The organism is Paraburkholderia solitsugae, from assembly GCF_013177695.1.
Taxonomy (GTDB): domain Bacteria; phylum Pseudomonadota; class Gammaproteobacteria; order Burkholderiales; family Burkholderiaceae; genus Paraburkholderia; species Paraburkholderia solitsugae.
On record NZ_WOEY01000119.1, the window covers coordinates 1 to 57,671 of the forward strand.

Here is a 57,671-nt window from a genome sequence, read left to right on the forward strand (position 1 = left end):
CCGAGATAGGACGCGCCGGCCATCTGGACGGCGCGTCCTATCTCGGTGGCGTGGCGCTCGGCGGCCTGTTCTTCAATTTCGTGTTCTGGGGCTTCGGCTTCCTGCGCATGGGCACCACGGGCCTCGTCGCGCAAGCGCACGGCGCGGGGGATCACGCCGAATTGCGCAACAACGTCGTACGCGCGCTGTTGCTCGCGGCGGCGATCGGCGCAGCGGTGCTTCTGCTGCAAGTGCCGCTGATCGGCTACGCGTTGGGCGCGATCGGCGGCAGCGACGCGGTGCAGCGCCATGCGCAGATCTACTGCCACGCACGCATCTGGGCCGCGCCGCTCGCGCTCGGCAATTATGTGGTGCTGGGCTGGCTGCTTGGTACGCAGAATGTGCGGCTCGCGCTGTTCTCGCAAGTGTTCATCAACAGCGTGAACATCGCGGCGGTGCTGTTGTATGTGTACGTATTCGATTGGGGCGTGGCCGGCATTGGCGCGGCCACAGCCACGGCCGACGCGCTCGGCTTCGTGCTCGGCGCCGCGTTGTTGTGGCACGGCAGGCCGCGCGGTTTGCCTGCGCTGAAGCGCGCCACCCTCTTCGACGCAACCGCGCTCAAGCGTCTGGTGGTGCTGAATCGCGATATCTTCGTGCGCACGCTCTGCCTGCTGTCGTCGTTCGGCTGGTTCGCGCATCTTGGCGCGAGGCAAGGTGACGCCACACTCGCCGCCAACGCGTTGCTGCTCAATTTTCAGACCTTTATGGCTTACGGACTCGACGGTTTCGCGCATGCTGCCGAAGCGCTGGTTGGGGCGGCGATCGGCGCGCGCGACCGGCACGCGTTCGCGCAGGCCATCAAGGTCACGGCGCTGTGGTCCGTACTCGGCGCGCTGGGATTCTCGCTGGTGTACTGGGGCGCGGGCTCATGGATCATCAAAGGTCTGACCGATCAGGCCGCGGTGCGCGCCACGGCCGAAACGTATCTGCCATGGGCCGCGCTCTCGCCGGTGATTTCCGTGTGGGGCTTTCTGCTCGACGGCGTGTTCATCGGGGCGACTCGCACGCGCGAGTTGATGATGTCGATGGTGGTGTCGTTCGCGGTGTTCGTGGCGGCCTCGTGGGCCTTGCTCGGGCTGTACGGCAATCACGGTTTGTGGGTCGCGATGCTGATCTTCATGGCCGCGCGCGGCGTTACGCTCGCGCGCTTTTTGCCAGGCGTCGTACGAGGCATGGCCGGCGTGGCCGCCTAGCTTTGGCTTCGGCACCCGGCATGCACGCGCCGCATGTTTCTGTATCAGGGCACGTGCACGGCTTGCGCAGCCGCAGGTAGGGTCAAGGCGCTCAGGGCGAGGCCGGCGTCGGCGCCATGACAGGCGGCCGGTCGTCGGTCGGGACACCGTGGTAGTCGACGGGATCTTTCGGCGGCGGACCGCCGTGATGCCCGGAAGGATCGTCGGCACAGCCGGCGAGTCCGGCAGCCAGCATCAACGCAATCAACAAAACGCGGTTCATAGACTCTCGAAACAGAATGAAAATAACGGCAACGAAGCGCCGAGAGTCTACCTGTAATTCGAATTCGACGGCGTCGCGCCAAGCCGTTCCCGGCCTCCCATCCCCCGCCTCCCATTTTGTGACGCGTGAACTAAAATAAAGGCACAGTTGCGTGTCATAGGAGACTGCCATGGACGCTGAATCGATCGCGGGTCTGATCGGACTTGCCGTAGGTCTGCTCGTGCTGCTCGCCCTGTCGATTTTCGAATCGAGGACCTACAGGCGCGAACACGACGGCGAAGGCATGCTGCATCACTGGGTCACACACCAGCACATGCCGAACTGGATGCGTCGCCGGCATTGAAGGGACAAACCCGCCGCTTGTGCGCTTGCGCACATTCCGAACGATTAAACGGTTGATACGCTGCGCTCGCACACTCGAACAACATCAACAATGCAGCGCAAGGAATACGCCGCTATGAGTCGGGACGAAGCAAGCAGCCTGGAGAAGATTGGGAAATCCGGCACGTCGCGCTGCACGAAGGCGACGCGCTAACGATCGACAGTGCGATTCTCGCGCTTGCCGATTATCTTGATCGCCGCGACGATCTCGCCGCCAACGACCGCCGCGCAATGATGCAGGCCGCGGCGCTGTTGTGGCGTGCCGGGTTCAATCTCGCCAACGCCCAACAGACAAGCACGACGAGCACGCACTGACACGCAACTTTTCCTTTCCGCTGATCTTTTTTCACCCCGACGCAATTCGTGGTTGACTCTGGCACCTAATGCCACGTAGAATCTCGGATTCGTCGGAGCGTAGCGCAGCCTGGTAGCGCATCTGATTTGGGATCAGAGGGTCGAAGGTTCGAATCCTTTCGCTCCGACCACGAAAAGCAATACGAAACCCGCGTCGCCTTCGGCTTCGCGGGTTTTTGCTTTCTGGGCATCAAGCGTTGATGGGCGCGTGCGAACCCGGACTCATGGTTGATGGGTTCGATAGGTTTCATGCGAATTACATGCAGGCTTAACGAGCGTTGCATGCACGTTGGATACCCTGCACCTCGACCTTGCCGCCGACCCATCCGGCTGGATACACGCCGGCATACGCCCGCGCTTATACGGTCCGCCCGAACCAACGCCTTGCGGCCTCACGAGCCCGCATGCGACAGTGATTGAAAACCGGCGTTGCCCTCTACGCCGCAACGAGAGTCAAGGAGACACGCATGAATCTGATCCTCTGGCGTCACGCCGAAGCCGAAGATTTCGCCGCCAGCGACCTCGCCCGCGCGCTCACCACGCGAGGCCGCAAACAGGCGCAAAACGTCGCCAAGTGGCTGCGCACCCGCCTGCCCGACGACGCAGTGGTCCTCGCGAGTCCCGCGGTGCGCACTATCCAGACCGCCGAAACCTTGAGCGACCAGTATCGCGTGGTGCGCGAACTCGCGCCTAACGCCAGCGCGGACGATGTGCTCAATGCCGCCGGCTGGTCAAAAGGCATCGCACCGACCGTCGTGATCGTTGGCCATCAACCGACGCTCGGCCACGTTGCGGCACGTCTGCTCGGCAACAGCGAAGCAAGTTGGCCGCTGAAGAAAGCCGGCCTATGGTGGATCGAAAGCCGTGAACGCGACGGCGAAGATCAAGCTGTCCTGCGCGCGGCAATGAGCCCCGATCTGATCTAATCTGAGCCGGTCGCGCAGATACAACACTCGCGCGCGCCACGCCCGACATTACAAGCCGCGCGTATGCAGCTTACGGGCAGTCATCCAATCGTCATGGCATTGCCATGCGAGCGTCACCAGGCGTTACTACATTGGCGAAAAAAGAAATCTCCCTTTTTTCGACCAGGACGCCACATGCGAGAACTGCCGACGCCCACCCTGCCCCTGGCCTCGATCTTCGAAACGCGTCGTCTGCCGCGCGCCGAAGAGACGGTCACCGCCCAACATCGCCTGCAAGTCACGTGGGCGCGCACCGACGAGGACCTGCGCGAGGCCCAGCGTCTGCGCTACCGTGTATTCGCCGATGAAATGGGCGCGCGTCTGACGGGTCCGGCCGGCCTCGATGTCGATTCGTTCGATTCATACTGCGATCACCTGCTGGTGCGCGATCTCGATACGCTGAAGGTGGTCGGCACCTATCGCGCGCTGCCGCCGCATCAGGCCGCCCGCATCGGACGCCTGTATGCCGAAAGCGAGTTCGACGTGTCGCGTCTCACGCACCTGCGCGCGAAAATGGTCGAAGTGGGCCGTTCGTGCGTGCACCCGGACTATCGCAGCGGCTCGGTGATCATGTCGCTGTGGGCAGGGCTCGCCGCGTACATGAAGCACAACGGCTACGAGACGATGCTCGGCTGCGCGAGCGTCGCGATGGTCGACGGGGGCCACTACGCGGCGAATCTTTACTGCTCGCTGCGCGACAACGCGCTGACAGCACCGGAATATCGCGCGTTCCCGCACACGCCGCTTCCAGTCGACGAATTGCAAACCGGCGCCGACGTTGTGCCGCCGCCGCTGGTGAAAGGCTATCTGCGTCTCGGCGCCAAGATTTGTGGCGCGCCGGCCTGGGACCCTGACTTCAACACGGCGGACTTTCTGACGCTGTTGCGTCTGACGGATATCAATGCACGTTATGCGCGACACTTCCTCGGCGACGCATCGCCGCGCTGAGCAGCGCGCACACCACCGGGCCAGCTCAACCGATAACGATGTGCATAAAAAAACCCGGCTGCATGCCGCCGGGTTTTTATTTACAACGCAGGCCTCTCAATCGTCCGTGTAGACCACACGATACGGGATGCCAACCTTCTCCCACTCCGCAGCCTCCTGGGTCAGGCTGTAATCCGTCAGCGGATTCTTAGCCACCCACTCGTTCGGCAGACGCACCTCATACCCGCCATTGGCCTGCGCGACCGCGATACCCGGCAAGCCGACATCGGCACGCCGGCGGCACAGCAGCGCCGCGAGCCGCAGACAGAACAACAGCGGCCATTCCACTTCGCGCGTTTGCGACAGTTTGCCGAGTTTCCCCGCGTGGCCAAGCACCAGCGCGGCGAGCCGCGCCTGGTCGGTGCGCGAAAATCCCGGCATGTCGGCATTGCTGGCGATATAGGCCGAGTGCTTGTGATAGGCGCTATGGGAAATCGACAGCCCGATTTCGTGCAAGGCCGCAGCCCAGCTGAGGAACATGCGGTTCTCGACGCGGCGCTCCTCATCCGGCTCGGCGAACTGGTCGTAAAAACGTATCGCGAGTTCGCCGATACGCCCGGCCTGCGCACGGTCCACGCCATAGCGGCGCATGAAGCCTTCCGCCGTCACGGTGCGCATATCCTCGTGCTGCGCACGGCCCAGCAGGTCGTACAGGACGCCGAGGCGCAGCGCGCCGTCTGTTGTATCGACGTAATCCACGCCAAGCTCGTCGAACACCGCGATCATGATCGACAGGCCACCGGCCAGCACCGGAACGCGATCGCTCTTCAACGCGACCAGCTTCAGACGATTGACGTTCTCCGCCTTGATCAGCGCGCGCTTGAGCCGTTCGAGGCCGCCACGCGAGATGCCGTGCGTCACGCCCGGATCGTTGAAGCCGTTCGCCTCGACCAGTTCGGCAAGCGCCCGTGCGGTACCGGATGAGCCAATGGCCTGCTCCCAGCCGGTTTTCTTATACTCGGCGGAAATGATCTGAATTTCGCGGCTTGCGGCGAGTTCGGCCTGACGCATCGTGTATTCGTCGACATTGCCTGCCGGGAAGAACGCACGGCTATGGCTCACGCAGCCGATATACAGGCTCTCCATCTTGATCGGCGTGTAGTGCGAACCGATGATGAACTCCGTCGAGCCACCGCCGATATCCACCACGAGGCGCTTGCCCGCACTCGCGGGCACGGAGTGTGCTGCCCCTGCGTAGATCAGACGCGCTTCTTCGCGCCCGGCGATCACCTCAATCGGGAAGCCGAGCGCGGCTTGCGCCTCGCCGAGAAACTCGCCTGCATTCTTGGCGATACGCAGCGTGTTGGTGGCAACGGCGCGAACATGATCGGGATGAAAGTCGCGCAGCCGCTCGCCGAAGCGCTTGAGCGCATCCCAGCCGCGCACTTGCGAGGCACGATCGAGCATCTTGTCGCGCGACAGACCAGCGGCAAGGCGCACCGGTTCACGCAACGCGTCGACCTGATAGATCTGGCTGCCCGCGTCGGTTTCCTCGACCCGGCCCACGATCAGTCGGAAGCTGTTCGAGCCGAGGTCGACGGCAGCGAGGAGTTGTGGAGTATTGACCATCGAGTAAGCGAACTCCATGCGCGCGTGCGCGGCGGCGTTGGATGCAAAAGGTGCCGGATGTCCACTCGGTGCCTTGGGCGCCTTATGACCAGCCGCGCTGTTCAAAGACGCCATTCTAAGCGTACCGGACCTCACGATGTCACCTCGCAGTGAAGGGTGTCCGCCATGGTCCCATATGCACTGCGTCATAATTACGACACGCATCGATTCCAGCGTAGAATTTATAACTTCGAAAGTGTCATAACAACGTCATCATACTGTGAGAATTTCCGAGCGTCTTTGTCCGCCCCTTCCTGAAATTCCATTCTCGCTGCCGATGTCCATCCGCTACCCCTTATTGAATCGCGAGCTGGGCATTCTAGGTTTCAACGAGCGTGTGTTGGCACAAGCTGCCGACCCTGCCGTCCCTTTGCTCGAACGCCTGCGTTTCATCTGCATCACCAGTAGCAACCTCGACGAATTCTTCGAAGTCCGCATGGCCGGACTGCAGGAACAGATGCGCGACAACCCGGGCGCGCTGTCGCCGGACGGCATGTCGCTGCAGCACGTGTACGACCTCGTGGTGGAGCGCGCGCAGAGGCTCGTGCATCGCCAGTACACCATGCTGCACGACACGGTGCTCACCGCGCTCGAAGCGGAAGGCATCTATTTTCACGGCACGGAAGCGTGGAACGAAGCGCAGACCGAATGGGCGCGCAATTACTTCTTCGACGAACTGCTGCCGGTGCTCACGCCGATCGGCCTCGATCCGGCTCACCCGTTTCCACGCGTGCTCAACAAGAGCCTGAACTTCGTCGTCGAACTCGAAGGCAAGGATGCGTTCGGCCGTCAGGCGATGATGGGCATCGTGCAGGCGCCGCGCGCCTTGCCCCGGCTAGTACGCATGCCGCAGGAACTGTCGGGTTATCCGCATGGTTTCGTGTTGCTGAGCTCGTTGCTGCAGCGCTTTGTCGGTGAGCTGTTCCCGAATCTGGTGGTGCGCACCTGCAACCAGTTTCGCATCACACGCAATAGCGAACTGTTCGTCGACGAAGACGAAATCACCAATCTGCGTGTCGCGCTGCAGGGCGAACTGCCGGCACGGCATCTGGGCAATGCGGTGCGGCTCGAAGTATCGGCGGAGACGCCCTCGCATGTCGTGCGGCGCCTGCTCGACGAAAGCGGCCTTACCACCAAGGATTGCTATTTCGCCGACGGCCCCGTCAATCTGGTGCGGTTGATGCAATTGCCGGAGATGGTCGACAGGCCTGACCTGAAATTCGTGCCGCATATTCCGGCGATCCCGCCGCAAATCGCCAACAGCACCAGCATGTTCGACGTGATCGATCAGGGCGACGTGCTGCTGCATCATCCTTATGAGAGCTTTCAACCGGTGCTCGAGCTGCTGCTGCAGGCAGCCAAAGACCCGAACGTGATGGCCATCAAGCAGACCATCTATCGCACCGGCACCGACTCGCCGCTGATGGACGCGCTGATGCAGGCGGCGCGCAACGGCAAGGAAGTGACGGTAGTGGTCGAACTGCTCGCGCGCTTCGACGAGGAAACCAACATCAACTGGGCGTCGCAGCTTGAAGCGGTGGGTGCGCACGTCGTGTACGGCGTGGTGGGCCACAAATGCCACGCGAAGATGATGCTGATCGTGCGGCGTGTGTCGTCGGGCGGCAAGACCACGCTCAAGCGTTACGTGCACCTGGGCACCGGCAACTATCACCCGCGCACCGCGCGTCTTTATACCGACTTCGCGCTGATGACCTCGGATCAGAAGATCTGCGAAGACGTGCACCACGTGTTTCAGCAACTGACCGGCATCGGTGGTGAACTGTCGCTGCACGAGTTGTGGCAGTCGCCGTTCACGCTGCATCCGAAACTGGTCGAAGCGATTCGTGCGGAAGCCGAGCATGCGCGCGCCGGCAAGAAAGCGCGCATCGTCGCGAAGATGAACGCGCTGCTCGAACCGACCGTGATTGCCGAGCTGTACGAAGCGTCACAGGCGGGCGTGAAGATCGATCTGATCGTGCGGGGCGTGTGTTCGTTGCAGCCGGGTGTGCCGGGCTTGTCGGAGAACATCACGGTGCGCTCGATCGTCGGGCGCTTCCTCGAGCATCATCGCATCTTCTACTTCTACGACGGCGGCAAGGAGCAGGTGTATCTGTCGAGCGCCGACTGGATGGACCGTAACTTCTTCCGGCGTGTGGAGGTGGCGTTTCCGGTCAACAACCGTCGTTTGAAGCGGCGCGTGATTGCTGAAGGGCTGTCGGCCTTTCTCGGCGACAATCAGTCCGCGTGGCTGATGCAGAGCGACGGCCACTATCGGCGCCGCCGGCCGGGCAAATCCTCGCGCAATGCGCAGATGAGTCTGCTGGGGAAATTCTGTTCGTAAATTCGTGATGACCTGATCGTGATTGCGCGCTGCTGAACCAGCGGTGCGCATGAAAAAAGCCCGCCTTGTTTCGTTTCAGGCGGGCTTCTTTTTTCAGGCCAACGTTCTCAGACCGGTGCCGGTTGCCGACGCGCCGTGCGATACACCGGGAAGCGCACGGTGAAGGTGCTGCCACGTCCCTCTTCGCTCTTCACGTCGAGCTGCGCATCGTGCCGTTGCAGGACGTGCTTGACGATGGCGAGGCCGAGGCCCGTCCCCCCTGTATCGCGAGAGCGGCTGCGATCGACGCGATAGAAGCGCTCGGTGAGCCGCGGAATGTCCGCAGCCGGAATGCCAAGACCGCTGTCGGTAACAGAAAACGTCGCGCTGCCACCGCTCGCGTGCCAGCTCACCCTGATCGCACCGCCGTCCGGCGTATAGCGGATCGCATTGGTCACGAGATTGCCCAACGCACTGAGAATTTCCGTTTCGACGCCAGTTACCGTGAGCCCTTCGTCGGCATCGAACGCAATCTTGTGATGGTCGCTCGACAGGTTTTCCGCGTCGTCCTTCAGATGCCGCAGCACCGCGCGCATATCGATCATCTGATCGCTCGGCGGCTTGTTGTCGCCTTCGAGCTTCGCGAGCACCAGCAAGTCGTTGACGATATGACGCATGCGCGAAGCCTGTTGCTCCATCAGTTCGAGGTAGCGCGCACGCTCGGCTTCGCCTAACGGCAGTTCCCGCATCGTCTCCAGGAAACCGGAGAGCACGGTCAGCGGCGTCTTCAGTTCATGCGAGACATTGGCGACGAAGTCGCGCCGCATCGCATCGGTACGCTCCAGCTCGGTGATGTCCTGCGACAGCACCAGCTTGCGATTTTCGCCGTACGGAAATACTTGCACCGACAGCACGTTCTGGCGCTTTTCGCCCATGCCGCGCATGATCAGCATCTCTTCGTAGCGATGCGAATTCAGATAACGCACGAAATCCGGCTGACGCACCAGATGCGTGATGTGCTGGCGCAGATCGCGTTTCGCATCGAGCCCGAAATGGAGTTCGGAGATCGCGTTGCACCACTCGATCTGATCGTGATCGTCGAGCATCGCCACGCCGTTCGGCGAAGCCTGGATCGCCTGGATGAAACGCGAATGCTGCTGCTCGACCTGGCGCACCTGCGCATGCCAGCGTTTCGCGAGCTTATGCAGACGGTAATAGATTTCGCCCCAGATGCCGGGTGCGCTCGGCACTTCGCCGTAGACTGGTGCGTCGAGCAAATGCCACAGACGTTGTTTGTGAAAGGTGCTGAAGAGGCTCTGCGCGACCAGCATGACGATCGCGAGGATCAGCCCTGCCTTGACGTTCACGAGTGCGCCGACCACCACGCACAGAACAGCCAGCAGCACGACCGACACGATGGAGCGCGCCCAGATGATGTTCATGTTCTAGCGATCGAAGAGAAAACCGTACACGCCGGGATCTGAAAACCGCGGCGCCTAACGTAACCGATGTGGCGTACGTGACATCCATGACGCGCGTGGTGGCTTAGACAACGCCACTCGCGCTACCGCAAAAAGTCAGGCACTCTTCGCGAGCCGGTAGCCGCTGCCGCGTACCGTCTCAATCATAGCATCGCATCCGGCCGGCTTGAGCGCCGCGCGCAGACGCTTGATGTGCACGTCGACCGTGCGCTCTTCGACGAACACGTGATCGCCCCACACCTGATCGAGCAGTTGCGTGCGGCTGTGCACGCGCTCCGGGTGCGTCATGAAGAAGTGCAGCAGACGGAATTCGGTCGGGCCGAGATCGAGCTTGATCTCACTGCCTTCGGCGTGCGCGGCCACCCGATGTGTTGCCGGGTCGAGCTTCAGGCCGTTGATCGCGACCAGATCTTCGGTCAGCTGCGGCGCGCGGCGGCGCAACACCGCCTTGATACGCGCCATCAGTTCTTTCGGCGAGAACGGTTTGGTGACGTAGTCGTCGGCGCCGATTTCCAGACCGAGCACCTTGTCCTGTTCGTCGCCACGCGCGGTCAGCATGATGATCGGAATATGCTTGGTGCGCTCGTTGTTGCGCAGATCGCGAGCGAACGCGATGCCCGACTTGCCCGGCAACATCCAGTCGAGCAGCACGAGGTCGGGCAATACGTCGCTGATCAGGTTCTGCGCCTGCTCCGCGTTGTACGCGCGAATCGGGCAGTGACCGGCGTGTTGAAGATTGACCGAAATCAGTTCGGAAATGGCGGGCTCATCTTCAATGACGAGAATGCTGCTGGGCATCGGCACCTCTGGTCCTTATCTCTGGATTAACTGAGTGCTTCGCGTTCGAGCGCGTCGCGCGACTTGTGCCGCACGTCGGTGCCCTTGACGATGTAGATGATGAATTCAGCGATGTTCTTCGCGTGGTCGCCGATCCGTTCGATCGCCTTGGCGATGAACAGGAAATCCAGGCCCACCGAAATCGAACGCGGATCTTCAGTCATGTACGAAATCAGTTTGCGCACGAAGGCGCGGAATTCCTCGTCGATCGCTTTATCGTCGCGCATGATCTGCGCGGCGGCGACCGTGTCGAGACGCGCAAATGCGTCCAGCGCGCGGCGCAGAATCGACACCGCCATTTCGCCCGACAATTTGATCTCGGCGATATTGATGCTGCGCGACGCGCCGTCTTCCATCAGACGCTTGGTGCGCTTGGCGATTTTTTCGGCTTCGTCGCCGGCGCGCTCGAGATTCGTGATGGTCTTCGAAATCGCGATCAGGAGGCGCAAGTCGCGCGCGGCCGGCTGACGGCGCGCGATGATGTTGCTGCACTCTTCGTCGATTTCGACTTCCATCGTGTTCAGACGGTCTTCAGCGGCGATCACCTGCTCGCATACGTCGAGGTCGAAGTTGTTGAGCGCGATCATCGCGTTGACGATCTGCGACTCGACCAGGCCGCCCATTTCGAGCACCTTCGAAGAAACGAGGTTCAGGTCGGCGTCGAACTGGCTGGACAGATGTTTATCGGACATGTCGTACTCCGTTATTTTGCGCGGCGGCTTAGCCGAAGCGGCCAGTGATGTAGTCCTCGGTTTCCTTGCGGACCGGCTTGATAAAGATCTTTTCCGTGTCACCGAATTCGATCAATTCACCGAGGTACATATAGGCAGTGTAGTCCGAACAGCGCGCGGCCTGTTGCATGTTGTGAGTGACGATCACCACCGTGTAATCGCTCTTCAATTCGGCGATCAGTTCTTCGATACGGCCCGTGGAAATCGGGTCGAGCGCGGAACACGGCTCGTCGAGCAGCAGCACTTCGGGACGGATCGCGATACCGCGTGCGATACACAGACGCTGTTGCTGGCCGCCGGACAAACCGTAGCCGCTCTGGCCCAGTTTGTCCTTCACTTCGTTCCACAGCGCGGCCTTGGTCAGCGCCCATTCCACGCGGTCGTCCATTTCCGAGCGCGGCAGCGTTTCGAACATCTTCACACCGAACGCGATGTTGTCGTAGATCGACATGGGAAACGGCGTCGGCTTCTGGAACACCATCCCGATCCGCGCGCGCAGCAGCGAAATATCGCGCTTGGAGGTCAGCAGGTTTTCGCCGTCCATCAGGATCTCGCCTTCGGCGCGTTGTTCCGGATAGAGCGCGTACATCTTGTTGAGTGTGCGCAGCAAGGTGGACTTGCCACACCCCGACGGGCCGATGAACGCGGTCACCTTGCCTTCGGGAATCCGCAGGTTGATGTTCTTCAGCGCGTGATACTTGCCGTAGAAGAAGTTCAGGTCGTTGATCTCGATCTTCGGGCTCGACGGGGCATGAGCCTGGCCGCTTTGGGCGGGATCGAAGCCAGCGGGCGCCGTCGGACGGGCGGTCGGATTGAGTTGAGTTTCTGCCATATTCATCGGATTACACTCCGCCCTTACTTATTCGAAAAGATCGTGCGCGCGAGGATGTTCAATCCCAGCACCGCGAGCGTGATCAGGAAGACACCGGCCCACGCGAGCGATTGCCACTGCGCAAACGGGCTCATCGCGAACTTGTAGATCGTGACCGGCAGGTTCGCCACCGGCTGGTTCATGTCCATCGAGAAGAACTGGTTCGACAACGCGGTGAACAGCAGCGGCGCCGTTTCACCGGCAATACGCGCGACGCCGAGCAGCACGCCTGTAACGATACCGGCGATCGAAGCCTTCAGCGTGATCGACAGTACCATCTTCCACTTCGGCGTGCCGAGTGCGAAAGCGGCTTCACGCAGCGCATTCGGCACCAGTTTCAGCATGTTCTCGGTGGTGCGGATCACGATCGGAATCTGCAGCAGCGCGAGCGCGAACACGCCGGCCCAACCGCTGAAGTGGCCCATCTTCGCCACGACCAGCGCGTAGACGAACAGACCGACTACGATCGACGGTGCCGACAACAGGATGTCGTTAATGAAACGCGTGAGACTGGCGAGCCAGCCCTTCTGACCGTACTCGGCGAGATACACTCCCGCCAGAATGCCGATCGGCGTGCCGACGAAGGTTGCAAGTGCAACCAGCATCACACTGCCGACGATCGCGTTGGCGAGACCGCCGCCATCGGTGTTCGGCGGCGGCGTGGATTGCGTGAACAATTCGACCGACAGGCCGCCGATGCCGAGGTGCAGCGTCGTGTAGAGAATCCACACCAGCCACAGCAGACCGAAGGCCATGGCCGCGAGCGACATGGTCAGCGCAACCGCATTCTTCGCGCGGCGGCGGCCTTGCAGACGCACGCGCATCACTTCGAGCGCGGCGGCGTCGTGCGAACCCGGCATATTCAAGTTGGGCTGGCTCATTTCGCGCCCTCCCCTTTTTCGAGGCGAAGCAGCATGAACTTCGAAATTGCCAGTACCACGAAGGTAATCACAAACAGAATCAACCCGAGTTCCATCAGCGCCGACGTATGCAGGCCCGGATCCGCTTCCGCGAATTCATTGGCGAGCGCCGAGGTAATGCTGTTGCCCGGCGAAAACAGCGAGACGTTATCGAGCAGATTGGTGTTACCGATCACGAACGTGACCGCCATCGTCTCGCCGAGCGCGCGGCCGAGGCCGAGCATCACGCCGCCGATCACGCCGCTCTTGGTGAAGGGCAGCACGATCTTCCACATCACTTCCCAGGTCGTGCAGCCGATGCCATACGCCGATTCCTTCAGCAGGACCGGCGTGACTTCGAACACGTCGCGCATCACCGAGGCGATGTACGGAATGATCATGATCGCGAGAATCACGCCCGCGCACAGAATGCCGATACCGATCGGCGCACCCTGAAACAGCGCGCCGACGATAGGGATGCCGCCGAGGAGCGTGCCGAGCGGTTTTTCGAACCACGTCGCAAAGATCGGCGCGAAGACCAGCAGACCCCACATGCCGTAGACGATCGACGGAATCGCGGCGAGCAGTTCGATGGCGATACCGAGCGGACGGCGCAGCCACGCGGGCGCGAGTTCGGTCAGGAAAAGCGCGATGCCGAAGCTGACGGGCACCGCAATGATGAGTGCAATGAGCGAGGTCGCGATCGTGCCGTAAATGGGCACCAGCGCGCCAAATTGCTTGCTAGGTGGATCCCAGTCGGCGGTCCACAGAAACGCGAGGCCGAACTGCTTGATCGACGGCATGGAGGCGACGACCAGCGAAACGATGATGCCGCCGAGCAGCAACAGGGTGACGATGGCGGCGAGACGGGCAAGGCCGCCGAAAATGACGTCGCCGGCGCGGCTAGGCGCTTTCTGCTGAGAAGCGCTGCCGGGCGGTGTCGACCTCGCCGCGCCAGACGCTAATTGGATATCGGACATGAGAGCCTGATGGACCTGTTTCCAGTTGCCGTATGACACTTGTCATGCGGCGGGTAATGCTGGCGTAACGCCGGGGTAATGCCATTGGCCGTCCTCGAATGAGGACGGCCAATGTATTGCTGGAGGCTTACAACAACGCTTACTCAGCGATCGGCTTGCCCGCAGCGTCCTTCACCTGCAACTTCCACTTCGTACGGATTTCCGCCGTTACCGAATCCGGCAACGAGATGTAGTCCAGATCGTTTGCAGCCTGGGTGCCGTTCTTGAACGCCCAGTCGAAGAACTTCAGCGTTTCCGCGCCTTGCGACGGCTTGTCCTGTGCCGTGTGCAGCAGCACGAAGGTTGCGCCGACGATCGGCCATGCGTCCTTGCCCGGCTCGTTCGTCAGGATCTGGTAGAACGACTTCGACCAGTCAGCACCCGCAGCCGCTGCCTTGAACGTTTCCGTCTTCGGCTCAACCACCGCGCCCGTCGAGTTCTTCATGGCGGCATACGTCATGTGGTTTTGCTTCGCGTAGGCCCATTCCACGTAGCCGATCGCGCCCGGCAGACGTTGAACGAAAGCTGCGACGCCGTCGTTGCCCTTGCCGCCCGTACCCGTCGGCCAGCTGACCGTTGCGCCTTCACCGACCTTCGCCTTCCAGTCAGCGTTGACCTTCGACAGGTAGTTCGTCCAGATGAAGGTGGTGCCCGAACCGTCGGCGCGGCGAACCACGGCGATGTCGGTATCCGGCAGCTTGATCTTCGGGTTCAGTGCGGCGATTGCCGGATCATTCCACTTCTTGATCTTGCCCAGGTAGATGTCGCCGAGCACTTCGCCCGACAGCGTCAGTTCACCCGCCTTCACGCCCGGCACGTTGATAGCCGGGACCACACCGCCGACCACCGTCGGGAACTGAAACAGACCAGCCTTCGCGAGTTCGTCGTCCTTCAGCGGAGCGTCCGAGCCGGCGAAATCGACCGTCTTCGCTTCGATCTGCTTGATACCGCCCGACGAACCAATACCTTGATAGTTGACCTTGCCGCCGCCCGACTTCTGATAGGAGTCAGCCCACTTCGTGTAAATCGGTGCTGCGAAGGTGCTGCCCGCGCCGGTGATGTCTGCGGCTTGCGCTGCGATCGCGAAAAGCGCGCCAGCGACGCCAGCGAACACGGTTTGCATCAGTTTCATGAGACCTCCAAGGGTGTGAGCGGTGTGAGCGAATAACACGAACACCGCGAAGCTTAGGGTCTCTTTGTGACAGTAACGTGACTAACCGTGAAACAGATGTGACAGTAGGATTACCAGATGAAAGGCGTTTTCGCGGACAAATTGCCCGTTTAGCGGATTTGCAGGCGTCGCTCTACAGATTAGGCGATAAAAATGGGACGCGAACGTTTGCGTGTGGAGGGAGGGTTCGGCGGGGATTTGATGCCGGGTAGTGGCGGACATGGCCAGCGGCTGAGCCGACGCGGAGAGCGCCGGTCTGGAAAACGGCACGCGGGACGATCTGATCGTCGTCCCGCATACCCGCCGTGCCTGCTTGCCTGCTTGCCTGCTTTGAAGCGCGTGGCTTAAGCGGTCGCCTGCCTCACTGCTTCAGCGATGGTTTCCGCATGCTGAACGGCATCGCCGACATTCTCCGCCTCCACCATCACGCGTAGAACGGGTTCGGTACCCGAGGCCCGAATGAGCACGCGGCCGCGGCCGTTCAGCGCTTCCTCGGCCTTGCTGATGGCGCGGCGGATCACGTCGCTGCCCTTCCAGTCCGCGCCGGGCTGCATCCGCACGTTGATCAGCTTCTGCGGGAACAGCGTCACGCCGTCGAGCAGCTCGGCGAGCGTTTCGTCGCTGCGCTTCATCGCGGCCAGCACCAGCAGGGCCGACACGATGCCGTCGCCGGTCGAATGGCGGTCAAGGGAGAGAATATGGCCGGAGCCTTCTGCACCCAGTTGCCAGCCGTGCTCGCGCAACTGCTCGAGCACGTAACGGTCGCCCACCGCCGCGCGGACGAATTTCACGCCGGCTTCCTGCAGCGCGACTTCGACCGCCATGTTGGTCATCAAGGTGCCGACTGCGCCTTCCACTTTGCCGTCCGTCGCCATCCGGTCCTTGACCAGCACGTACAGCAGTTCGTCGCCGTTATACAGGCGGCCTGCCGCATCCACGACCTGCAGCCGGTCGGCGTCGCCGTCGAGTGCGATGCCGAGGTCCGCGTGGTTCGCGCGCACCGCGCGCACCAGCGCGTCCGGAGCGGTCGCGCCAACGCCGTCATTGATGTTGAAACCGTTCGGCGCGACGCCGATCGGAATGACATCGGCGCCGAGTTCATGGAACACGTGCGGGGCGACGTCGTACGCGGCACCGTGCGCGCAGTCGACCACCAGCTTCAGGCCGCGCAAGTCAAACGCTGCGGGGAAGGTGCTCTTGCAGAACTCGATGTAGCGGCCGGCTGCGTCGTCAAGACGCCGCGCCTTGCCGAGTTGCTCGGAAGCCGCGCATGCGAGCGGCAGTTCAAGGCGTTCTTCAATCTGCGCTTCCACTTCGTCGGGCAGCTTGTTGCCATCGGCGGAGAAGAATTTGATGCCGTTGTCATAGTACAGATTGTGCGACGCGCTGATCACGACGCCTGCGGCAAGCCGCAGCGCGCGCGTCAGATAGGCGATGCCCGGCGTAGGCATGGGGCCAGCCAGCATCACGTCGACGCCCGCCGCCGAAAAACCGGCTTCGAGTGCCGCTTCGAGCATATAGCCCGACACCCGCGTGTCTTTACCAATCAGCACCGTGGGCCGTGCCCCCGTCCTGGCCCAGCGGTCCGCGCCCGCCAGCACCTTGCCGGCGGCATAGCCGAGCCGCAATACAAATTCCGGTGTAATCGGGCCCTCGCCCACTTTGCCCCGAATCCCATCCGTTCCGAAATAACGACGTGCCATCTTTTATGTTCCTCCTTGGCTTTGGGTTCAACCGCGTGCGCGGCTGCGATTCGCCGCGTCGCGCATGGCTGCCCATACTTTTAATGCATCCACTGTCTGCGCGACGTCGTGCACGCGCAGAATTGCCGCGCCGCGCTCAGCGGCACACACCGCTGCTGCGATGCTGCCCGCGACGCGCTCCGGCGCCGGGCGTCCGACGACCGCACCGACCATCGACTTGCGCGACATGCCGGCGAGAATAGGGTACGGCGGCTCGGCCTGCGGCGCCGTGTCCGGCAGGTGCGCGAGCAGCGCGTAATTGTGTTCGACCACTGCCTTGCCGAAGCCAAAGCCCGGATCCACGCTGATGCGCGCACGAGCGATGCCCGCCTGTTTCAGGGTCGCCACGCGTTCTTCGAGAAACTGCCGCACCTCGCTCACCACGTCTTGATAATCGGGCTCGCGAAGTTGCATGGTCTGCGGCTCACCGAACATATGCATCACGCACAAACCGCATTCGCTGTCGCGGACGGCGTCGACCGCACCGGGCATCCGGAAACCCCAGATATCGTTAATCAGATCGGCGCCCGCGGACAGTGCGTGGCGCATCACTTCCGGCTTATAGGTATCGATCGACAGCGGCACATTCGCGCTGCGCAGTTGTTCGACCAGCGGGATCACCCGCGCCAGTTCTTCGTCGAGCGGCACGGGCGGTGCACCCGGGCGGGTCGACTCGCCGCCGATGTCGATGATGTCCGCGCCATCGAGCAGCATGCGCTCGGCCTGGCGCAGCGCATCGCCGCGCATCGCGTACTGACCGCCGTCGGAAAAAGAATCGGGTGTGACGTTCAGGATGCCCATGACCAACGGGCGTTCAAAGCTCAGCTTGAAGCGGCCGCATTGCAGCGGTTCGGGGAGGGGAAAATAAGGAAATTCGACTTTCGACACGTAGCGGTCAATCACGTAAAACGGATAAATGCAAAACGGGCCGGTGTGTCTCACACCGGCCCGCACTTTCTACTGGTCGCCTATCAGGCCGGCGCGGTCGCGCTGCCCGGCTTGACCTCTGTGCCCGGACTGCCGCCCGACGAGGCGTCGCCAACCGACGGCGGCGAGCTCTTCGGCGAACGCGGCGGACGGCCTGCCATGATGTCGTTGATCTGATCAGCGTCGATCGTTTCCCACTCCATCAGCGCGGCGGTCATGGCCTCGACCTTGTCGCGGTTCTCGTCCAGCAGGCGCTTGGCGAGGTTGTACTGCTCGTCCAGCACGCGGCGGATTTCCGCGTCGACCTTCTGTTGCGTCGCTTCCGAAATGGTCCGCGTGAAGCCACGGCCAAACGGCGTTGCGTCGTTTTCGTCGTCGACGTAGACCATCGGTCCGAGCGCGTCGGTCATACCGAAGCGAGCCACCATGGCGCGGGCCGTAGCCGTTGCCTTGTTGAAGTCGTCCGACGCGCCGGTGCTGATCAGGTTCAGGAACAACTCTTCCGCGACACGGCCACCGAACAGGATCGCGAGCCGATCCAGCAGGTAATCCTTCGAATACGTTTCGTTGTCATGCTCCGGCAACTGCCACGTGACGCCCAGCGCACGGCCACGCGGGATGATCGTGACCTTGTGCACCGGATCGGCCTTCGGCAACAGCTTGGCGATGACCGCGTGACCCGACTCGTGATACGCCGTAGCACGCTTCGATTCTTCGCGAATCACGGCCGACTTGCGCTCCGGACCCATGAAGATCTTGTCCTTCGCGTCTTCGAAATCCGCCATCTCGACGATGCGCTTGCCGCGACGCGCAGCAAACAGCGCGGCTTCGTTCACGAGGTTCGCCAGATCGGCGCCCGAAAAGCCCGGCGTGCCGCGTGCGATGACCGCTGCGTCGACGTCGTTCGAAATCGGCACCTTGCGCAGGTGAACCTTCATGATGTGCTCGCGGCCGCGGATGTCCGGCAGACCGACGTACACCTGACGGTCGAAACGGCCCGGACGCAGCAGCGCCTTGTCGAGCACGTCCGAACGGTTCGTGGCAGCGATCACGATCACGCCCGAGTTCGCTTCGAAGCCGTCCATCTCGACCAGCATCTGGTTCAAGGTCTGTTCGCGTTCGTCGTTACCGCCGCCCATGCCGGCGCCACGATGACGGCCGACAGCGTCGATTTCGTCGATGAACACGATACACGGTGCGTGCTTCTTGGCCTGCTCGAACATGTCGCGCACACGAGCCGCACCGACACCGACGAACATTTCCACGAAGTCCGAACCCGAGATGCTGAAGAACGGCACCTTCGCTTCACCGGCGATAGCACGCGCCAGTAGCGTCTTACCGGTTCCCGGCGGGCCCACCAGCAGCACACCGCGCGGAATGCGCCCACCCAGTTTCTGGAATTTCTGCGGATCGCGCAGGAAGTCAACCAGTTCGGAGACTTCTTCTTTGGCTTCGTCGCAACCGGCGACGTCGGTGAAATTGATTGCGTTGTTGTTTTCGTCGATCAGACGTGCACGGGATTTACCGAACGAGAACGCACCGCCTTTCCCGCCCCCCTGCATCTGTCGCATCATGTAGAACCAGAACCCGATGATCAGGATCGTCGGTCCAAGGTAGTACAGCGCGGACACCAGCGCATTCGGTTCGTCATCAGCCTTGCCGCTCACCTGAACGCCATACTTCATCAGATCGCCGACCATCCAGATGTCGCCGGGCGACACGATCTGGTACTTCTGGCCGTCTGCTGGAGTGACCGTAAGGTTCCGCCCCTGGACAATGACGTTCTTGACTTTGCCGTTCTTCGCGTCGTCCATGAACTGCGAATAGGAAACGCCTTCCTGGACACGGGGCTTGTCGAACTGCTTGAACACCGTAAACAGCACCAGTGCGATAACCAGCCACACTGCTGCTTTCGAAAACATATTGTTGTTCAAAGCACCACTCCTTCACTTAGACGGGCGCCTACATTTGCCTTGCGGCACCACGAAAGCATTCTAATCCAGTCCGCAGACCCCTGCCATAAGGTTTCACTACCACAGAAATAGCGTAGCGGACCATCGGGGCGCCAATTTCCGGCGCCATGGGCACCTTATCGGCAGATGCGGGACCTTCCTGCAGCGCGCCTATGCGGGCCGCTTGAGATGCTTACCCAAAATAAATGTTTCTGACGACTTGTCCCGCGAGGCTTTCGGCTTGCGGGCCGCCACCACCTTGAACTGGCGCTTGAACTTTTCGACAATCTGGCTGTAACCGCTGCCATGAAAACATTTGACTAAAAGGGCGCCATCCGGCTTCAGGTGGTTTTGCGAGAATTCCATCGCGATATCGCACAGATGCTCGATTCGCGCGGCATCCGCCACCGCCACTCCCGACAGGTTGGGCGCCATATCCGAAATTACAAGATCAACCTGGCGCTCCCCGACCAATTCTTCCAATTGGAGGAGAACCGAGTCTTCGCGGAAGTCGCCCTGAATGAAATGGACGTCGGCGATCGGCTCCATCGGCAGCATGTCCAGTGCGATGATCGTGCCGTCGATGCCGCCCTCGCGCTCGGCGTCGCGCTGCGAGCCCTTGGCGAGTTTGTTACGGGCATACTGACTCCAGCTGCCCGGGACCGAACCGAGGTCGACAATCACCTGGCCTGGCCGGATCAGCTTGTCCTGCTCGTCGATTTCCTTCAGCTTGTAGGCTGCGCGGGCGCGATAGCCCTCCCGCTGCGCCATTTTGACGTACGGGTCGTTGATGTGATCATGCAACCACGCCGTGTTGAACTTGTTTTTTGCCATTAAAGGTGAACTCTTGCTGCGAAATGTGGCGCTTTAGGGGATAATACGCGGTTAATTCGCGCGGCCACCGCCAAAACTGGCAGTCATCCGCGATTCTGTTGTTCTGACGCGCCGCCCTGCGCTATTGGCCGAATCTCTCGGAAATGCAGGTGCCGCCATTTTAGTCGAGTCTCCCACTTTCCATGCCAGCCCTTAAAGTCTCTTCCGATCAACGCGCCGAATTGCGCTCCCAAGCACATGCGCTCAAACCGGTCGTGCTCGTCGGCGCCGAAGGCTTGACCGACGCTGTGCTGTCGGAGATCAAGGTCCACCTTGGCGCGCATCAACTGATCAAAATCCGCGTGTTCGGCGACGAACGCGAAGAGCGCCTCGCCATCTACGAACAGATCTGCGACACGCTGAACGCTGCGCCGATCCAGCATATCGGCAAGCTGCTGGTGATCTGGAAGCCGGAAGCCGCGGCACAACCCGCGGTGAAGGCCAAGCGCGGCGCCCTGCCGAGCGCCCGCGAAGCGGCTGTCGAAGCCAAACCGGGTAAAGGCCGCGCACCGCGCGTGGTCACGGTGGTGAAGCCCAGCGAAATTCCGATGCGCAAGCCGAAGGCAAAAGCGGTCGTGGTGCGCGGCAATGAACGCGTCACGCAAGGCGGCAACATCAAGCGCGCCAAGAAGCGCCAGACCAGCGCGAAGCGCGCGCATCAGTCGTCGAAGTAAGCGAATGATGAGAGGTGCGGGCGGTGTCCGCACCTTGGCGTGAACCGCTCGGGCAAGCCGCCTGGGTCACGCCGCTGGGTTAAGTCTACAGGCAAATCCGCTTCAGCAAGCCGGAGCCGCACCACTCAACCGGTTACTTTCCCCGCAGCGGTGCTATGAGCGCCCTGCTCCGGTGTCACGACGCCGACGCTCGCCGGCAGTTTCCACACCAGCGCCACACCCAGCAGGCTCTCGATCAGGTAGAACAGACTCGACACGCCGTGCAGGATGCCAAAGCGCGTCGCATAAGCCGAATGCCCGACATCAGTACCCGCTTCCAGCGCGGCGATGCGCAGTGCATTCATGAACGGCTGCAACGCAAAGTACCCCACCAGCACGCATACCAGCATACCGGCGATCAACCAGCGCAAACGACGATACGCGTCGCTGCCGCGGCGAACCAGTACGTTCGCCAGACCCAGCAGCAAAATGCCGCACACCGCGCCCAGCACGCCCTCGATACGAAACAGTTGCGCCGCCACGGCGCCCGCCGTCATCCGGTCGAGCGACGTAAACAACACCGGCGCGACGGCATAGCCGATCGTCAACAGACTACCGACCCACACCACCGTCAACAGACGGAACAGTCGATGCGGCACCAAGGACACCGGGGCCGCCTTCAAACGTAGCTAACCGCGATGATTTCGTACTCGCGCACGCCGCCCGGCGCCTGCACCGATGCAACGTCGCCTTCCGACTTGCCGATCAACGCGCGCGCGATCGGCGAGCTGATCGAGATCAGACCGTGGTCGATGTCCGCTTCGTCGTCGCCGACGATCTGGTATTTGACCTTCGCACCCGAATCGAGGTCTTCGAGCTCGAGCGTCGCGCCGAACACCACACGGCCGTCCGCGTCCACCTTGGACGGATCGATCACTTGCGCGCCGGCCAGCTTCGATTCGATTTCGGCAATACGGCCTTCGATGAAGCCCTGCTTTTCCTTCGCCGCGTCGTATTCCGCGTTTTCCGACAGATCGCCCTGGGCACGCGCTTCCGCGATCGAATTGATCACCGAGGGACGCTCAACCGATTTCAGGCGCTGCAATTCATCGCGCAACATTTCCGCGCCGCGCTTCGTCAATGGAACAGTGCTCATAAACAACTCTATGCAAAAAACAGCCGTAAAAAAAATCACCGCGGTTAAGTGCATTCCGCAAGGGCCGGAGCGCGGGACCAAACCCGGCCCGCAGCACCTGCGGAACGCCGCTTAACCGCGGCACTTACATCTTGGACAGGTATTCGAAGCCTTAGTTTAGGCGAGCGTGGAGGCCTTGTAAATCATAGACTTCCAGGTTCTTCAAATAGCGCAAACCTTCAACTGCAGCCCGTGCGCCGGACATCGTCGTGTAGTACGTGACCTTGTTCGCCTGGGCGCTCATGCGGATCGAACGCGAGTCGGCAATCGCCGCGCGGGTTTCGTCGACGGTCGTGAAGACCAGCGCAATTTCGCCGTTCTTGATCATGTCGACGATGTGCGGACGGCCGTCCTTCACCTTGTTGACGACCTTCACCGGCACGCCGGCCGCTTCGATCGCGGCAGCCGTACCCTTGGTCGCGACGATCGGGTAGCCGAGTTCGTGCAGCATGCGCGCCACTTCGACAGCCTTCGGCTTGTCGGCGTCCATCACGGTCAGCAGCACCGTGCCCGACTCCGGCAGGCGCGAACCCGCCGCGAGTTGCGACTTGAACAGCGCTTCGCCAAACGTCTGGCCCACGCCCATCACTTCACCGGTCGAACGCATTTCCGGTCCGAGCACCGGATCGACTGCCGGGAACTTGACGAACGGGAACACAGCTTCTTTCACGCTGAAGTACGGCGGATCGATTTCCTTCGTTACGCCCTGTTGCGCAAGCGTCTGGCCGACCATCGCGCGCGCGGCGATCTTGGCGAGCGGCAGGCTGGTCGCCTTCGAGACGTACGGCACCGTACGCGATGCACGCGGGTTCACTTCGAGCACGTAGATCACGTCCTCTTTCGACCCATCGGCCTGCGGCACCTGCTGGATCGCGAACTGCACATTCATCAGGCCGATCACGTTCAGCGCCTTCGCCATTGCGCCAGTCTGGCGCTTCAACTCAGCAATGGTTTCCTTCGACAGCGAGTACGGCGGCAGCGAGCAAGCCGAGTCGCCCGAGTGGACGCCCGCCTGTTCGATGTGCTCCATCACGCCGCCGATGAACACGGCTTCGCCATCGGAGATGCAATCCACATCGCATTCGATCGCGTCGTTGAGGAAGCGGTCGAGCAGCACCGGCGAATCGTTCGACACCTTCACGGCCTCACGCATGTAGCGCTCAAGGTCGCGCGGCTCGTGGACGATTTCCATGGCGCGGCCGCCCAGCACGTACGACGGACGCACCACCAGCGGGTAGCCGATTTCCTCGGCGAGCTTCAGGGCTTCGTCTTCAGCACGTGCGGTACGGTTCGGCGGTTGACGCAGGCCGAGGTCCTGCAGCAGCTTCTGGAAACGCTCGCGGTCTTCCGCAGCGTCGATCATGTCCGGCGACGTGCCGACGATCGGCACACCGTTCGCTTCGAGATCGAGCGCGAGCTTCAGCGGCGTTTGACCGCCGTACTGAACAATCACGCCGACCGGTTTTTCCTTGTCGACGATTTCGAGCACGTCTTCGAGCGTCAGCGATTCGAAGTACAGACGATCGGACGTGTCGTAGTCGGTCGAAACGGTTTCAGGGTTGCAGTTGACCATGATCGTTTCGTAGCCGTCTTCGCGCATGGCGAGCGCGGCGTGCACGCAGCAGTAGTCGAACTCGATACCCTGGCCGATCCGGTTCGGGCCACCACCCAGCACCATGATCTTCTTGTTGTTGGTCGGGTTCGCTTCGCACTCTTCCTCGTAGGTCGAGTACATGTAGGCGGTTTTCGTGGCGAACTCGGCCGCGCAGGTGTCGACGCGCTTGTAGACCGGGCGCACGTTCAACTCGATACGGCGCTGGCGCACTTCCGCCGGCTTCGCGCCGAGCAGCTTCGCCAGACGGCGGTCCGAGAACCCGCTTTGCTTCAGATACTTGAGTTCTTCCTTCGACAGGCTTGCCAGCGTACGGCCAGCCAGCGCCTTTTCCTTCAGGATGATCTGTTCGATCTGCGCGAGGAACCACGGGTCGATCGAGGTCTCTTCGAAAATCTCTTCGGCCGTCATGCCGACACGGAACGCGTCGCCGACATACCAGATACGATCCGGACCGGCTTCGCCGATCTCGCGGATGATCTCGTCGCGGTTGACGGTCTTTTCGTCCAGACCGTCCACGCCCACTTCCAGACCACGCAGCGCCTTCTGGAACGATTCCTGGAAGGTGCGGCCAATCGCCATCACTTCGCCGACCGACTTCATCTGCGTGGTGAGGCGCGAATCGGCTTCGCGGAATTTCTCGAACGCGAAACGTGGGATCTTGGTGACGACGTAGTCGATCGTCGGTTCGAACGAAGCCGGAGTTTGGCCACCGGTGATTTCGTTCTTCAACTCGTCCAGCGTGTAGCCGACAGCGAGCTTTGCCGCGACCTTGGCGATCGGGAAGCCGGTCGCCTTCGAGGCCAGTGCCGACGAACGCGAAACCCGCGGATTCATTTCGATCACGATCATCCGGCCATCTTTCGGATTGATCGAGAACTGCACGTTCGAACCGCCCGTATCCACACCGATCTCGCGCAGCACGGCGAGCGATGCGTTACGCAGGATCTGGTATTCCTTGTCCGTGAGCGTTTGCGCCGGCGCGACGGTGATCGAGTCGCCGGTGTGGATGCCCATCGGGTCCAGGTTTTCGATCGAGCAAACGATAATGCAGTTGTCCTTCTTATCGCGGACCACTTCCATCTCGTACTCTTTCCAGCCGAGCAGCGATTCTTCGATCAGCAGCTCGCGCGTGGGCGACAGGTCGAGACCGCGCTTGCAGATCTCTTCGAATTCATCGCGGTTGTAGGCGATGCCGCCGCCCGAACCGCCGAGCGTGAACGACGGACGGATCACGACCGGATAACCACCGCTACCCGTTTGCACAGCGATGTCGGCCTGCACCTGCAGTGCTTCTTCCATCGAATGCGCGGTGCCCGATTTGGCCGAGCCGAGGCCAATCTTGGTCATCGCGTCTTTGAACTTCTGGCGGTCTTCCGCCTTGTCGATCGCTTCCGGCGATGCGCCGATCAGCTCGACCTTGTACTTGTCCAGCACGCCGTGAGCATGGAGATCCAGCGCGCAGTTCAGCGCGGTCTGGCCACCCATCGTCGGCAAGATCGCGTCCGGGCGCTCCTTGGCGATGATGCGCTCCACCACTTCCCACGTGATCGGCTCGATGTAGGTCACGTCGGCCGTGTTCGGGTCGGTCATGATCGTCGCCGGATTGCTGTTGACGAGAATGACCTTGTAGCCTTCCTCACGCAGCGCCTTGCATGCTTGCGCGCCCGAGTAGTCGAACTCGCACGCCTGGCCGATGATGATCGGACCCGCGCCGATAATGAGGATGCTCTTGATGTCTGTCCGCTTGGGCATAACGCTCTCGCTAATGTATTCCTGAATTCTTTCCGTCGGCGCGCGTCGTTTCACCGTTGCGCGCGCTCTGTTGTGTGCAGCTCGCCTTGCGTGCGCCTATTGCGCCAATCGCGTTGCGAGCCGCGCGCCGCCGAGGCGCCTCACACGTTGCTGCTTATGCCGCTGCGGCCGCTGCGGTCTTGCCAGCCTTCTTCGTGTCCATCAACGCCGTGAAGCGGTCGAACAGATAGGCGATGTCATTCGGACCGGGCGACGCTTCCGGGTGGCCCTGGAAGCAGAACGCCGGCTTGTCGGTCAGCGCGAAGCCCTGCAACGTGCCGTCGAACAGCGAGATGTGCGTGACCTTGGCGTTGGCTGGCAGCGTGTCGGCGTCGACCGCGAAGCCGTGATTCTGCGACGTGATGACCACACGGCCGTCTTCGAGATCCTTGACCGGATGGTTCGCGCCGTGGTGGCCGGTCTTCATCTTCAAGGTCTTGGCGCCGAGCGCGAGGCCCATGATCTGGTGGCCAAGGCAGATGCCGAAGGTCGGGATACCACGTTCGATCAGCTCTTTGGTGGCGCGAATCGCGTAATCGCACGGCTCCGGATCGCCGGGGCCGTTCGACAGGAACACGCCGTCCGGGTTGAGCGCGAGCGCGTCAGCAGCAGACGCTTGCGCCGGCAGCACGGTGACGTGGCAGCCGCGCTCAGCCAGCATGCGCAGAATGTTGTACTTCACGCCGTAATCGAACGCGACCACACGATACTTCGGCGCGTTCTGCGTGCCGTAGCCGGAGCCCAGACGCCATTCAGTCTGGGTCCATTCGTAGCTTTCCTTCGTCGACACGACCTTCGCGAGGTCCATGCCCGACAAACCCGGGAACGAGCGCGCGAGTTCGATTGCCTTCGCTTCGTCATCCGAACCGGCCAGAATGGCGCCGTTCTGCGCACCCTTGTCGCGCAGCACGCGCGTCAGCATGCGGGTGTCGAGGCCGGCGATGGCGACCACGCCTTCGTCCTTCAGGTATTGCGGGAGCGTGCGCTCCATGCGGAAGTTCGACGCGAGAACCGGCAGATCACGGATGATCAGGCCGGCGGCATGGACTTTCGTGGCTTCGACGTCTTCGGCATTCACGCCGACATTACCGATGTGCGGATACGTGAGGGTCACGATCTGGCGCGCGTAGCTCGGGTCGGTCAGGATTTCCTGATAACCGGTGATAGCGGTGTTGAACACGACTTCGCCGATCGTATGCCCGGGGGCGCCGATCGAGTAACCACGAAAGACCGTGCCGTCGGCGAGTGCGAGCAAAGCGGGAGAAAATGACGGCAACACGGGAGACTCCTTGGGGAACACCCTGTTGCCGACCTGTCTATCCGACTGCGAGCCGCAGCGAAACGCATCGGCAAGGATGCGCGCGCAGACTCGCTCGCGTACTGCTAGCGACGTCGCAAGGGGCGCGATGGGTCCATTGTGTGGACGGCTCGGCTGGGGTGCGGGGCGTCAAAAGCGCGCGGCGGATGAACGGTATGGGAGAGGTAGGCGCTAGGGTGCGGGTTGATAAGCTCAAACCTTGAAATTATAGCGTGAAACTACCCTTCCCTCCAAATCCGAGATGGGGAGCCGGCATAGCGAAGCACGAGCCAAAATGCGGCAAAGCCTTGCTGCGCATGGTCCGCAAGCCGTTGGGCAAAATTTGTACGGGCCAGAATCGGGATGGACCCGGTCAATATGACACCACCCCGCGAACCAGGCGCTGCGGCCTTAAACCTGCTGTTCGGCGCGCACGTGCGCTGGCTGGAGGCGCGTGCGGCCGGGCAATACGTACCAGATCGCGCTCAACACTTGCAACGCCATCAGAATGCCCCAGGCGGTCAGATGCGCGGCCGCTGGATAATGTCCACCACTGGCCGGCCAGTGTGACAGCACGGCGCCAACGCCGATCTGAAAGCCGAAAATCAGCAGAAAGATGATCAGCGTCAGCGTGGTATTCACCCGGCCGATCATCTGTGCCGGGAAGTGCCGCGCCATCACGGCGTAACTGAGAATACCCGTACCGCCGAAGACCCCGTACGCCGCCCACAGCAGGCTCGCGGGCAGCGGCACGCTGAACATGATCAGCAGTTGGGTGACGACGAACAGCGTCATACCGATGCCGCAAAACAGGTTGAGAGAGATACCGCGCCGCTCGAGGGTTCGCGCCGCCGCGCCGAAGCCCACGCAGCCGGCCATCATCGCGAAGCCGAGAATCGACACCAGCGCGGCGGCTTCACGCGGCTCGAAGCCCTGCACATCACGCAACCAGGCGCCGACCCACAGCGATTGCATCGCGTAGAACACGCCCTGAGTGACGACCGAGAACGACGCGATCTTCCAGAACGCCGCGCTCCTCAGGATATGCAATGTGCCTTTGAACTGGGCACCGAGACTGGCCTGGTGATGGGTTTCCTTGGTGTCCGGCGTGAGGATCCACTGCGCCATCGCCACCAGCACCGTCAACAGACCCAGACCCACGCAGACCGCACGCCAACTGGCGAAGCTCAGCACCCACGTGAGCGGCGAGCCAACCATCACGCCGCCGAAACCGCCGATCGCCATCACCAGTCCATTCATCAGCGGTAGCCGTGCCGACGCGAAATGCTGCGCCAGCGCCTTGAAGGCGGCACCGAGGCAGACGGATACACCGACGCCGATTAGCAGGCGCCCAATCATCATGACGCCGACGCTGTGCGCCGCGCCGAACACCCAGATTCCCAGCGCGGCAAATAGCAAGGTGACCGCCGTCACGCGACGCGCGCCGAAATGATCGAGCAGCACGCCGGCCGGAATCTGCGCGCCAGCGAAGCCGAGGAAGTACAGACTGGTCAGCAAACCGAGATCAGTGGCCGACAGGCCAAGATCGTGCGTAATGAAGGGGGCAAAGCCGAGATTGACACCGCGAAACACGTACGAAATGAAGTAACCGGCGGAAAACAGGAGAAAAACGCGCAACTGGGTCGACGACATGAGCTTTGAAATGAGCGGCCGACACGGCCGAAGCACGAAAGATAAATGAAATCCGCGAATTTCGCCTGAATTGATCTGCAGAATGAAAAACGCCGTCACCATAGGTGACGGCGTCGGAATAACACGGTGCGTGATCGGAGCGCAATTCATGCGCTGCCCCCGCAACGCATGTGGTCACTACCGTGGGTGCCGCTTTTTGGTCTACTTACCCTTCTTCGCGTTGGCCACGGTCTTCGGGCGGCTGTCTGCCGCGGCCTTCGACGCCTTGCTGGACGTGGAAGCCGACACCTTCGTCATCTTGCCCTTACTGGCACCGGACGTTGTCGGCTTGCTGGCTTTACTCACCGGCTCAGAGACCTTCACCACGGCGGTGCGGCCACGCCCCTTCTTCTTATCGTAGCGCGAATCGTTCCTCGTGTCTGCGACGCGGGTGCCGATCTTCTCGACACCACCGCCCTGCACGTCGGTCGCGATGCGCTCCGGACCCGGTTCGCTCGGCATCGCCTTACCAACCGGCACGTGCAGCACGATCACCTGGCCACGCGAAACCTGATCGCGATGCGTGCGATTCCACGACTTCAACTGACCGATCGAGACACCGTAACGCACTGCGATGGCGGCCATCGATTGATTGCGGCGCACGCGGATCAACATCTTGCGGGTATCGGGGACGTCCGGCTCCATAGCGAGCACGGCGCTTTCGGCGACGTCGGCGCTGATGTCTTCGTCGTCGTCCGAACCACGCGGCACGACGATCGTGGAGCCCGGCTTCAGCCGCATGCCGACGGGAATCTTATTCACTTCCATCAGCGTGTCAGCGTCGACACCGATCTTTTGCGCGATCGCCGCCGGCGCTGCACGCTCGGTGACCGTGTACGTGGTCCACGACGACAGCGAGCCGGAGTACGTCTTCAGATTGTGTTCAAACGCGCTCGCATTGTCGAACGGCAGCAAAATTTGCGGCTGCGTGGCGCCGAGAATCACCGGCTTTCTGAACGACGGGTTCAGCGAGCGGAATTCATCCGGAGAGAGATTCGCGAGCTTCGCCGCCGTGTCCACGTCGATATCGTGCGAGGTCGTGACCGTCACGAAATACGGGTGGTTCGGAATCGACGGCAGCGTGAGCCCGTACATCTGCGGGTTCATTACGATGTTCTTCACCGCCTGCAGCTTGGGCACGTAGTTACGCGTCTCGTTCGGCATGCGCAGGCTGAGGTAGTCGGTAGGCAGCCCCGCCGCTTCGTTGCGGGCAATCGCGCGCTGCACGTTGCCCTCGCCCCAGTTGTAGGCGGCGAGCGCCAGTTGCCAGTCGCCGAACATGTCATGCAGACGCGACAGGTAGTCGAGCGCGGCGCTGGTCGAGGCCAGCACGTCGCGGCGCTCGTCCTGCCACATGTTCTGCTTGAGGTTGTAGGTGCGTCCCGTGCCCGGCATGAACTGCCACATGCCGGCAGCCTTCGCCACCGACAACGCCTGCGGGCTGTACGCGGATTCGATGAACGGCAGCAACGCGAGCTCGGTCGGCATATGGCGCGCCTCGAGCTCTTCGACGATGTGGTACAGATATTTCTGCGAGCGCTCGGTCATGCGCTGCACGTAATCCGGGCGCTGCGCATACCAGTTGACCTGCATGTCGACGAGGTCGCTTTGCAGATCCGGCATTTGAAAACCACGGCGGATACGGCCCCACAAGTCTGCGTCCGCGCTCGTCAGTTGATCGACCGAACCCTGGTCGACGTTGATCGTCTCTTTGGCGGCGGCTGTCTTGCGAAGGGCGTCGGCTACGGCTTGCTGACTGGCGGGGTTTGTTGCGGTGGTGGAGCTATTCGTCGCAGGTCCCTGACTCGCGCAAGCGGCGAGTGTCAGGACCAACAACGCACTAAAGATAAATCGCATGAACGTCTCGGCTTCCACAAGGGCTGGAATTTGCAGCCGATAGTACGAAACGGCAACGTTTACGTCAATCGGAAAATGACGAAAAAAATCAAGGAAATCTTGGGCTTGGCGTATTTTTGCGATTCTTCGCGTGAGCAATACCCTCATGCCGATCAGGTCAACGGAAGCGGTTTTTCCATTCGCGCATCAGCGTAAATGCCGCCAAACGATCAGGCACTTTTTCGTGCAGCTGTTCTTGCAAGGTCGCTTGAATCGCAGGACTGCCGGCGCGCAAAAATGGGTTCACCGCGCGTTCGTGGGCGATGGTGGTGGGCAGCGTCGGCACATGGCGCGCGCGCAATTCGCTCGCTTTGTCACGCCAGGCTTGCAGTTCGGCGTTACCCGGCTCGCAGGCGAGCGCGAAGCGGATGTTCGACAACGTGTACTCGTGCGCGCAGTGAACCTCGGTCGCGCCGGGCAGCGCGGCGAGCGAATCCAGCGACGCCAGCATCTGCGGGGGCGTACCCTCGAACAACCGGCCGCAACCACACGCGAACAGCGTGTCACCACAAAACACGTGCGGCGTGCCGCGCGGGTCGGCCGCCTGAAAATAGGCGATATGACCGCTCGTGTGACCGGGCACGTCGAGCACGCTGAATTCGAGCGCGGGCGCCGCAATCGTCACGTGATCGCCATTTTTAAGACGATATGTGAGGTGCTGGATCGCTTCACCGGCGGGGCCATACACGGGAACGGCCTGGCCGTTCAGCAGATCGGCCACCCCACCGACATGGTCTTGGTGATGGTGCGTGAGTAAAATAGCGCTCAACTGCCAACCCCGTTTCGCCAGATAGGCGCGCACGGGGGCAGCCTCACCCGGATCGACGACCACCGCGTGATGCCCGTCGGAAACGACCCAGATGTAATTGTCTTCAAACGCCGGGACCGGTACGTACTCGAGCGCATTCATAGGCGACGCATTCTTTGATATGACTGACCGAGCCATTATAGACTGGCCTGCCTGGACCGATTCACCGCCCGGCCGCTACGTACTCGAGTGGGAACAGACCCAGCTCGATCGCGTGGTGTCCGACGTGTTCGGTTACCATGCGCTGCAACTCGGCCTGCCTCAGCTCGACGCCTTGCGCGAAAACCGCATGCCGTGCCGCGGACTCGTGCTCGACGCAGCGAGCGGCGCGAGCGCGCCCTACGCTTTTCCGCGTGGCCTCGCGCGTGCCGGGAATGGCTTGGGGGGCGGCGCCGCGCAAGGTCTGCCCACGGGTTTGCCGGCACCGGCCGGGCGTAGCGCTGTCTGGTGCGACCTGCTCGACCTGCCGTTCGAAGCACAAAGCGTCGACCTGATCGTGATGCCGCATACGCTGGAATTCACGAGCGACCCGCACCGGCTGTTGCGCGAAGCGGAGCGCGTGCTGATGCCCGAAGGCCAGCTGATCATTCTCGGCTTCAATTCGTTGTCGCTATGGGGCGCGCGCCAATCGGTCGGCAAGATGACTGGCCGGCCGTTCGTGCCCGCGGCAGTCGACCTGATCGCCTTCACGCGCCTGAAAGACTGGATCAAGCTGCTGGGTTTCGACCTTGAACGCGGGCGCTTCGGCTGCTATCGTCCGCCGCTCGGCAGCGATCAATGGCTGTCCCGCTATGGTTTCATGGAAGCCGCCGGCGACCGCTGGTGGCCGATTTTCGGCGCCACCTACATGATCAAGGCGATCAAGCGCGTGCGCGGCATGCGCCTCGTCGGTCCGCTGAAAGTGAAGAAACCTGTCCTCGCCGCGGGCCTCGCACCCGCCGCCACACCGAACACACGCAACCACACTCAATGACTTCCGACATCATCGATATTTACACAGACGGCGCCTGCAAGGGCAATCCCGGCCCCGGCGGCTGGGGTGCACTGCTGCGCTTTGCCGACCAAGAAAAAGAACTGTTCGGCGGTGAACCCAACACCACCAACAATCGCATGGAACTGATGGGCGTGATCGCCGCGCTCGAAGCGCTCAAGCGCCCCTGCAAGGCCGTCGTGCACACCGACTCGCAGTACGTGCAGAAGGGCATCAGCGAATGGATCCACGGCTGGAAGAAGAAAGGCTGGATCACTGCCGCGAAGCAACCGGTGAAGAACGCCGACCTCTGGAAGCGGCTCGATGCGCTCGTCGCGCAGCACGAAATCGAATGGCGATGGGTGCGCGGTCACAACGGCCACCCGGAAAACGAACGCGCGGATCAACTGGCCAATCGCGGCGTCGCGTCACTCGCGGCAATGTGATGCGTGCGGTCATGCGGGCTGTGAAGCCCGCAGCGGCACCAACGCGCGCGCCCTTCTTTTTTTGCTGATTTTTTTAGAGCAGGCTAATCCGACATGCGTCAACTCATCCTCGATACCGAAACCACCGGCCTGAATGCACGAACCGGCGACCGGATCCTTGAACTCGGTTGCGTCGAAATGGTGAACCGCCGGCTCACGGGCAACAACCTGCATTTCTACATCAACCCGGAACGCGACAGCGATCCGGGCGCACTGGCCGTTCACGGGCTGACCACCGAGTTCCTGAGCGACAAACCGAAGTTTGCCGAGATCGCCGATCAGTTTCGCGACTTCATTCAGGACGCGGAGCTGATCATTCACAACGCGCCGTTCGACATCGGCTTTCTCGATGCCGAATTTGCGCTGCTGGGTTTGCCGCCGGTGAAAACCTACTGCGGCGAGATCATCGATACCTTGGCGCGCGCCAAGCAGATGTTCCCGGGCAAACGCAATTCACTCGACGCGCTGTGCGACCGCTTCGGCGTCAGCAACGCGCACCGCACCCTGCACGGCGCACTGCTCGACTCGGAACTGCTCGCCGAGGTTTATCTGGCGATGACACGCGGCCAGGAAAGCCTTGTCATCGACATGCTCGGCGATTCTCACGGTGGCGGCGATGCACACGCGCCGCGCATCGCGATCGACTCGCTGAATCTGGTCGTGATTGCCGCGAGCGACGACGAAGTCGCCGCGCATCAAGCCGTGCTCGACGGGCTCGACAAAGCGGTCAAAGGTACGAGCGTGTGGCGCCTTGATCCCTCACCGGCCGCGGATGAGCAAACCGCTTAAAAAGTACTAGACTAGTCGAAAAATCCCTGACATAATTCGGCTCTCTTCGGGTGGTTAGCTCAGCGGTAGAGCACTGCCTTCACACGGCAGGGGTCACAGGTTCAATCCCTGTACCACCCACCAGATTCGCGGGTCTCCGAAGAACCGCAAGAGAAAGCCCTCGAACGTAAGTCGAGGGCTTTTTTGTTTTTGCTTCCGATTTGCATGCGCACGGTGGATTGATCGCTCACGCGTACGCGCGTGAATACGCACCCCCACACGCTCAAGCGCATGCTCCGCGTCGAAGTCAACACCGAACTTTCGTACGATTGCGGTCGCCAAATACTGCTGATATAGTCAGTTTTCGGGCACTTGCCCCGTCTATTTCTCCACCTCATTCGACTACAGGGAGGCGTCACATGTTCGCAGTGCATATCGCCGTCCCTGGGATGGCCTCACGACCATTTTCGCGACCTTAAATCCGTCGCGTCGTCGCTCACGCAGTTCTGCCTGAACAGGCGTCCCGCGCAAATTCCAGACAGTCCGTAGTCTCATTGCCGGCATTGCTGTCAACACAGCGCGGCTCGCTTGACTGTCTCTTCCTTTCGCTTCTGACTGGAACCTCGGTGCGCTCGCGCGCCACCGGGTCGTGGCAAATGACTAGACCGAAGTTTGACTGGGCGCCCGAGCTAACCTGTTGAAGCGCTGAGAGATTTTCGAACCGAAGGGGTTGACTACTGGGAACAGGCGGGGTCGATGCCGAGCAGCGCAAAGGCTTTGCTCTGCAACGGTGTGGGACGGGTTGTGATGACGATCTTCGCCTGTGGATTGACCGGGGTGGAAGTGATGTTGTAGGTCAAGGTGGCGAGGTCTTGCAGCAGCGTATGCAGGCTATGCACGGGTAGCGCATCGTCGGTACGGTGGCGCGCGGCTTTGGCGTTGGCCCCTTCGGAGCGCGGCGTCGGCATCACCGGATTGGTGCGCTGATCACGCCGCGTTGCGAGGTCCTCATCGTCATGAAGCAGGGGCTTGAGCGCTTCGCGTAGATGCCACTCGACGTAGTAGGCCAGCATGCATAAAAACACGTGCGCGCGCACACGCGACTCGTTGAAGTGATAGATCGGACGCACGTGCAGATCGACAGTCTTCATCGAGCGGAAGGCCCGCTCGACCTGCGCCAGGCTCTTGTAGGCCAGGACCGTCTGGGCATCGGAGAACTGTTCGCTGGGCACGTTGGTGCGCAGTACATAGAGTCCATCAAGTGCGGCTTCGGCATCGATCTGCGCTTGCTTGCGGGTGAACGTAAAGCTGGTCTCGGTGATCTCCAGGTCGAAGTGCTTGGCCATCCGGTAGCGCTCGATCACGCGACCCACGCGCAAGCCAATCTTGTCCTGGCCGTGCAAGCGATTGCGGGTGCGCGCAGTGGCCTGCGCGATCGCGGCCAGTTCCACTTCGGTGGCCGCCAGCAGCTCGGCGCGCTTTCTGGCGCGCTCCTCGGCCAACGCCGGGTTGCGGCAGACCACCAGCCGCTCGCCCGGATAGCGCGCGCTGTCGAGTGCGATCAGGCCGTGCTCGTCGAACAGCGAAGGCTGCCAGGGGCCGCGGTCCTCGATCAGCTCGGCAATCTGTGGCGAGCGCAGCGCGGTGATCCAGCTCATGCCCGCCGGACGCAGCACCTGCTCGATCCGCGCGCAGGGGACCATGCCGCGGTCCCCCACCCACACCACCTGTGACAGGCCAAAGCGCTCCTTGAGCTTGTCGATCTGCGCGGCCAGCGTGGCCGGATCAGCGGTGTTGCCGGCAAACACCTCGACCGCTACCGGGCATCCATCCGCGCTGCACAGCAAGCCGAACACGATCTGCGGGTCGTCGCGTTTGCCGTCGCGCGAGTAGCCGTAGTGGGCGAGCGCGCAGTGCCGGCCGGTGACCCACGTCGAGGTGAGGTCATAGAGCACCAGCACGCCGTTGCCCAGATGCTGGCGCGCCAGGCTGCGCTCGATGCGCGGCTGCGCCACACCGAGCCAGTCCAGCGCGGCGTAGAGCCGCTCGGCCTCGAATGCGCCGAGTCCCAGCACCTGCGACAGCGAATGGGTTGCAGACTCCGGCTGCAAGTTGCGCCAGGTGGCGAGCTTGGAGCCCGGCTCCAACACGCGCGCGACCACCAGGGCCAGCACCAGCGAGCGCACCGGGGCGGGTGCGGGATCCAGCAGCTTCGCGAGACCGCAGCGCCGTGCGATACCGAGCACCGCGGCCACATGGCCATGCGGCAGGGAGCGCTCAATGCTCATCAGCGCCCGGGCTGACTCAACGGCGACGCCGCCCTTGAGCAGGATGCGCAAGGGCTCGATGAGTTGCGGATCCCAGTGGGACAGATTGGCGATCGCGCGTTTGACGACCTTGCCGCCTTCGCGGTAGCCCTCACGCAGGAGGATCGCGGGCGGAGAGTTCCGGTTCGGGACGGTCTCGATATACATGGGCTAAAGAATAGACAACGCGCCCGGTAAATCAAGATGAAATCTCGTCGCAAATGCATCATTTACATGGGAACATTTAAGACACAAAAAATGGCGCAAAGGCGCGCCACTTCTTGCTCAGCAGTGGTTCAGGTGTTCAAACTTCGGACTAGAAAAAAACTCGACTTTCGTGGACAAGCCTTCAAGGACGTCCTCGGTTTCACCTTCCTTCACTGGGCCAAACAGCCTTGGCGCATCTTTGCGATTAGCGCGCTGGTGCTGCTCTCGGCATTGGCCGACGTACTCACGCCGATGTTCGCCGGACGGCTCGTCGATGCGATCGCATCCGGCTCCGCCGGAGACACCGTCGCGTGGCACGCTGCGATCACGGCCTTCTGCGTGCTAGGCGCGCTGGGGCTCGGCGCCACGTTGCTTCGTCAGGGCATGTTCTTCAACATCATCAAGCTGACGCTCAAGATGATGAGCGAGATCGCCGCGAATGCGTTTCACCGCGTGCAACGCTTTTCGACGGACTGGCACGCCAACAGCTTCGCCGGATCGACGGTGCGCAAGATCACGCGCGGCATGTGGGCGCTCGATCTGCTCAACGACACGCTGCTGATCGCGCTGTTCCCGTCGATGGTCATGCTGGTCGGCGCAACGGTGCTGCTCGGCTGGCGCTGGCTGATGATGGGCGCGGTCGTCGGTATCGGTTCAGTGCTGTATATCGCGGTGACCGTGGCCATGTCGCTCGGCTTCGTTGCGCCCGCCGCACGCCTCGCTAACTCATGGGACACGCGTATGGGCGGCGCCCTCGCCGACGCAGTCAGCTGCAACGGCGTGGTGAAAGCGTTCGGCGCCGAAGCGCGCGAAGAAGCCCTGCTCGAGCGTGTGATCGTCAAGTGGCGTCATCGCACGCGCCGTACGTGGATACGCGGCACGGTCAACGGCGGCTTGCAGGGCGGCATGCTAGTGGCAATCCAGGCCGCCATTCTCGGCGTCGCGTTGCTGTTGTGGGCGCGCGGCGAAGCGAGCGTCGGCGACATCACGTTCGCACTGACGATGTTCTTCATGCTGCAAGGCTATCTGCGCGACGTCGGCATGCACATCCGCAACCTGCAGCGTTCGGTCAACGACATGGAAGAACTGGTGTCGCTGGAGAGCCAGCCGCTGGGCATCGAGGATCGGCCCGGCGCGGGTCCGATCAAGATCGGCAAAGGCGAAATTCGCTTCGAGCACGTCACCTTCCACTACGGTGCGAAAGCCACGCCGCTCTATGACAACTTCTCCGTGCGCATCGCGCCGGGAGAACGCGTCGGGCTGGTCGGGCATTCGGGTTCCGGGAAGACGACCTTCATCAAGCTGATCCAGCGGCTGTACGACATTTCGGAAGGCCGGATCACGATCGACGGTCAAGACATCGCCCGCGTGCGGCAGGCGTCGTTGCGCAGCCAGATCGCGATCGTTCAGCAGGAGCCGGTGCTGTTTCACCGCTCGCTGGCGGAGAACATCGCCTATGCCCGGCCCGGTGCGAGCCGCGCCGAGATCGAACGTGCCGCGAGGCTCGCCAGTGCGCACGACTTTATCGCGACACTGCCTCAAGGCTACGACACGCTGGTGGGCGAGCGCGGCATCAAGCTCTCCGGTGGCGAACGTCAGCGCGTGGCGATCGCGCGGGCGTTTCTCGCGGACGCGCCGATCCTCATTCTGGACGAAGCGACCTCGAGCCTCGACAGCGAAAGCGAAGTGCTGATCCAGCGCGCGATGGAGCGGCTGATGATGGGCCGCACGACGCTAGTAGTGGCGCACCGTCTGTCCACCGTCCGAGCGCTGGACCGGTTGCTGGTGCTGGACAGGGGCAAGGTCATCGAGGAAGGCAGTCACGAGGCGTTGATCAGACTCGAGAACGGCCTGTACAGGCGGCTGTTCGAACGTCAGGCGCTGGAGTTGATCAAGGGCTTGAGCGACTCGGAAATCATGCACAAGACCGACGGCACGAAGACGAGTCGGCTCGATGATTCAAGCTTGCTGGTCGAGAAGTAAAGTGCGGAGAAGCGTGCGAAACGTCATGCGGAAGGCGCCGGTAAGCGGCGTTTTCCGCTGGCGTGACGCACGCCCCCGCCCCCCTCAACGCGCGTTTAAACCACCCCCGCAGGTAGCCCGATTCCGCGCGCCATACCGCTAGCCGCGAACACCATCAACACCAGCAGCACAGTCTGGATCACGCTGAAACGCGCATACCTACGCGCTTTTCGCAAATCAGGCGGGGCGCCGTTTCTGATAGAGGCACGCCAACGCATCAGCTCGAGCACCGTCGGGACTTCGAGGATGAGTATCAGCACGAGCAGCGTCATCTTGACGTGAAAGAGCGGCTCATGGAGGTAATAGTCGGCGCCCTTTTCGAAACCGCCGAAGGCGCGCATCAGACCGGTGACGATCAGCACCAACGCTGAAAGGCCCCACCGCGTGTCGGAGCGGAATACGGATCGTAAAGCAGCAGGCACGCTGGCTCGCCGCAATGACCAGGTGCGCCGGAGAATCGACGCGAGGGCAAAGCCATAAGCAAGCAGATGAATGGCGGCAAGCAACCAGCGAACCAGCATAGCGACTCCTGGAAACGACGCAATACGATCGATGTATGTCTCACTCACCCACTGGAACGCCGGGTGCCGCGTGGGTGACACATCTTATTATCAGCTACCCCTTACTTTACGATGCCTGCGTCGGCCGCGGGTATGTTCAACTGCACAAAGCACCCGATTCAGACTTGCCGCAACGAGGTGTCGAGCGCACGCGCGGCGACCCGATCGCCCTCGGTAGTCAGCGCGGTGCGGAACACGGTTTGCCGATTGTGGCCTGCCGCAGCCGGCGAATCCCATAGCAATTCGATTTTCGGACGTCGGTGGAAGCCACCGCGAGCCACCGCAGGCGCGCCCACCGCGCCGAGCGGTGCCGCTGGCCCACCCGGCTCGCCAGCAACACCGAACGCCACCGCGGGGGCAGGCGTTGGCGTCGCGCTTACGCCGTGATCCGCCGCCCATCGTACGGACAATTCGCGGGCGTCGTACTGACCCACCTTGCGGCGTTCGGCCCAGACGACCACCGTGCGTGTGGCCGGATCGAGCGCAACCGCGTAGCGGCCGATCGCAAAACGTCGCGCGGCGATATTGGTTCGCCACAGCGCGCGCGGCCGGCAAATCCACACGACCGCCGCGTACAGCGCCGGCGCAGCCAACAGCCAGCCGTTGGTGGCCGCCACCGCCTGCGCGGCGCGCCGCCAACCCGCGCTCGCCGCAAACGCGCCGACCGACCAGACCGCGAAGAGGAATCCGAGGAAAGCAAACAGACGCAGCGCCTGCCGCAGCCATTGCGGCAGCGGATGTAAGGGGCGCTCGGCCACGGCGCGCGCGCCCGGCAGGAAAATCAGCAGAAACAGGAACACCAGGTTGATGCACGCAAACGGCGAGGACACCATCGCCGACAGCGATGCGCCCAGGTCCATCTGCGCCATCGAAAACAGCCAGCGAGCGAGGAGCACGAGACCGATGGCGCGCAACGCGAAAATCGTTCCGGCGCCGGGCGCCGCGTTCGCACGCGTCTCTTTCGTTCTCGCCAAGGCATCCTCCTGTCGTCGGCGGCGCCGCAGCCAAATTTGCGGCAGGGCCATTATAGGGATATTACCGAGACAGGCTCATCCTTGCCGGTCTCAAAACCGTACTTTCTGCCGCTCACGTGGCCAAAACGCGGCGCGCATGCAACAACGCCCCGTGGGCGAGTTGCACACGAGGCGTTGTTGGGGTGCACCCGGACCACCTGATCGGATCGCCGGGGGCGCCGAGCCGGGGACGCCGAGCCAAGGGCGCCAAAAGCGCTCCGGCAAGGCGGCCTGACAGCTTCGACCGACCGTGGTGCTTAGCCGGCGTTGACTTCGCGCAGCACCGTACGATGCTTCTGACGCAGCAGCTCTTCGTAGGTGGCAACGTAGTTCTTCGCCATGACCTTCGACGAGAAGCGCGCTTCGAATGCCTTGCGCACTCCGGTGCGCGGCAGCGTGTGCAGACGCTTCACTGCGGCGACCGCGCTGATTTCGTCTTCGACGACGAAACCCGACACGCCGTTTTCGATCACTTCCGGCACCGAACCACGGTTGAACGCGATCACCGGCGTGCCGCAAGCCATTGCTTCGATCATCACCAGACCGAAGGGCTCCGGCCAGTCGATCGGGAACACCAGTGCATGCGCGTTGCCGAGGAACTCACGCTTTTCGGCTTCGCCGATTTCGCCAATGTATTCGACGTGCGGGAGCGCCATCAGCGGCTTGATCACTTCTTCGTAATAGGCACGATCGGCCTTGTCGATCTTGGCGGCGACCTTGAGCTTCATGCCTGCCTGGCCGGCGATGCGGATCGCACGGTCGAGACCCTTCTCCGGCGAGACGCGGCCCAGGAATGCGAGGTAGCCCGGCTCGACGTCCTTGATCGGCGTGAGCACGTTTTCCGGCAGACCGTGATAGACGGTTTGCAGCCAGTTCGCCTGTTGCAACGGGATGCGCTGGTTGTCCGAAATCGACACCACCGGCACGTCGCTGAACGTGTTGAAGATCGGCTGCAGTTCCGGCAGATCGAGACGGCCGTGCAGCGTGGTCAGGAACGGCACCGGCTGGCGGGCGAACAGCGAGAACGGGTAGTAATCGATGTGGAAATGCAGCACGTCGAATTCGTCCGCGCGGCGGCGCACTTCTTCGAGCAACAGCATGTGCGGCGCCATCACGTCGCGGATGGTCGGGTCGAGGCGCAGCGCCTGCGGCCAGAAAGCTTCGAGTTTCGCCGAGGTTTGCGAATCGCCGCTCGCGAACAGCGTGACGTCATGGCCCTGTTCAACCAACGCTTCAGTCAGGTAGGACACCACGCGTTCCGTACCACCGTAAAGCTTAGGCGGAACCGCCTCGTGCAAGGGAGCGATTTGAGCGATTCGCATAATGAAGAACTCCTCGTAAAAAATCAGGCAAAAGTACTGCGTTTGGTAAAAGCGACTCGCTTGCTCGCCAGGGCAGTCTGGCCGGATGTGCCGGCGCGGGCCTGATTCTTTCGAGAAATCCTGCGATGGATCGCTTGGGTAGTGAGCCCAGATCAGCTGTTCATTGTCTGCGCATGTGCCGGTAAACGCACACAGGCCACCTACGTTGACAAACTGTCAGATATTTCGGTGGGCCAACAGAGCATGCATTATCGGTGCCGGAGATCTCGCTGCACCACAACATTTCAAAGTCTTTACGTTGTTACAAAGGCGAAACACTTTACAAACCCTTGTTTTATAAGACAATTCTACAGTAGCAACTGGCTTGCAACGCTGACCCGAAGACGGCAGCTGTAAGTTCCTGCGTCAACTTTACCGGCAGGCATCGAAGAAATGCCGCACCGCCGTTGAATGCAATTTGTAATTATATCTCGAAATATCGCGTAGCCTGCGTGAACCACCGCCCCATCGGCAGGTCGAGCGAACACCAGGTCGCGGTCTTCTATCGCGAAATCAGTCGCGCCATTGCCCGGATACACAGGGCGCAATCGCTTTTGCATGTTTACAATGCGAAGCATCGGCCTCGCGGCGAACGCTTTTGCTGTGGCCCATGCCTTGCGTGCACAACCCGAAACACATCGACCTCACGATCAATTGGAACACTTAACCATCGCCCAGCGTAATGCCCAGAACGCAAAGCTTGCGAGCTATGCGCATCGGCCGCTTGCGTTTCTTTTCCGCTTTATCCGCCGCCATCCGCTCGCGCATGCGATCGTCCTGTGCAGCGTGTTTGCGGCCGTGGGCTGTGCGCTCGCTTCGCAATATGCGATCAAGCACCTGATCGACGTGCTCGGCGAAGGCCGGCATCACCCCGGTCCGTTGTGGGGCGCGTTCGCCATCCTGGTCGGCCTGATCGCCGCCGACAACCTGCTGTGGCGGGTCGGCGGCTGGGTCGCAGCGCATACGTTCGTGGCCGTGACCGGCGACTTGCGGCGCGACCTGTTCCAGTACTTGAGCGGCCACTCGCCCACTTACTACTCGGAGAAACAGCCGGGCATGCTGGCGAGCCGCATCACGGCCACCTCGAACGCGGTCTACACCGCCGAGAACACCACCGCCTGGAACGTATTGCCGCCGTGTATCGCGGTGCTCGGCGCCATCGTGATGATCACCGCGGTGAATCCGCTGATGGCGGGCGGCCTGATGCTCTGCTCGGCCATTCTGTCGGTCGTGCTTTACAAACTTGCCGGGCGTGGCTCGGCGCGGCATCACCATTTCGCGACCAAAGCGGCGTCCGTGGACGGCGAGCTGGTCGATGTGATCAGCAACATGGGCCTGGTGCGCGCCTTCGGGATGACGATCCGCGAGCAGCAGCGTTTCGGCGCGACGGTCAAAGCGGAAATGGATGCGCGCCAGCAGAGCCTGCTGTATCTGGAAAAGCTGCGTCTGTTGCATGCGGTGATCACCGCGCTGCTGTCGGCGGGCCTGCTGGGCTGGGCGCTGTGGCTGTGGGATCAAGGCCGTGCGACCTCCGGCGACATCGTGCTGGTCAGCTCGCTCGGATTCACGATTCTGCACGGCACGCGCGATCTGGCCGTGGCGCTGGTCGACGTCACGCAGCACGTCGCACGGCTCGCGGAAGCCGTTCGCACCCTGCTCGAGCCGCACGGCATGCCGGATCGCGATGGCGCCACCGAGCTCGTGCCGCAAGGCGGCCGGGTCGATTTCGAAGGCGTGACGTTTGCCTACCCGCGCCGACGGCCGATTCTCGACCACTTCGACCTGCATATCGAGCCGGGTCAGCGGGTCGGCCTGATCGGCAAGTCGGGCGCGGGTAAATCCACCGTGTTGGCGCTGCTGCAGCGTTTCTATGAGACACAGGCCGGTGCGATCAAGATCGACGGTCAGGACATCGCCACGATCACCCAGGACAGCCTGCGCCATACGATTGCGCTGGTGCCCCAGGATATCTCGCTGTTCCATCGCTCGGTGTACGAGAACATCGCGTATGGCCGCCCTGAAGCGAGCCGGGAAGACGTGCTCGCCGCCGCGCGCGAAGCCCGCTGCAGCGACTTCATCGAAGCCATGCCGGAAGGCTACGACACCATCGTCGGCGACCGCGGTGTCAAGCTGTCCGGCGGACAGCGCCAGCGGATCGCGATTGCGCGGGCGATCCTGAAGAACGCGCCGATCCTGCTGCTCGACGAAGCGACCTCGGCACTCGACAGCGCATCGGAAGAAGCAATCCAGAAGGCACTCGACCGGCTGATGGTGGGCCGCACGGTAATCGCGATCGCGCACCGGTTGTCGACGCTGAACAACTTCGACCGGATCATTGTGATGAGCGCCGGCAAGGTCATCGACGACGGCAGCCCGGAAGAGTTGCGCCTGCGGCCGGGCCTGTATCGCGACCTGCTCTCGAAGCAGTACGGTAAGGGCACCACGCTGCATGTCGGCGGTAAGAAGATGGACGAGCAGCACGTGGTCTAAGCAACGCGCCGCCCTCTGCTACTTCAGCAACAAGCGCGGCACAAAACTCAGCACCAAACAGAAAAGCCGCTTTCGAGCGGCTTTTCTGTTTTCCGGGGCAGTTGAAATCGGCCTGACTGGCCGCCTATCCGGCCAGGGTTTCACGCGCGGCTTTCTTACCCGATCCAGCGCGCACCTTCACCGTTCGGGTGCTCTTCGCGCCAGCCACGCTCTGAAGATCACGCATGAAGTTATCGCGCCACACCGACACGTTGTTCTCGCGCAGTTGCATCATCATGTCGCGATGACGCGCCTGACGCTCAGCAAGCGGCATTTCCAGCGCCTTGGCCAGCGCCTCGGCCATACCGTCGATATCGACCGGATTCACGATCAACGCGCCATCCAGTTCCTGCGCGGCGCCGGCAAAGCGTGACAGCACGAGCACGCCCGGATTCTCCGGATCCTGCGCCGACACATACTCCTTCGCGACGAGGTTCATGCCGTCGCGCAACGGTGTGACGTAGCCGACATGCGCCGTGCGAAACAACGCGGCTAGCACCGAGCGCTCGTACTGCTTGTGGATATACAGGATCGGCGTCCAGTCGAGTTCGGCAAAGCGGCCATTGATACGCCCCGACTCCCCTTCGAGCTGCAGCCGGATGTCCTGATAGGCGTGCATGTCGGCGCGCGTCGGCGGTGCGATCTGCAGGAACGACACTTTGTTGCGTTGCGCGGTGGCGTGTTCCAGCAAGCGCTCGAACGCGCGGAAGCGCTCGACCAGTCCCTTCGAATAATCGAGGCGGTCCACGCTCATGATCAGCTTGCGCGAATGCAGCGCCGTCTTCATCGTGCGCACCGGCTTGCCGCGCTCGCCCGCTTTCGCGAGCTCGGCGATTTCGTCCGGATAGACGCCGATTGGATAAGCCGCCGCGCGCAAGGTGCGCCCGAATGCATGGACAGTCAGCGGGCCGCTGGCCGATGCGTCGACCGTGCCGTTCGCCTCATTGACGATGTAGTCGCAGAACGCCCGCAAATCCGGCGCGGTCTGGAAACCGAGCAGATCGAACGAACAGAGCGCATCGACCAGCTCGCGATGCGGCGGCACGGCCAGCAACACCTGCGAAGCCGGAAACGGAATATGCAGAAAGAAGCCGATGCGATTTTTCACGCCGGCCGCGCGCAACGCCTGGGCGAACGGAATCAGGTGATAGTCGTGGACCCAGATCACGTCGTCTTCGCGCAAAAGCGGCACGAGTTGCTGGGCAAGCCACGCGTTGACGCGGCAATAGCCTTCGAAGTCGTGCCGGTCGTACTGCAGCAGATCGGCGCGATAGTGGAACGCAGGCCACAGCGTGGCGTTCGAGAAACCGCGGTAGTACTGGTCGTAGTCGCGGCGCATCAGCGCGATGGTCGCGAAGGTCACCGGCCCGCGCTCCTCGACCTTGATCTGCGGCTGGCCCGAGCTGAGCACGTCACCGCTCCAGCCGAACCACATGCCGCCGGTTTCCTTCAGCGCGTCGTACACACCGACCGCCAGACCGCCCGCGGCCGGACCGCCTTCCGAAATAGGTGCGACCCGGTTGGATACGATGATCAGTCGGCTCATGAAACGCGATTCCCGATGCAGTAAGTCATGGTCGTTGAACAATGTGGCTGAACCATCATGCCCCGCGCGCGGCCGCGACAATCGATTCCAGCCAGTCGAGCAGCGCCGTTACCGACTCGACGCGCGTATGCGCCATCGTGTCGCCCGCGCCCACCTTGATCGACACGCCGCCGTGCTCATTGACAACGGCAAAGCCTTTCTCGTCGGTCAGATCGTCGCCGGCAAACACCGGATTGCGGCCAACGAACGGCGGCTCCCCCAGGAACGCGCGCATCGCGCGGCCCTTGTCGACGTCCTTCGGTTTGATTTCGTAGACCATCTTGCCCGGCTGCAACACATATGAGCCGGGGTAATCAGCAACCAGCCGCTCGGTCGCTTCGCGCGCCACCGGCTCGCGGTCGGGCGCGTTGCGGTAGTGCAGCGCCAGCGCCGCGCCTTTGATCTCGAGCAGCATGCCGGGATGTTCGTTGACGACCTGGGCGAGCACCTGCTCCATGCGCAACAGGCGCTCGTCGTGAAAGCCGATGCGCTGCGTGTCGCCGTTCGCGTCGCGCCGCTCGGCGCCGTGCAGACCGGCGATCGGCAAATCGGGCATGCCGAGAAAACTGTCGATGCTGTCGATGCCACGGCCCGACACGATCGCAACCGCACCGTTCGTGAGACTGCGCAACTCGCTCAACAACGCGATGACGCGCGGTTGCACCAGCACGCCGTCCGGCGTGGGCGCGAGTTCGACGAGCGTGCCGTCGAAGTCGAAGAAAAATGCCGTCTCGCTGGGAGACAGAACCGTCGGAAGTGCTTGCATCGGTTAATTTTGCCTTTCAGCCTTCTGCGGCCGGAAAAGTGTGCGCATCTTACCGCGCATCCGTCAATTTTTCGAGGAAGTAAGCCAGGACACAAGCCTGGCCGGGCGCTGCGACCGATGCCACTGACGATTGCGTTCAAAAAGAGAACGATCAGGCTTCAGCTGGCTTTCATCTGCCTGCGTCAAATTGCCTCGCAAACCGCGCGCCTGCGGGCGCTCCACGACGTCATCAGACATTTTGCGATACAGTCGCAGCCACGCAGACCATCGCCGTTACGGCCATATTTGCACACTATGAGGGGCCGCGCGCTTCATGCGACGCCGCGTCCGCTTACGGACTGCGTCACGCGCCGCTCTTCAATCGAGTCATTGAACCCTGCTTTGTTCCCAATCATCTCGTCCCGACACTCGCAGCCGAACCTCGCGTCACCACGCCAGCGGTGGCCTAGGCGCCTGGTCGCGCTGACCCTCATGGTGAGCGCGCTGACCACGTTGACCGCCTGCACGCATCCCACCGAACCGTTCCAGTTGACCAACGTGACCGGCCACTTGCCGGATCTCGATTTCACGCTGACCGGCGACGACGGCCGCGCGGTGACTGGCGATTCGTTCAAAGGCCGCACGTCGCTCGTCTACTTTGGCTACACGCATTGTCCGGACGTCTGCCCTGAAACAATGGGACGCCTGATGCAAGTGCTGGCCAAACTCGGCCCGGACGCGCAGAAAGTGCGCATCCTGTTCATCACCGTCGACCCGGCGCGCGACACGCCCAAAGCCTTGCATGACTACGTCGGCGCCTTCGACTCGCAACACGCCGAAGGCCTGACCGGCACCGACTGGCAGATCGAGTCGCTCGCCAAGCGTTACCGGGTCGCCTATCAGATGGAAAAGCGCGACCCCAGCGGCAACTACGAAGTCACCCATAGCTCGGCCGTCTATGTGTTCGACCAGCAAGGCCATGCGCGCCTGCTCGCCACCGACCACGATACGCCCGATACGATCGCGCAAGACCTGCGCCGTATCATTGATGACCGTTCCTGACCTTTCCCGAGTTCATTCATGTCGATCAAGATCAAAACGTTCGCCACACTGAGCTGTACCCTCGCCCTCTCATTTGGTTTCGCAACGGCCGCGCTTGCCGCCGGCGCTAACGCAATCACCGTCAAAGACGCGTGGGTGCGCTGGCTGCCGAACAACCTGCCCGCCGCCGGCTACGTGACGCTGGTTAATGCAAGCGACAAGCCCGTCGACCTCGTCGACATTTCCAGCAACGACTACGGCGACGCGATGCTGCATCAAACCGTGTCGAACGGTTCGACGCAAAAGATGGTGATGGTCGACAAGCTGACGGTGCCCGCCCACGGCCAGGTCGCGATCGCGCCGGGCGGCTATCACGTGATGCTCGAAGACGCGAAGCACAAGGTCGCCCCGGGCGACACCGTGCATCTGACGCTGAAGTTCTCCGACGGCGAGACGCTCGATACGCCGTTCGCCGTCAAGTCGCCCGCCCAAACCAAGTAACGCCCTGCGATGAACCTGCTCTACTGGCTCGATCCCTGGGAGTTTTCGCCGACTGTCGTCGTCGCCTTGCTGGTGCCGGCGATCCTTTTCGTACGCGGCGCGCACAAGGCGAAGGTGTCGATTCCCCGGCGCATTTCCTTCTGGTTCGGGCTGGTCGCGTTGTATGTCGCGCTGCATACGCGGCTCGATTATTTCTTCGAGCATGAGTTCTTCATGCATCGCTTGCAGCATCTGGTGCTGCATCACCTCGGGCCGTTCTTTATCGCGCTCTCGTATCCGGGCGCCGCGTTGCGCGCGGGCATTCCATTCAGCTGGCGGCAACGCTTCGTGCGGCCCGCGCTGGAAACCCCGGTGGTGCGCAAGCTGCTCGACGTGGTGATGCATCCGGTGGTTGCGGTCACGTTGTTCGTCGGGCTGATCTACTTCTGGTTGATGTCGCCGATTCATTTCGTGGCGATGCTCGACTGGCGGCTCTATCGCGTGATGAACTGGAGCATGGTGATCGACGGCCTGCTGTTCTGGTGGCTCGTGCTCGATCCGCGGCCAGCACCGCCGGCGCGTTTGTCGCCCGGCAAGCGCGTGCTGGTGGTGATCGCTGCGATTCCGCCACAGATCATGCTCGGCGCGTTTATCTTCTTTACGCCGCACGAGCTCTATCCGATTTATTCGATCTGCGGCCGCGCCTTCACGTGGCTGAGCCCAATGCGCGATCAGCAGATCGGCGGGCTGTTGCTGTGGATTCCGGGCTCGATGATGAGCGTGATCGGCGCGCTGGTGGCCTTGCGTCACTGGATGCGGCTGTCCGCACGCGGACGTCTGCGCGGCGAGCGGCGCGTTCAGGCGAAGCAAGGCTTGACGCCAGCCGCGTCAGCGTCCGCGAGCGGCCACCGCTGACAATGTCGAATCTATTGAAGTCCGGGCATTTGAAGCCGGTCGGCGCGCACGCGCCAAGCCAGGCTGCAGCCTGGTTTAGGCCGAACGCATCCACACGTGCGGGATGCCGTCCTCTTCGTGAATCTCCGACACCGGCGTAAAGCCGAATGCGCCATAGAAGCCTTGCAGATGCGCTTGCGCATGCAAACGGATCGGCGTACCGGGCCACTGCGCCCTGATATGCGTGAGCGAGCGTTCGAGCATCGCGTTACCGAGGCCGATGCCGCGGAATTCCGCTGTTGTCAGTACGCGGCCGATGCGGATATCGGTGTCTTCGGCGTCAGGCAGCAACACACGCAGATAGCCTGCGAGCGGCGGCCTTTTTTCACCAGAGCCGTTAGCACCATAAGCAAACAGATGCCAGGCATCTGAATCGAGCCCGTCGATATCGCCATACACGCAGTTCTGCTCGACGACGAACACCGCGCTGCGCGCCGCCAGCATCGCGTAGACTTCGGCGGTCGTGAGGTCTTCGAACGCTTTCCAGCGCCAATCGAGTTGCGCCAGTCGCGTGGCGGCGGTTTGCTGCGGTTCGGTCATGGAAGGCCTTCAAAGGAGGCGCGCCTTGATGGACGGCGGCAATGCGGAATTATGCCGCGCGTGGCGGCCTTAGGCTACGCCGCCCGGCCTCAAAGCCGCTAGCTGCTTACAAAAACCGGCTCGACGGGCTGCGCGAGACAGTCGACCAAGTTACCGGGCCCGCACAAATGCAACGCGCCTACCACCACCAGGGTCCGCTCCGGCCGCCCGAGCAGCGCCGTCACACGCGCCGCCCACGCGCGATTCCGTGCATCCAGAATGGCGTGGCGGATGCCGGGCAGGTTAAACATCGGCGACTCGACGGCGATCTGGTGCACGGCCTGCAAATCGCCATGCAGCCAGGCAGCGTGCATTCGCTCGAGCGTGCGCTGCGGTTCGTCGAGATCGGACATGAGCATGCGAAGCGCGGTGCCGACGGCTTCGAGCGGAATCGATTCGAGCGACGCCGCCACTTCCTGCGCAGTCTCGAGATACTGATACGGTTTACCCTGCGTGAGCGCCGAGCGCAGCATGCGTGGTTCCACACCTTCGACGACTTGCTGGAACAGCGTCGGTGCAACGACCAGCGCGGCCCACGGACGCAGATCGACGAGCGGCGCTAACGGCCCCTCCGCGGGCCACACAGCTTGTAGCTGATTCCAGGCATCGGCGGATAGCAAGGGCTGCAGTTGATCGGCTCCGCCCTGAGGGCCAGCCTTCAGAAACGGCAGGATCGTCGGCGGATCGGATTCGAAGACCAGCGATTCGGCCCAGTCATACGCTTCGGCGATCCATGGCGGCGTTCTGCGGCTCGTCGCCGGAAACAGATGCATCGAACCAAGCAGACGGACGTTGGTGCCGGTGAGTTGTAGGTACATGCAGCCTCGTATGGACAGGCAATTGCGCAAAGAGGCAATCAGACAATTCAATCGACGGCGCGCAGCGCGGCGGGCCGTCTCGCGCGCCCTCGCCAGGCGGTCCGCACCGTGAACGCGACGAACAGCAGAAAGACGATCTGCGAAAGGTACAGGTCCACGCGGATCGGATGATGCAGCGCGAACCATGAATTGTGCACCACGTCCGTCACGATGACAGCGACGCAGAGGATCAGCCCTGCTCCCGGACGCAACAGCAGTAGCAGAGCGGTTAGCGGATCGATGAAGAGCAGAGACGTCCAGTAGATTCGCGTCAGCGGCGCCGCGCCGCCGTAGTCCCACCAGAGTCCGTGGACCAGGGCCACTTGCAGATGTGTCCAGGTGGCGCCGCAGAGGCATAGCACGTAAATCAGGCGCAGGTAGAAGGAGCGGCGCTCGAGGTTTGGAATACGCATGCCTGGTCAGTTTCGCAGTCAACAAGGAATAGAAAAAAAGCCCCGGTGTTTCGGGGCTTTTTTCTCACGCAGCAAAAGCTGACAGTTTAATCGCGCGCATTCCAATCATTCCGGGCTTCTCTTGTACGACTCCAGTTCAGCCGTATAGCGCTCGTTTCGCACACCATTGCTGCCGTAATATTCTTCCACTGACTTCACCCAGCGGCCAATCTCAGGCACATACCAGAACGCTTTATAGGTGCGTCCGGTCACCTGGACGGGGCCTGTTTTCTGTGCGTGAGTGATCATGGCGGTGTCGCCCTGCTGCATCTGCACAGCTTGAGTGACCGTCTGCGTCGGCTCGATCTGCGCAACCCATTCGCCTTCCGCTTCGACTTTAATCGCCTGAAATTTTCCCGCCGGTACCTCGACGGTTTCAATATCACCCACGCGATATTGGCTGCTCCACTTTTGTGAAGCGAAGGCCTTGTTCGGATGCAGTTCCGTATATTCCAGGTTCCAGGTTTTGCCCGGCGATAGTGGGAAAACGAACGGCCGATTGACGACCATCTCCGCGCCGTTCACGTTCCTTTCGCGGCTCCAGTCGGCGCCCGCTATCACCTCACTCGGCACCTGAGTCGAGCCCGACTGCTTCGATGTGTAGTAGATGTGGGAAGGCGTTGCGCGCAAGACCGTCACTTCGTCGTGCGTCTGGCGCCATATTGAAGGCGCTTTCTCAAAGGTGTCGACGTAGGTCCATGAATCCCCGCCTTTAATGGCAGGCGACGGTGCCGATTGCGCGCTCACCAGCAGTGGCAATCCAATGGTCCACAGCACAGCAACGGTTATGGTTTTTTTCATTGGTCGAATATTTTATTAACAGCGGGTTTGCCCTGCCCCCTGTGCTTTCGCGACCTGAAAACATCAAGAATCATTGCATCGTATGTCTAACGATGTTTTCGAATAAGCGAAGCAGCGTGAGATACTTTACATGATCGGCATCGAACTGCTAGCGATCAATGCTTCATTCGATGCCCCTAAAAATTATTAGAATAAAATTGAAAGACAAAAAATCAAAAATGAAAGAATATAAAAAACGCTTGGCAAATAGACATTTCATGCTGGCCACGAGCGCCGCATTTGTTTTGTCTGCATGCGGTGGCGGCTCGTCAGGTAGTTCGGGATCGACAGCAAGCACGGCGAATCTGAGCGCCGCGCAAAAGAGCTACGAAAGTGTCGCGCTCGCGGCAAACGGCGGTATGCACTATCTGAGCGCAAGCCTGTCGATTAGCACGTCGTCGACTGGCGCACTGACGGTCAACCCGAGCAGTGTCTTCTATACCGAGGACTCGAGCGTCGCCCAAAGCCCTGCAAATGGGTCGCAGCTGATGACCGAAACGTACACGTCCGTGTCGTCCGCACTGAAGGTTCCTGCAATCGCGGCGCCACGCTTATTCGTCAACGGCGCCGTCTATTCCTCCGCGTCTCCGCCGCAAGCCCAGATCAGCTACTCGGGCACGAATGTCCAGATAGATTATCTGGCGTCAGACGGTAAAACAGTGCTCCGCACGTTGCTTGGCACCAGCTACACCGTCGTGCCGCTAAGCGGCCTGATTTCTGCCTCTCCCGCCGAACTGTTCGCGAACAGCGCCGTTGGCGTTCTGACGAATACATTGAACGGGCAATCGCTGTACAACCAGCAGGCCAGCTGGCAAACGGGTGCGGCCTACTTCAAAGTCGTCAGGCACACGGTCGGCGACGAGGCCTTCACATACGACTGCCTTGCGCCCGCCACGACTGGGACCAATCCGACACCGTGTTCCGCCACGATTTCAACGCTCGAAAATTTCTTTCCCTATGCGAGCACGACTGACGGCAAGACCTATCAGATCAGCGATGGACAGATCGTCACGCTCGCCGGAATGCGCGCATGGGTCGCCAACACGGCGCTGGCCTCGGCGACGACCGACTACCGCATCTACTATCAGAACAACGGAGCTATCTATGCGGGCTACCTGATCAAGGACGGCACGACGTTACAGCTCGCGCCGCTCGGCGGCGGGACGCCGCAAGATAGCTACTACCTTCTGAACAGCGCGGCAGTTCAATCGATCAAGTCGGCGATTGTTTTTTGAGGTCGTGATGAGCGAGCGGACACAACTGTCTGCTCGCCATGCTGAGCGCGCGGATCCCTGCGTGGGACGATGTGCTGGAACTCGCCTCCTCGCATCGAGACGCGCCGGATTGGTGTCAGCGACAATGCCGCCGAGAAAAAGAAAAGCCCCGACAAGTCGGGGCTTTTCTTTACATCAACTACTGGAGGCGCGAGCCGGAGTCGAACCGGCCTAAACGGCTTTGCAGGCCGCTGCATAACCGCTTTGCTATCGCGCCGCAAGCGGACTGGAACCTAGCTGCAGATTCTCAGATTTGTCTGGTGGGCAACCGTAAGGACTGGCCCACCAAACAAAAAGGGAAGCGTTGCTTCCCCTTATGTATGGAGCGGGAGACGAGGCTCGAACTCGCGACCTCAACCTTGGCAAGGTTGCGCTCTACCAACTGAGCTACTCCCGCATTGCCCTACTTCACAACGCCTTGCACTTTTACTTCGCCAAACAACGCGTTGCTTCAAAAATTGGAGCGGGAGACGAGGCTCGAACTCGCGACCTCAACCTTGGCAAGGTTGCGCTCTACCAACTGAGCTACTCCCGCATTCTGCTGCTTTTGTCCTGCTTTTATCACGCTAACTACTGCCTTGTTACTGCAACTACTCTCTTACTGCCACCGACGTTTCGAACTGCGTGCATCGGAGAAACGAGATTATGGAGAAACGACTGAAACGTGTCAACCCCTTTTGCGAATGTCTTTAACCGAAAATATTTCACTCACGGTTCGGAGACATTCGCGGAGACGTTCGACCCGCAACCGCCGCCGTGGCCGCACACCTCGAACGTTCTCCAATCAGGCAACGCCACCTCGCTCGCGAATCTGCGGCCACGCGAGTTTCATGTAATAGAGCATCGACCAGATCGTCAGGAACGCGGCCAGATAGATCAGCCACAGGCCCCACACGCGCGTATCGACCGAGACGCCGCCGCCAAACGGCAACGGGCCGTAGAACAGCAACATCGGAATCGCCACCATCTGGCACACGGTCTTGAACTTGCCGAGCGAATTCACTGCGACGCTCTTCGATGCGCCGATCTGCGCCATCCACTCACGCAGCGCCGAGATCGCGATCTCGCGTCCGACGATGACCAGCGCAATCGCCGAATCGATCCGTGCCAGTTGCACCAGCACCAGCAACGCAGCCGTCACCATCAGCTTGTCGGCGACCGGGTCGAGAAACGCGCCGAACGCCGAAGTCTGATTCCATTTGCGGGCCAGATAGCCGTCGAACCAGTCGGTGAGCGCCGCCAGAATGAAGATCGTCGCGGCAGCCAGATTGCGGTGTGCCGGGCTCATCATCATGTCGGGCAAATAAAACACGCCTACGACCAGCGGAATCAGGACGATCCGCAGCCAAGTCAGGAAAATCGGGAAATTAAACGGCATGGGCAGGCGCAGCGTCTGGCAAGGGAGATGCAATTGTGCCGTGTCACAAGACCTGCCACAAGCAAAGCGGCGCACGGGGCCTGGCACGCGCCACGCCAGAGCACCGCTTATCGGCCGCCTGCAGCCGCTTGTCGACCGCTTCGGCGCCGCTTGTCGACTGCTTATCTACCGCACCCCTGCCGCTCCCCAAGCAGCGCGGCGTATCTCGATCAGTGCAACTGCCGGTAGATCTGCTCGGCAAGCGCCTGCGAAATCCCTTCGACGCTCGCCAGATCCTCGACGCTTGCCGCGACCACCCCACGCAGCCCGCCGAAGCGCGCCAACAACCGCTGACGCCGCTTCGCCCCCACCCCTTCGAGCTCTTCGAGCCGCGAGGTCTGGCGGGTCTTGCCGCGCTTCGCGCGCATGCCGGTGATAGCGAAACGGTGCGCCTCGTCGCGAATCTGCGCGACCAGCATCAGTGCCGCGCTTTCCTTGCCGAGTTCGAGCGCCGCGCGGCCGTCGGCGAAAATCAAGGTTTCGAGACCGACCTTGCGTCCCTCGCCCTTCGCCACGCCGACCAGCATGCCGGTATCGAGACCCAGTTCGGTGAACACCTGGCGCGCGATTTCGACCTGGCCCTTGCCGCCGTCGATCAACACGATGGTCGGCAGGATGCCACCAGCAGCAGCCGGCTCCGCGTGATCCGGTGCGAGCGACGGGTCCGCGGCCGCGTCAGTTTGCAATTCGGCAGCTTCGTCGGCGGCATTCGCAGCCGCTTGCGCGACCATCTTCTCGTAGCGGCGCGTGAGCACCTGACGCATCGCCGCGTAGTCGTCGCCCGGTGTGATGCCCGTGATGTTGTAGCGGCGGTATTCGGACGACTGCATCTTGTGATGGTGATACACCACGCACGACGCCTGCGTCGCTTCACCCATCGTGTGGCTGATGTCAAAGCACTCGATACGCAGATGCGCAAGGTCGTCGCACTCCATGCCGAGCGTGTCGGTGAGCGCGCGCGTACGAGCCTGCTGCGAACCTTGTTCCGAGAGCAGGCGTGCGAGCGCGAGCCGCGCGTTCTGCTCGGCCATCGCGAGCCATGCGCGCCGTTGACCTTGCGGCTGGCGCAGCACCGTCACCTTGTGCCCCGCCTGCTCGATCAGCACATCGACGAGCTCGCGCGTGGCCGGCGCGTGGCTGACCACGAGCACCGGCGGGACACGATTGCCGATGTAGTGCTGCGCGATGAACGCCTCGAGTACTTCAGATTCGATGCCGCCGGCAACTGCACGGCCTTTGTGTGGCGTTGAAGGCTCGATCTCAGACTCGGCCGCCTCATCCGCCTCTGTCTCGAGAGCAGCGCCTTCCTCGTCACCCTCCTCGTCGGACAGCATCTCCTCAGCGATTGCGAGCGCGTCAGCGGCATCGGACGATGCGCTCGCGCCGCTCGCGGTCTCGTCAGATGCAGAGCCGGCGCCGGTCGCGGCATCGACCAACAGCTCATCGTCGCCGCCCTCTTCAAGCCCGCCCTCGCCGACCGTCAGCGCACTTTCCACATGCGCCGGGAAATAGGCCTTGTCGCCCAGATGCCGTCCGCCGCGCACCATCGCGAGATTCACGCACACGCGCCCGCCGAGCGCGACGACCGCGAGAATATCCACATCGCTATCGCCGCCGACTTCGATCGCCTGCTGATGCAGTACCGTCGACAGCGAGCTCATCTGATTGCGCACCGCTGCGGCCTGCTCGAACTTCAGCTCGCTCGCGAACGCGTGCATTTTCTGCTCGAGCTCATTCATCACCTCGCCCTGCCGGCCGAGCAGAAATCGCGACGCGTTGGCGACGTCGCGCGCGTAATCCTCTTCACTGATCGCCGCGACGCACGGCGCCGTGCAGCGGCCGATCTGATGCAGCAGACACGGCCGCGTGCGATTGTTGAACACAGAGTCTTCGCAGGTGCGCAACTGGAAGACGCGCTGCAGGATCTGGATGCTCTCGCGCACCGCCCACGCACTCGGGAACGGACCGAAGTACTGATTCTTGCGATCCACCGAGCCGCGGTAATACGCCATGCGCGGAAACCTGTGGCCGGTCAGCTTGAGATACGGATACGACTTGTCGTCGCGAAACAGGATGTTGTAACGCGGCGCCAGCGCTTTGATCAGATTGTTTTCGAGCAGCAGCGCCTCGGCCTCGGAGCGCGTGACGGTCGTCTCGATGCGCGCAATGCGCGTCACCATCATCGCGATGCGCGGTGACAGTTGCGTCTTCGTGAAGTAGCTCGAGACACGCTTCTTGAGATCGCGCGCCTTGCCCACGTAAAGCACCGCGCCCTGCGTATCGTAATAGCGATAGACGCCGGGCAGATGCGGCAATTGGGCGAGCACTTTCTTCGGCTCGAAAACGTCGGTTGCTTCGGGTTCGGTCATGCAGAATTGGTTGGCTGGGACAGTGTCGCGAAGCCTCTGCCTGCGTGCAGCGCGCTGAGTGGTCACTTAGGCGCGGAACCGCGGATGAGTGCTTTAGAATCGCCAGTTTAGAGCATTCTGCGGGCGTTCGAACCCTGCTGCAGTGAATGGGGCGATAGCGCGGAGCAAGCCAGCGGCTGAACCTGATTGCGTCACCCGCCAGCAAGGCCCTGCAAAACCCAACCACACACCACGCGTTCCACTCCGCGACCCACGCCACCATGTCCTCCCCTACGCCCTCTTCCGAACAATCCGTTGCCGCGCCCACGGCGATCGCCTGCGATATCTTTTGCGCGGTGATCGACAATTTCGGCGACATCGGCGTGTGCTGGCGCCTTGCGCGCCAACTGGCGAGCGAGCACGGCTGGCAGGTGCGTGTGTTCGTCGACGACCTGCAGGCGTTCCAGAAGCTGTGCCCGTCGCTGGCGCTGGATCGCGCGCGCCAGGCGGTCGGCGGCATCGTTATCGAACACTGGCACGAGCCGGCCCATGCGGGCGACAGGCTCGACGTCGCGGACGTCGTGATCGAGGCATTCGCCTGCGAGTTGCCGCCGATCTACGTCGCCGCGATGGCGCGGCGCGAGCGCACGCCAGTGTGGCTCAACCTCGAATATCTGAGCGCCGAAGACTGGGTCGCGGATTTCCATCTGCGGCCGTCGCCGCATCCGCGCTACCCGCTGACCAAGACCTTCTTTTTCCCGGGACTCGGCCCCGGCACCGGCGGCGTGCTGAAAGAACGGCATCTCGACGCCGCGCGCGCGGCCTTTGAGGCATCGCAACCGGCGCGCGAAGCGTGGTGGCTGAAGAGCACCGGCCGCGCGCCGCCACCGGCCACGGCGACGGTTGTCTCGCTGTTCGCCTACGAAAACCCCGCCGTCGACAGCCTGCTCGAACAATGGCGCGACAGCACCGAACCGGTCGTTCTGCTGGTACCGGAAGGCCGCATTTCGGGTGCAGTCGCGCGCTTTTTTGGCCTGCCTTCGTTTGCCGCCGGTTCGCATGCTGAGCGCGGCAGCCTCAGCGTCCACGCACTCACTTTTACGGAGCAACCCGGCTACGACACGCTGCTGTGGGCCAGCGACATCAATTTCGTGCGCGGCGAAGACTCGTTCGTACGCGCCCAATGGGCCGCCAAACCCTTTGTCTGGCACATCTACCCCCAGGCCGACGAGGCCCATCTGCCGAAGCTCGACGCCGCGCTCGCCCACTACGCCCGCACCCTGCCGACCGACGCCCGGGACGCCCTCGCGCGCTTC

The 57,671-nt window shown here is 62.0% G+C and carries 49 protein-coding genes and 5 tRNA genes (1 of these 54 running past the window's edge); 18 read left to right on the forward strand and 36 right to left on the reverse strand.

Going from position 1 to position 57,671, the window contains the following annotated elements; all coding sequences use genetic code 11:
* Window positions 1-1,235, forward strand: a 1,235-nt coding sequence (locus GNZ12_RS29920) for an MATE family efflux transporter (protein ID WP_172315756.1), incomplete at its 5' end; no start/stop codon positions are given.
* Between the two features lie 91 nt (window positions 1,236-1,326).
* Here GNZ12_RS29920 and GNZ12_RS29925 read toward each other — a convergent pair.
* Window positions 1,327-1,497: a hypothetical protein gene (locus GNZ12_RS29925; protein WP_166660468.1), complete on the reverse strand. Its 171-nt coding sequence runs from the start codon at window positions 1,495-1,497 to the stop codon at window positions 1,327-1,329.
* 169 nt (window positions 1,498-1,666) lie between these two features.
* Here GNZ12_RS29925 and GNZ12_RS29930 point away from each other — a divergent pair, with 169 nt between their 5' ends.
* The gene (locus GNZ12_RS29930; protein WP_172315757.1) at window positions 1,667-1,840 is read left to right on the forward strand and encodes a hypothetical protein; all 174 of its coding nucleotides are present in this window, start codon (window positions 1,667-1,669) and stop codon (window positions 1,838-1,840) included.
* A gap of 188 nt (window positions 1,841-2,028) precedes the next feature.
* On the opposite strand, the gene GNZ12_RS29935 is transcribed toward GNZ12_RS29930, so the two are convergent.
* A complete protein-coding gene (locus GNZ12_RS29935; RefSeq protein ID WP_172315758.1) occupies window positions 2,029-2,196 on the reverse strand; it encodes a hypothetical protein in 168 nt (55 codons plus the stop codon).
* A 90-nt stretch (window positions 2,197-2,286) separates the two neighbouring features.
* On the opposite strand from GNZ12_RS29935, the gene GNZ12_RS29940 reads away from it, so the two are divergent.
* The 3 genes from GNZ12_RS29940 (at window position 2,287) to GNZ12_RS29950 (ending at window position 4,145) form a co-directional block, all read left to right on the forward strand.
* Window positions 2,287-2,363: transfer RNA gene (locus tag GNZ12_RS29940), tRNA-Pro, on the forward strand.
* Between the two features lie 336 nt (window positions 2,364-2,699).
* Window positions 2,700-3,158, forward strand: a complete 459-nt coding sequence (gene sixA, locus GNZ12_RS29945; protein ID WP_120303356.1) for a phosphohistidine phosphatase SixA — start codon at window positions 2,700-2,702, stop codon at window positions 3,156-3,158.
* A gap of 174 nt (window positions 3,159-3,332) precedes the next feature.
* Window positions 3,333-4,145: a GNAT family N-acetyltransferase gene (locus tag GNZ12_RS29950; protein ID WP_172315759.1), complete on the forward strand. Its 813-nt coding sequence runs from the start codon at window positions 3,333-3,335 to the stop codon at window positions 4,143-4,145.
* Between the two features lie 96 nt (window positions 4,146-4,241).
* Here the strand turns inward: GNZ12_RS29950 and ppx are convergent, their stop codons facing one another.
* Complete coding sequence (ppx, locus tag GNZ12_RS29955; protein ID WP_172315760.1) at window positions 4,242-5,867, reverse strand: exopolyphosphatase; 1,626 nt, start codon at window positions 5,865-5,867, stop codon at window positions 4,242-4,244.
* A gap of 202 nt (window positions 5,868-6,069) precedes the next feature.
* On the opposite strand from ppx, the gene ppk1 reads away from it, so the two are divergent.
* Window positions 6,070-8,133, forward strand: a complete 2,064-nt coding sequence (ppk1, locus tag GNZ12_RS29960; RefSeq protein WP_172315761.1) for a polyphosphate kinase 1 — start codon at window positions 6,070-6,072, stop codon at window positions 8,131-8,133.
* A 107-nt stretch (window positions 8,134-8,240) separates the two neighbouring features.
* Here the strand turns inward: ppk1 and phoR are convergent, their stop codons facing one another.
* The 11 genes from phoR to GNZ12_RS30015 all read right to left on the reverse strand — a co-directional run bounded on the left by phoR (window position 8,241) and on the right by GNZ12_RS30015 (window position 20,576).
* Window positions 8,241-9,554, reverse strand: coding sequence for a phosphate regulon sensor histidine kinase PhoR (gene phoR / locus GNZ12_RS29965; protein WP_172315762.1), 1,314 nt, complete (start codon window positions 9,552-9,554; stop codon window positions 8,241-8,243).
* Between the two features lie 135 nt (window positions 9,555-9,689).
* Window positions 9,690-10,391, reverse strand: a complete 702-nt coding sequence (gene phoB, locus GNZ12_RS29970; RefSeq protein ID WP_028199153.1) for a phosphate regulon transcriptional regulator PhoB — start codon at window positions 10,389-10,391, stop codon at window positions 9,690-9,692.
* A gap of 26 nt (window positions 10,392-10,417) precedes the next feature.
* The gene (gene phoU, locus GNZ12_RS29975; protein WP_054036271.1) at window positions 10,418-11,122 is read right to left on the reverse strand and encodes a phosphate signaling complex protein PhoU; all 705 of its coding nucleotides are present in this window, start codon (window positions 11,120-11,122) and stop codon (window positions 10,418-10,420) included.
* Window positions 11,123-11,150: 28 nt separating this feature from the next.
* Window positions 11,151-11,999, reverse strand: a complete 849-nt coding sequence (gene pstB / locus GNZ12_RS29980; RefSeq protein ID WP_172315763.1) for a phosphate ABC transporter ATP-binding protein PstB — start codon at window positions 11,997-11,999, stop codon at window positions 11,151-11,153.
* Window positions 12,000-12,016: 17 nt separating this feature from the next.
* Window positions 12,017-12,913, reverse strand: a complete 897-nt coding sequence (gene pstA, locus GNZ12_RS29985) for a phosphate ABC transporter permease PstA (protein ID WP_172315764.1) — start codon at window positions 12,911-12,913, stop codon at window positions 12,017-12,019.
* Window positions 12,910-13,911, reverse strand: coding sequence for a phosphate ABC transporter permease PstC (gene pstC / locus GNZ12_RS29990; RefSeq protein ID WP_172315765.1), 1,002 nt, complete (start codon window positions 13,909-13,911; stop codon window positions 12,910-12,912). Before pstC ends, pstA begins: the two co-directional genes overlap by 4 nt.
* 139 nt (window positions 13,912-14,050) lie before the next feature.
* Complete coding sequence (pstS, locus tag GNZ12_RS29995; RefSeq protein WP_172315766.1) at window positions 14,051-15,082, reverse strand: phosphate ABC transporter substrate-binding protein PstS; 1,032 nt, start codon at window positions 15,080-15,082, stop codon at window positions 14,051-14,053.
* A 383-nt stretch (window positions 15,083-15,465) separates the two neighbouring features.
* Window positions 15,466-16,824 carry a phosphoglucosamine mutase gene (glmM, locus tag GNZ12_RS30000; protein WP_172315767.1) on the reverse strand — a complete coding sequence of 453 codons (1,359 nt, stop codon included), beginning with the start codon at window positions 16,822-16,824 and terminating at the stop codon, window positions 15,466-15,468.
* A gap of 27 nt (window positions 16,825-16,851) precedes the next feature.
* Window positions 16,852-17,751, reverse strand: coding sequence for a dihydropteroate synthase (folP, locus tag GNZ12_RS30005; RefSeq protein ID WP_172315768.1), 900 nt, complete (start codon window positions 17,749-17,751; stop codon window positions 16,852-16,854).
* An 83-nt stretch (window positions 17,752-17,834) separates the two neighbouring features.
* A complete protein-coding gene (gene ftsH / locus GNZ12_RS30010) occupies window positions 17,835-19,724 on the reverse strand; it encodes an ATP-dependent zinc metalloprotease FtsH (RefSeq protein WP_074282683.1) in 1,890 nt (629 codons plus the stop codon).
* A gap of 189 nt (window positions 19,725-19,913) precedes the next feature.
* Window positions 19,914-20,576, reverse strand: coding sequence for an RlmE family RNA methyltransferase (locus tag GNZ12_RS30015; RefSeq protein ID WP_074282682.1), 663 nt, complete (start codon window positions 20,574-20,576; stop codon window positions 19,914-19,916).
* Window positions 20,577-20,758: 182 nt separating this feature from the next.
* Between GNZ12_RS30015 and GNZ12_RS30020 the strand changes: the two genes are divergently transcribed.
* A complete protein-coding gene (locus GNZ12_RS30020) occupies window positions 20,759-21,289 on the forward strand; it encodes a YhbY family RNA-binding protein (protein WP_172315769.1) in 531 nt (176 codons plus the stop codon).
* Between the two features lie 125 nt (window positions 21,290-21,414).
* Here GNZ12_RS30020 and GNZ12_RS30025 read toward each other — a convergent pair whose 3' ends face one another.
* The 7 genes from GNZ12_RS30025 to gloB all read right to left on the reverse strand — a co-directional run bounded on the left by GNZ12_RS30025 (window position 21,415) and on the right by gloB (window position 31,664).
* Entirely contained in the window at window positions 21,415-21,927 is a 513-nt protein-coding gene (locus tag GNZ12_RS30025; RefSeq protein WP_172315801.1) for a DUF4149 domain-containing protein, read from the reverse strand.
* A 20-nt stretch (window positions 21,928-21,947) separates the two neighbouring features.
* Window positions 21,948-22,424: a transcription elongation factor GreA gene (gene greA, locus GNZ12_RS30030; RefSeq protein ID WP_074282679.1), complete on the reverse strand. Its 477-nt coding sequence runs from the start codon at window positions 22,422-22,424 to the stop codon at window positions 21,948-21,950.
* Window positions 22,425-22,575: 151 nt separating this feature from the next.
* Window positions 22,576-25,830, reverse strand: coding sequence for a carbamoyl-phosphate synthase large subunit (gene carB, locus GNZ12_RS30035; protein WP_172315770.1), 3,255 nt, complete (start codon window positions 25,828-25,830; stop codon window positions 22,576-22,578).
* A gap of 154 nt (window positions 25,831-25,984) precedes the next feature.
* Window positions 25,985-27,148: a glutamine-hydrolyzing carbamoyl-phosphate synthase small subunit gene (gene carA / locus GNZ12_RS30040; protein ID WP_172315771.1), complete on the reverse strand. Its 1,164-nt coding sequence runs from the start codon at window positions 27,146-27,148 to the stop codon at window positions 25,985-25,987.
* Window positions 27,149-27,577: 429 nt separating this feature from the next.
* Window positions 27,578-28,819, reverse strand: a complete 1,242-nt coding sequence (locus GNZ12_RS30045) for an MFS transporter (RefSeq protein WP_172315772.1) — start codon at window positions 28,817-28,819, stop codon at window positions 27,578-27,580.
* 201 nt (window positions 28,820-29,020) lie between these two features.
* Window positions 29,021-30,715 (reverse strand): transglycosylase SLT domain-containing protein, encoded by a 1,695-nt coding sequence (locus tag GNZ12_RS30050; protein WP_172315773.1) that lies wholly within the window; start codon window positions 30,713-30,715, stop codon window positions 29,021-29,023.
* Window positions 30,716-30,872: 157 nt separating this feature from the next.
* Window positions 30,873-31,664 (reverse strand): hydroxyacylglutathione hydrolase, encoded by a 792-nt coding sequence (gene gloB / locus GNZ12_RS30055; RefSeq protein WP_172315774.1) that lies wholly within the window; start codon window positions 31,662-31,664, stop codon window positions 30,873-30,875.
* Between the two features lie 19 nt (window positions 31,665-31,683).
* Here gloB and GNZ12_RS30060 point away from each other — a divergent pair, with 19 nt between their 5' ends.
* From GNZ12_RS30060 to GNZ12_RS30075, 4 genes are all read left to right on the forward strand, one after another.
* Window positions 31,684-32,535 carry a class I SAM-dependent methyltransferase gene (locus GNZ12_RS30060; protein ID WP_172315775.1) on the forward strand — a complete coding sequence of 284 codons (852 nt, stop codon included), beginning with the start codon at window positions 31,684-31,686 and terminating at the stop codon, window positions 32,533-32,535.
* Window positions 32,532-32,978: a ribonuclease HI gene (gene rnhA / locus GNZ12_RS30065; protein WP_172315776.1), complete on the forward strand. Its 447-nt coding sequence runs from the start codon at window positions 32,532-32,534 to the stop codon at window positions 32,976-32,978. Before GNZ12_RS30060 ends, rnhA begins: the two co-directional genes overlap by 4 nt.
* A gap of 93 nt (window positions 32,979-33,071) precedes the next feature.
* Window positions 33,072-33,806, forward strand: a complete 735-nt coding sequence (gene dnaQ / locus GNZ12_RS30070) for a DNA polymerase III subunit epsilon (protein ID WP_172315777.1) — start codon at window positions 33,072-33,074, stop codon at window positions 33,804-33,806.
* A 48-nt stretch (window positions 33,807-33,854) separates the two neighbouring features.
* Window positions 33,855-33,929, forward strand: a tRNA-Val gene (locus tag GNZ12_RS30075).
* 590 nt (window positions 33,930-34,519) lie between these two features.
* Here the strand turns inward: GNZ12_RS30075 and GNZ12_RS30080 are convergent.
* Complete coding sequence (locus GNZ12_RS30080; protein WP_172315778.1) at window positions 34,520-36,259, reverse strand: IS1634 family transposase; 1,740 nt, start codon at window positions 36,257-36,259, stop codon at window positions 34,520-34,522.
* Between the two features lie 132 nt (window positions 36,260-36,391).
* Between GNZ12_RS30080 and GNZ12_RS30085 the strand changes: the two genes are divergently transcribed.
* Window positions 36,392-38,281, forward strand: a complete 1,890-nt coding sequence (locus GNZ12_RS30085; protein ID WP_172315779.1) for an ABC transporter ATP-binding protein — start codon at window positions 36,392-36,394, stop codon at window positions 38,279-38,281.
* Window positions 38,282-38,376: 95 nt separating this feature from the next.
* On the opposite strand, the gene GNZ12_RS30090 is transcribed toward GNZ12_RS30085, so the two are convergent.
* From GNZ12_RS30090 to GNZ12_RS30100, 3 genes are all read right to left on the reverse strand, one after another.
* Window positions 38,377-38,841, reverse strand: a complete 465-nt coding sequence (locus GNZ12_RS30090; protein WP_172315780.1) for a DUF2214 family protein — start codon at window positions 38,839-38,841, stop codon at window positions 38,377-38,379.
* Between the two features lie 158 nt (window positions 38,842-38,999).
* On the reverse strand, window positions 39,000-39,854 hold the full coding sequence (locus tag GNZ12_RS30095) for a hypothetical protein (RefSeq protein ID WP_172315781.1): 855 nt from the start codon (window positions 39,852-39,854) through the stop codon (window positions 39,000-39,002).
* Between the two features lie 296 nt (window positions 39,855-40,150).
* Complete coding sequence (locus GNZ12_RS30100; protein ID WP_074282670.1) at window positions 40,151-41,215, reverse strand: glycosyltransferase family 4 protein; 1,065 nt, start codon at window positions 41,213-41,215, stop codon at window positions 40,151-40,153.
* Between the two features lie 693 nt (window positions 41,216-41,908).
* Between GNZ12_RS30100 and GNZ12_RS30105 the strand changes: the two genes are divergently transcribed.
* Complete coding sequence (locus tag GNZ12_RS30105; RefSeq protein ID WP_172315782.1) at window positions 41,909-43,744, forward strand: ABC transporter ATP-binding protein; 1,836 nt, start codon at window positions 41,909-41,911, stop codon at window positions 43,742-43,744.
* Between the two features lie 124 nt (window positions 43,745-43,868).
* Here GNZ12_RS30105 and otsA read toward each other — a convergent pair whose 3' ends face one another.
* Window positions 43,869-45,329: an alpha,alpha-trehalose-phosphate synthase (UDP-forming) gene (otsA, locus tag GNZ12_RS30110; protein ID WP_172315783.1), complete on the reverse strand. Its 1,461-nt coding sequence runs from the start codon at window positions 45,327-45,329 to the stop codon at window positions 43,869-43,871.
* Between the two features lie 55 nt (window positions 45,330-45,384).
* A complete protein-coding gene (gene otsB / locus GNZ12_RS30115) occupies window positions 45,385-46,134 on the reverse strand; it encodes a trehalose-phosphatase (RefSeq protein ID WP_172315784.1) in 750 nt (249 codons plus the stop codon).
* Window positions 46,135-46,605: 471 nt separating this feature from the next.
* Here otsB and GNZ12_RS30120 point away from each other — a divergent pair, with 471 nt between their 5' ends.
* Genes GNZ12_RS30120 through GNZ12_RS30130 form a run of 3 tightly spaced genes read left to right on the forward strand, consistent with a single transcriptional unit; the run spans window position 46,606 to window position 48,549 of the window.
* Complete coding sequence (locus GNZ12_RS30120; protein WP_074282666.1) at window positions 46,606-47,175, forward strand: SCO family protein; 570 nt, start codon at window positions 46,606-46,608, stop codon at window positions 47,173-47,175.
* An 18-nt stretch (window positions 47,176-47,193) separates the two neighbouring features.
* Window positions 47,194-47,655: a copper chaperone PCu(A)C gene (locus GNZ12_RS30125; RefSeq protein WP_172315786.1), complete on the forward strand. Its 462-nt coding sequence runs from the start codon at window positions 47,194-47,196 to the stop codon at window positions 47,653-47,655.
* A gap of 9 nt (window positions 47,656-47,664) precedes the next feature.
* Entirely contained in the window at window positions 47,665-48,549 is an 885-nt protein-coding gene (locus GNZ12_RS30130; protein WP_172315787.1) for a cytochrome c oxidase assembly protein, read from the forward strand.
* A gap of 75 nt (window positions 48,550-48,624) precedes the next feature.
* Here the strand turns inward: GNZ12_RS30130 and GNZ12_RS30135 are convergent, their stop codons facing one another.
* The 4 genes from GNZ12_RS30135 to GNZ12_RS30150 form a co-directional block, all read right to left on the reverse strand.
* Window positions 48,625-49,128 (reverse strand): GNAT family N-acetyltransferase, encoded by a 504-nt coding sequence (locus GNZ12_RS30135; RefSeq protein ID WP_172315788.1) that lies wholly within the window; start codon window positions 49,126-49,128, stop codon window positions 48,625-48,627.
* Window positions 49,129-49,226: 98 nt separating this feature from the next.
* A complete protein-coding gene (locus tag GNZ12_RS30140) occupies window positions 49,227-49,985 on the reverse strand; it encodes a TraB/GumN family protein (RefSeq protein WP_172315789.1) in 759 nt (252 codons plus the stop codon).
* Window positions 49,986-50,032: 47 nt separating this feature from the next.
* Complete coding sequence (locus GNZ12_RS30145) at window positions 50,033-50,437, reverse strand: hypothetical protein (RefSeq protein WP_172315790.1); 405 nt, start codon at window positions 50,435-50,437, stop codon at window positions 50,033-50,035.
* A 105-nt stretch (window positions 50,438-50,542) separates the two neighbouring features.
* Window positions 50,543-51,277 (reverse strand): hypothetical protein, encoded by a 735-nt coding sequence (locus GNZ12_RS30150; RefSeq protein WP_172315791.1) that lies wholly within the window; start codon window positions 51,275-51,277, stop codon window positions 50,543-50,545.
* Between the two features lie 257 nt (window positions 51,278-51,534).
* On the opposite strand from GNZ12_RS30150, the gene GNZ12_RS30155 reads away from it, so the two are divergent.
* Window positions 51,535-52,551, forward strand: a complete 1,017-nt coding sequence (locus GNZ12_RS30155) for a hypothetical protein (protein ID WP_235993925.1) — start codon at window positions 51,535-51,537, stop codon at window positions 52,549-52,551.
* 182 nt (window positions 52,552-52,733) lie between these two features.
* Here GNZ12_RS30155 and GNZ12_RS30160 read toward each other — a convergent pair.
* From GNZ12_RS30160 to uvrC, 5 genes are all read right to left on the reverse strand, one after another.
* A tRNA-Cys gene (locus tag GNZ12_RS30160) sits at window positions 52,734-52,807 on the reverse strand.
* Window positions 52,808-52,911: 104 nt separating this feature from the next.
* A tRNA-Gly gene (locus GNZ12_RS30165) sits at window positions 52,912-52,987 on the reverse strand.
* A 62-nt stretch (window positions 52,988-53,049) separates the two neighbouring features.
* Window positions 53,050-53,125 (reverse strand) — tRNA-Gly (locus GNZ12_RS30170).
* Between the two features lie 249 nt (window positions 53,126-53,374).
* Window positions 53,375-53,968: a CDP-diacylglycerol--glycerol-3-phosphate 3-phosphatidyltransferase gene (pgsA, locus tag GNZ12_RS30175; protein ID WP_074282658.1), complete on the reverse strand. Its 594-nt coding sequence runs from the start codon at window positions 53,966-53,968 to the stop codon at window positions 53,375-53,377.
* Window positions 53,969-54,177: 209 nt separating this feature from the next.
* A complete protein-coding gene (gene uvrC / locus GNZ12_RS30180; protein WP_172315793.1) occupies window positions 54,178-56,376 on the reverse strand; it encodes an excinuclease ABC subunit UvrC in 2,199 nt (732 codons plus the stop codon).
* A 260-nt stretch (window positions 56,377-56,636) separates the two neighbouring features.
* Here uvrC and earP point away from each other — a divergent pair, with 260 nt between their 5' ends.
* On the forward strand, window positions 56,637-57,671 hold the 5' portion of the coding sequence (gene earP / locus GNZ12_RS30185; protein WP_172315794.1) for an elongation factor P maturation arginine rhamnosyltransferase EarP. Its footprint extends 159 nt past the window's final position; only the first 1,035 of its 1,194 coding nucleotides appear in the window; it begins with the start codon at window positions 56,637-56,639; its stop codon lies off the right edge, out of view.

What these genes read in the sequence shown, in the direction of transcription:
- pstS (WP_172315766.1), bottom strand. Translation starts at nt 15,082, where the DNA reads ATGAAACTGATGCAAACCGTGTTCGCTGGCGTCGCTGGCGCGCTTTTC.
- GNZ12_RS30155 (WP_235993925.1), top strand. Translation starts at nt 51,535, where the DNA reads ATGCTGGCCACGAGCGCCGCATTTGTTTTGTCTGCATGCGGTGGCGGC.
- pstB (WP_172315763.1), bottom strand. Translation starts at nt 11,999, where the DNA reads ATGAATATGGCAGAAACTCAACTCAATCCGACCGCCCGTCCGACGGCG.
- GNZ12_RS30125 (WP_172315786.1), top strand. Translation starts at nt 47,194, where the DNA reads ATGTCGATCAAGATCAAAACGTTCGCCACACTGAGCTGTACCCTCGCC.
- GNZ12_RS29930 (WP_172315757.1), top strand. Translation starts at nt 1,667, where the DNA reads ATGGACGCTGAATCGATCGCGGGTCTGATCGGACTTGCCGTAGGTCTG.
- GNZ12_RS30015 (WP_074282682.1), bottom strand. Translation starts at nt 20,576, where the DNA reads ATGGCAAAAAACAAGTTCAACACGGCGTGGTTGCATGATCACATCAAC.
- phoB (WP_028199153.1), bottom strand. Translation starts at nt 10,391, where the DNA reads ATGCCCAGCAGCATTCTCGTCATTGAAGATGAGCCCGCCATTTCCGAA.
- GNZ12_RS30135 (WP_172315788.1), bottom strand. Translation starts at nt 49,128, where the DNA reads ATGACCGAACCGCAGCAAACCGCCGCCACGCGACTGGCGCAACTCGAT.
- phoU (WP_054036271.1), bottom strand. Translation starts at nt 11,122, where the DNA reads ATGTCCGATAAACATCTGTCCAGCCAGTTCGACGCCGACCTGAACCTC.
- GNZ12_RS30150 (WP_172315791.1), bottom strand. Translation starts at nt 51,277, where the DNA reads ATGAAAAAAACCATAACCGTTGCTGTGCTGTGGACCATTGGATTGCCA.
- rnhA (WP_172315776.1), top strand. Translation starts at nt 32,532, where the DNA reads ATGACTTCCGACATCATCGATATTTACACAGACGGCGCCTGCAAGGGC.
- uvrC (WP_172315793.1), bottom strand. Translation starts at nt 56,376, where the DNA reads ATGACCGAACCCGAAGCAACCGACGTTTTCGAGCCGAAGAAAGTGCTC.
- GNZ12_RS30130 (WP_172315787.1), top strand. Translation starts at nt 47,665, where the DNA reads ATGAACCTGCTCTACTGGCTCGATCCCTGGGAGTTTTCGCCGACTGTC.
- GNZ12_RS30120 (WP_074282666.1), top strand. Translation starts at nt 46,606, where the DNA reads ATGGTGAGCGCGCTGACCACGTTGACCGCCTGCACGCATCCCACCGAA.
- GNZ12_RS30045 (WP_172315772.1), bottom strand. Translation starts at nt 28,819, where the DNA reads ATGTCGTCGACCCAGTTGCGCGTTTTTCTCCTGTTTTCCGCCGGTTAC.
- GNZ12_RS30060 (WP_172315775.1), top strand. Translation starts at nt 31,684, where the DNA reads ATGACTGACCGAGCCATTATAGACTGGCCTGCCTGGACCGATTCACCG.
- sixA (WP_120303356.1), top strand. Translation starts at nt 2,700, where the DNA reads ATGAATCTGATCCTCTGGCGTCACGCCGAAGCCGAAGATTTCGCCGCC.
- pstA (WP_172315764.1), bottom strand. Translation starts at nt 12,913, where the DNA reads ATGAGCCAGCCCAACTTGAATATGCCGGGTTCGCACGACGCCGCCGCG.
- GNZ12_RS30050 (WP_172315773.1), bottom strand. Translation starts at nt 30,715, where the DNA reads ATGCGATTTATCTTTAGTGCGTTGTTGGTCCTGACACTCGCCGCTTGC.
- carB (WP_172315770.1), bottom strand. Translation starts at nt 25,830, where the DNA reads ATGCCCAAGCGGACAGACATCAAGAGCATCCTCATTATCGGCGCGGGT.
- otsA (WP_172315783.1), bottom strand. Translation starts at nt 45,329, where the DNA reads ATGAGCCGACTGATCATCGTATCCAACCGGGTCGCACCTATTTCGGAA.
- GNZ12_RS30090 (WP_172315780.1), bottom strand. Translation starts at nt 38,841, where the DNA reads ATGCTGGTTCGCTGGTTGCTTGCCGCCATTCATCTGCTTGCTTATGGC.
- GNZ12_RS30080 (WP_172315778.1), bottom strand. Translation starts at nt 36,259, where the DNA reads ATGTATATCGAGACCGTCCCGAACCGGAACTCTCCGCCCGCGATCCTC.
- otsB (WP_172315784.1), bottom strand. Translation starts at nt 46,134, where the DNA reads ATGCAAGCACTTCCGACGGTTCTGTCTCCCAGCGAGACGGCATTTTTC.
- ppx (WP_172315760.1), bottom strand. Translation starts at nt 5,867, where the DNA reads ATGGCGTCTTTGAACAGCGCGGCTGGTCATAAGGCGCCCAAGGCACCG.
- pgsA (WP_074282658.1), bottom strand. Translation starts at nt 53,968, where the DNA reads ATGCCGTTTAATTTCCCGATTTTCCTGACTTGGCTGCGGATCGTCCTG.
- gloB (WP_172315774.1), bottom strand. Translation starts at nt 31,664, where the DNA reads ATGAATGCGCTCGAGTACGTACCGGTCCCGGCGTTTGAAGACAATTAC.
- GNZ12_RS30020 (WP_172315769.1), top strand. Translation starts at nt 20,759, where the DNA reads ATGCCAGCCCTTAAAGTCTCTTCCGATCAACGCGCCGAATTGCGCTCC.
- GNZ12_RS30100 (WP_074282670.1), bottom strand. Translation starts at nt 41,215, where the DNA reads ATGCGAATCGCTCAAATCGCTCCCTTGCACGAGGCGGTTCCGCCTAAG.
- GNZ12_RS29925 (WP_166660468.1), bottom strand. Translation starts at nt 1,497, where the DNA reads ATGAACCGCGTTTTGTTGATTGCGTTGATGCTGGCTGCCGGACTCGCC.
- phoR (WP_172315762.1), bottom strand. Translation starts at nt 9,554, where the DNA reads ATGAACATCATCTGGGCGCGCTCCATCGTGTCGGTCGTGCTGCTGGCT.
- dnaQ (WP_172315777.1), top strand. Translation starts at nt 33,072, where the DNA reads ATGCGTCAACTCATCCTCGATACCGAAACCACCGGCCTGAATGCACGA.
- GNZ12_RS30145 (WP_172315790.1), bottom strand. Translation starts at nt 50,437, where the DNA reads ATGCGTATTCCAAACCTCGAGCGCCGCTCCTTCTACCTGCGCCTGATT.
- greA (WP_074282679.1), bottom strand. Translation starts at nt 22,424, where the DNA reads ATGAGCACTGTTCCATTGACGAAGCGCGGCGCGGAAATGTTGCGCGAT.
- ppk1 (WP_172315761.1), top strand. Translation starts at nt 6,070, where the DNA reads ATGTCCATCCGCTACCCCTTATTGAATCGCGAGCTGGGCATTCTAGGT.
- GNZ12_RS29950 (WP_172315759.1), top strand. Translation starts at nt 3,333, where the DNA reads ATGCGAGAACTGCCGACGCCCACCCTGCCCCTGGCCTCGATCTTCGAA.
- glmM (WP_172315767.1), bottom strand. Translation starts at nt 16,824, where the DNA reads ATGGCACGTCGTTATTTCGGAACGGATGGGATTCGGGGCAAAGTGGGC.
- GNZ12_RS30140 (WP_172315789.1), bottom strand. Translation starts at nt 49,985, where the DNA reads ATGTACCTACAACTCACCGGCACCAACGTCCGTCTGCTTGGTTCGATG.
- pstC (WP_172315765.1), bottom strand. Translation starts at nt 13,911, where the DNA reads ATGTCCGATATCCAATTAGCGTCTGGCGCGGCGAGGTCGACACCGCCC.